General features: G+C 52.7%; 48 protein-coding genes (2 of these 48 cut by a window edge). 27 read left to right on the forward strand and 21 right to left on the reverse strand.

Going from position 1 to position 57671, the window contains the following annotated elements:
• The 5 genes from KK062_RS13005 to KK062_RS13025 all read left to right on the forward strand — a co-directional run.
• On the forward strand, nucleotides 1-935 hold the 3' portion of the coding sequence (locus tag KK062_RS13005; RefSeq protein ID WP_254084736.1) for a fatty acid desaturase family protein. It extends 112 nt beyond the left edge of the window; only the last 935 of its 1047 coding nucleotides appear in the window; its start codon lies beyond the left edge, outside the window; its stop codon occupies nucleotides 933-935.
• 168 nt (nucleotides 936-1103) lie between these two features.
• The gene (locus KK062_RS13010; protein ID WP_254084737.1) at nucleotides 1104-2153 is read left to right on the forward strand and encodes a DUF4407 domain-containing protein; all 1050 of its coding nucleotides are present in this window, start codon (nucleotides 1104-1106) and stop codon (nucleotides 2151-2153) included.
• Between the two features lie 715 nt (nucleotides 2154-2868).
• Nucleotides 2869-4986 (forward strand): ferredoxin-like domain-containing protein, encoded by a 2118-nt coding sequence (locus KK062_RS13015; RefSeq protein WP_254084738.1) that lies wholly within the window; start codon nucleotides 2869-2871, stop codon nucleotides 4984-4986.
• A gap of 18 nt (nucleotides 4987-5004) precedes the next feature.
• A complete protein-coding gene (cobA, locus tag KK062_RS13020; RefSeq protein WP_254084739.1) occupies nucleotides 5005-5781 on the forward strand; it encodes a uroporphyrinogen-III C-methyltransferase in 777 nt (258 codons plus the stop codon).
• Nucleotides 5782-5809: 28 nt separating this feature from the next.
• Nucleotides 5810-6409: a precorrin-2 dehydrogenase/sirohydrochlorin ferrochelatase family protein gene (locus KK062_RS13025; RefSeq protein WP_254084740.1), complete on the forward strand. Its 600-nt coding sequence runs from the start codon at nucleotides 5810-5812 to the stop codon at nucleotides 6407-6409.
• 6 nt (nucleotides 6410-6415) lie between these two features.
• On the opposite strand, the gene purU is transcribed toward KK062_RS13025, so the two are convergent.
• Both purU and KK062_RS13035 read right to left on the reverse strand, forming a co-directional pair.
• Nucleotides 6416-7252: a formyltetrahydrofolate deformylase gene (gene purU / locus KK062_RS13030; protein ID WP_254084741.1), complete on the reverse strand. Its 837-nt coding sequence runs from the start codon at nucleotides 7250-7252 to the stop codon at nucleotides 6416-6418.
• 4 nt (nucleotides 7253-7256) lie between these two features.
• Nucleotides 7257-8027: a class I SAM-dependent methyltransferase gene (locus KK062_RS13035; protein WP_254084742.1), complete on the reverse strand. Its 771-nt coding sequence runs from the start codon at nucleotides 8025-8027 to the stop codon at nucleotides 7257-7259.
• 58 nt (nucleotides 8028-8085) lie between these two features.
• Here KK062_RS13035 and KK062_RS13040 point away from each other — a divergent pair, with 58 nt between their 5' ends.
• From KK062_RS13040 to KK062_RS13065, 6 genes are all read left to right on the forward strand, one after another.
• Complete coding sequence (locus tag KK062_RS13040; protein ID WP_254084743.1) at nucleotides 8086-8808, forward strand: RNA polymerase sigma factor; 723 nt, start codon at nucleotides 8086-8088, stop codon at nucleotides 8806-8808.
• Entirely contained in the window at nucleotides 8798-9679 is an 882-nt protein-coding gene (locus KK062_RS13045; protein ID WP_254084744.1) for an anti-sigma factor family protein, read from the forward strand. Before KK062_RS13040 ends, KK062_RS13045 begins: the two co-directional genes overlap by 11 nt.
• 34 nt (nucleotides 9680-9713) lie before the next feature.
• Nucleotides 9714-10967 carry a hypothetical protein gene (locus KK062_RS13050; RefSeq protein ID WP_254084745.1) on the forward strand — a complete coding sequence of 418 codons (1254 nt, stop codon included), beginning with the start codon at nucleotides 9714-9716 and terminating at the stop codon, nucleotides 10965-10967.
• Nucleotides 10968-11158: 191 nt separating this feature from the next.
• The gene (locus tag KK062_RS13055) at nucleotides 11159-12496 is read left to right on the forward strand and encodes an efflux RND transporter periplasmic adaptor subunit (RefSeq protein ID WP_254084746.1); all 1338 of its coding nucleotides are present in this window, start codon (nucleotides 11159-11161) and stop codon (nucleotides 12494-12496) included.
• 23 nt (nucleotides 12497-12519) lie between these two features.
• Nucleotides 12520-13887, forward strand: a complete 1368-nt coding sequence (locus KK062_RS13060) for an ABC transporter permease (protein WP_254084747.1) — start codon at nucleotides 12520-12522, stop codon at nucleotides 13885-13887.
• On the forward strand, nucleotides 13880-15352 hold the full coding sequence (locus tag KK062_RS13065) for a TolC family protein (RefSeq protein ID WP_254084748.1): 1473 nt from the start codon (nucleotides 13880-13882) through the stop codon (nucleotides 15350-15352). Before KK062_RS13060 ends, KK062_RS13065 begins: the two co-directional genes overlap by 8 nt.
• A 69-nt stretch (nucleotides 15353-15421) precedes the next feature.
• Here KK062_RS13065 and purB read toward each other — a convergent pair whose 3' ends face one another.
• Nucleotides 15422-16759, reverse strand: a complete 1338-nt coding sequence (gene purB, locus KK062_RS13070; protein ID WP_254084749.1) for an adenylosuccinate lyase — start codon at nucleotides 16757-16759, stop codon at nucleotides 15422-15424.
• A gap of 138 nt (nucleotides 16760-16897) precedes the next feature.
• Between purB and KK062_RS13075 the strand changes: the two genes are divergently transcribed.
• Complete coding sequence (locus KK062_RS13075; protein ID WP_254084750.1) at nucleotides 16898-18040, forward strand: ferredoxin--NADP reductase; 1143 nt, start codon at nucleotides 16898-16900, stop codon at nucleotides 18038-18040.
• A gap of 21 nt (nucleotides 18041-18061) precedes the next feature.
• Here the strand turns inward: KK062_RS13075 and KK062_RS13080 are convergent, their stop codons facing one another.
• From KK062_RS13080 to KK062_RS13100, 5 genes are all read right to left on the reverse strand, one after another.
• A complete protein-coding gene (locus tag KK062_RS13080; protein ID WP_254084751.1) occupies nucleotides 18062-18691 on the reverse strand; it encodes an NUDIX hydrolase in 630 nt (209 codons plus the stop codon).
• 37 nt (nucleotides 18692-18728) lie between these two features.
• Entirely contained in the window at nucleotides 18729-20765 is a 2037-nt protein-coding gene (locus tag KK062_RS13085; RefSeq protein WP_254084752.1) for a ComEA family DNA-binding protein, read from the reverse strand.
• Nucleotides 20762-21583: a PorV/PorQ family protein gene (locus KK062_RS13090; protein WP_254084753.1), complete on the reverse strand. Its 822-nt coding sequence runs from the start codon at nucleotides 21581-21583 to the stop codon at nucleotides 20762-20764. The genes KK062_RS13085 and KK062_RS13090 overlap by 4 nt, the downstream gene beginning before the upstream one ends.
• Before the next feature lie 152 nt (nucleotides 21584-21735).
• Nucleotides 21736-22110, reverse strand: coding sequence for a hypothetical protein (locus KK062_RS13095; RefSeq protein ID WP_254084754.1), 375 nt, complete (start codon nucleotides 22108-22110; stop codon nucleotides 21736-21738).
• Nucleotides 22111-22212: 102 nt separating this feature from the next.
• Nucleotides 22213-22740 (reverse strand): hypothetical protein, encoded by a 528-nt coding sequence (locus KK062_RS13100; protein ID WP_254084755.1) that lies wholly within the window; start codon nucleotides 22738-22740, stop codon nucleotides 22213-22215.
• Nucleotides 22741-22951: 211 nt separating this feature from the next.
• On the opposite strand from KK062_RS13100, the gene KK062_RS13105 reads away from it, so the two are divergent.
• Together KK062_RS13105 and KK062_RS13110 are read left to right on the forward strand one after the other, a co-directional pair.
• Nucleotides 22952-23227, forward strand: a complete 276-nt coding sequence (locus KK062_RS13105) for a SemiSWEET family sugar transporter (protein WP_254084756.1) — start codon at nucleotides 22952-22954, stop codon at nucleotides 23225-23227.
• 52 nt (nucleotides 23228-23279) lie between these two features.
• On the forward strand, nucleotides 23280-24152 hold the full coding sequence (locus tag KK062_RS13110; protein WP_254084757.1) for a mechanosensitive ion channel family protein: 873 nt from the start codon (nucleotides 23280-23282) through the stop codon (nucleotides 24150-24152).
• Here the strand turns inward: KK062_RS13110 and KK062_RS13115 are convergent.
• A complete protein-coding gene (locus tag KK062_RS13115) occupies nucleotides 24149-25903 on the reverse strand; it encodes an ABC transporter ATP-binding protein (protein WP_254084758.1) in 1755 nt (584 codons plus the stop codon). The genes KK062_RS13110 and KK062_RS13115 overlap by 4 nt on opposite strands.
• A gap of 159 nt (nucleotides 25904-26062) precedes the next feature.
• Here KK062_RS13115 and KK062_RS13120 point away from each other — a divergent pair, with 159 nt between their 5' ends.
• From KK062_RS13120 to KK062_RS13140, 5 genes are all read left to right on the forward strand, one after another.
• On the forward strand, nucleotides 26063-28372 hold the full coding sequence (locus KK062_RS13120) for a hypothetical protein (RefSeq protein ID WP_254084759.1): 2310 nt from the start codon (nucleotides 26063-26065) through the stop codon (nucleotides 28370-28372).
• 294 nt (nucleotides 28373-28666) lie between these two features.
• Nucleotides 28667-29713 carry a FecR family protein gene (locus KK062_RS13125; protein WP_254084760.1) on the forward strand — a complete coding sequence of 349 codons (1047 nt, stop codon included), beginning with the start codon at nucleotides 28667-28669 and terminating at the stop codon, nucleotides 29711-29713.
• A 249-nt stretch (nucleotides 29714-29962) separates the two neighbouring features.
• The gene (locus KK062_RS13130) at nucleotides 29963-30508 is read left to right on the forward strand and encodes a GNAT family N-acetyltransferase (protein WP_254084761.1); all 546 of its coding nucleotides are present in this window, start codon (nucleotides 29963-29965) and stop codon (nucleotides 30506-30508) included.
• 158 nt (nucleotides 30509-30666) lie between these two features.
• Nucleotides 30667-31827, forward strand: a complete 1161-nt coding sequence (locus tag KK062_RS13135) for a FecR family protein (protein WP_254084762.1) — start codon at nucleotides 30667-30669, stop codon at nucleotides 31825-31827.
• A gap of 171 nt (nucleotides 31828-31998) precedes the next feature.
• Nucleotides 31999-32403 carry a response regulator gene (locus KK062_RS13140; RefSeq protein ID WP_254084763.1) on the forward strand — a complete coding sequence of 135 codons (405 nt, stop codon included), beginning with the start codon at nucleotides 31999-32001 and terminating at the stop codon, nucleotides 32401-32403.
• Here KK062_RS13140 and KK062_RS13145 read toward each other — a convergent pair whose 3' ends face one another.
• From KK062_RS13145 to KK062_RS13165, 5 genes are all read right to left on the reverse strand, one after another.
• Nucleotides 32404-33627: a sensor histidine kinase gene (locus tag KK062_RS13145; protein WP_254084764.1), complete on the reverse strand. Its 1224-nt coding sequence runs from the start codon at nucleotides 33625-33627 to the stop codon at nucleotides 32404-32406.
• Nucleotides 33624-34460, reverse strand: coding sequence for a CheR family methyltransferase (locus KK062_RS13150; RefSeq protein WP_254084765.1), 837 nt, complete (start codon nucleotides 34458-34460; stop codon nucleotides 33624-33626). The genes KK062_RS13145 and KK062_RS13150 overlap by 4 nt, the downstream gene beginning before the upstream one ends.
• Complete coding sequence (locus KK062_RS13155) at nucleotides 34460-37861, reverse strand: response regulator (RefSeq protein WP_254084766.1); 3402 nt, start codon at nucleotides 37859-37861, stop codon at nucleotides 34460-34462. The genes KK062_RS13150 and KK062_RS13155 overlap by 1 nt, the downstream gene beginning before the upstream one ends.
• A 218-nt stretch (nucleotides 37862-38079) precedes the next feature.
• Entirely contained in the window at nucleotides 38080-39585 is a 1506-nt protein-coding gene (locus KK062_RS13160; protein WP_254084767.1) for a sensor histidine kinase, read from the reverse strand.
• Between the two features lie 192 nt (nucleotides 39586-39777).
• On the reverse strand, nucleotides 39778-40236 hold the full coding sequence (locus KK062_RS13165; protein WP_254084768.1) for an NUDIX hydrolase: 459 nt from the start codon (nucleotides 40234-40236) through the stop codon (nucleotides 39778-39780).
• 105 nt (nucleotides 40237-40341) lie between these two features.
• Here KK062_RS13165 and KK062_RS13170 point away from each other — a divergent pair, with 105 nt between their 5' ends.
• The 4 genes from KK062_RS13170 to KK062_RS13185 all read left to right on the forward strand — a co-directional run bounded on the left by KK062_RS13170 (nucleotide 40342) and on the right by KK062_RS13185 (nucleotide 44307).
• Nucleotides 40342-40530 carry a hypothetical protein gene (locus tag KK062_RS13170; RefSeq protein WP_254084769.1) on the forward strand — a complete coding sequence of 63 codons (189 nt, stop codon included), beginning with the start codon at nucleotides 40342-40344 and terminating at the stop codon, nucleotides 40528-40530.
• Nucleotides 40531-40662: 132 nt separating this feature from the next.
• On the forward strand, nucleotides 40663-42204 hold the full coding sequence (locus KK062_RS13175) for an ArnT family glycosyltransferase (protein WP_254084770.1): 1542 nt from the start codon (nucleotides 40663-40665) through the stop codon (nucleotides 42202-42204).
• 80 nt (nucleotides 42205-42284) lie between these two features.
• Complete coding sequence (locus tag KK062_RS13180; protein ID WP_254084771.1) at nucleotides 42285-42821, forward strand: ExbD/TolR family protein; 537 nt, start codon at nucleotides 42285-42287, stop codon at nucleotides 42819-42821.
• 121 nt (nucleotides 42822-42942) lie between these two features.
• Nucleotides 42943-44307: a paraquat-inducible protein A gene (locus tag KK062_RS13185; protein WP_254084772.1), complete on the forward strand. Its 1365-nt coding sequence runs from the start codon at nucleotides 42943-42945 to the stop codon at nucleotides 44305-44307.
• Here the strand turns inward: KK062_RS13185 and KK062_RS13190 are convergent.
• Nucleotides 44304-44528, reverse strand: coding sequence for a hypothetical protein (locus KK062_RS13190; protein ID WP_254084773.1), 225 nt, complete (start codon nucleotides 44526-44528; stop codon nucleotides 44304-44306). The two genes, KK062_RS13185 and KK062_RS13190, sit on opposite strands and share 4 nt — an antisense overlap.
• A gap of 106 nt (nucleotides 44529-44634) precedes the next feature.
• Between KK062_RS13190 and arfB the strand changes: the two genes are divergently transcribed.
• Nucleotides 44635-45054, forward strand: coding sequence for an alternative ribosome rescue aminoacyl-tRNA hydrolase ArfB (gene arfB, locus KK062_RS13195; protein WP_254084774.1), 420 nt, complete (start codon nucleotides 44635-44637; stop codon nucleotides 45052-45054).
• Nucleotides 45055-45231: 177 nt separating this feature from the next.
• Here the strand turns inward: arfB and KK062_RS13200 are convergent, their stop codons facing one another.
• Nucleotides 45232-45867, reverse strand: a complete 636-nt coding sequence (locus KK062_RS13200; RefSeq protein ID WP_254084775.1) for a porin family protein — start codon at nucleotides 45865-45867, stop codon at nucleotides 45232-45234.
• 200 nt (nucleotides 45868-46067) lie between these two features.
• Here KK062_RS13200 and KK062_RS13205 point away from each other — a divergent pair, with 200 nt between their 5' ends.
• On the forward strand, nucleotides 46068-46898 hold the full coding sequence (locus KK062_RS13205; protein WP_254084776.1) for a hypothetical protein: 831 nt from the start codon (nucleotides 46068-46070) through the stop codon (nucleotides 46896-46898).
• A gap of 65 nt (nucleotides 46899-46963) precedes the next feature.
• Nucleotides 46964-47200, forward strand: a complete 237-nt coding sequence (locus KK062_RS13210) for a hypothetical protein (protein ID WP_254084777.1) — start codon at nucleotides 46964-46966, stop codon at nucleotides 47198-47200.
• Nucleotides 47201-47276: 76 nt separating this feature from the next.
• On the opposite strand, the gene KK062_RS13215 is transcribed toward KK062_RS13210, so the two are convergent.
• The 5 genes from KK062_RS13215 to xseA all read right to left on the reverse strand — a co-directional run bounded on the left by KK062_RS13215 (nucleotide 47277) and on the right by xseA (nucleotide 51374).
• Nucleotides 47277-47783: a pyridoxamine 5'-phosphate oxidase family protein gene (locus KK062_RS13215; RefSeq protein WP_254084778.1), complete on the reverse strand. Its 507-nt coding sequence runs from the start codon at nucleotides 47781-47783 to the stop codon at nucleotides 47277-47279.
• A 568-nt stretch (nucleotides 47784-48351) separates the two neighbouring features.
• On the reverse strand, nucleotides 48352-48591 hold the full coding sequence (locus KK062_RS13220; protein WP_254084779.1) for a hypothetical protein: 240 nt from the start codon (nucleotides 48589-48591) through the stop codon (nucleotides 48352-48354).
• 584 nt (nucleotides 48592-49175) lie between these two features.
• Entirely contained in the window at nucleotides 49176-49592 is a 417-nt protein-coding gene (locus KK062_RS13225; protein ID WP_254084780.1) for a DUF2541 family protein, read from the reverse strand.
• A 155-nt stretch (nucleotides 49593-49747) separates the two neighbouring features.
• Nucleotides 49748-49957, reverse strand: coding sequence for an exodeoxyribonuclease VII small subunit (gene xseB, locus KK062_RS13230; protein WP_254084781.1), 210 nt, complete (start codon nucleotides 49955-49957; stop codon nucleotides 49748-49750).
• Nucleotides 49935-51374 (reverse strand): exodeoxyribonuclease VII large subunit, encoded by a 1440-nt coding sequence (xseA, locus tag KK062_RS13235; protein WP_254084782.1) that lies wholly within the window; start codon nucleotides 51372-51374, stop codon nucleotides 49935-49937. Before xseA ends, xseB begins: the two co-directional genes overlap by 23 nt.
• Nucleotides 51375-51763: 389 nt before the next feature.
• Here xseA and KK062_RS13240 point away from each other — a divergent pair, with 389 nt between their 5' ends.
• Nucleotides 51764-57671 carry the 5' portion of a T9SS type A sorting domain-containing protein gene (locus tag KK062_RS13240; RefSeq protein ID WP_254084783.1) on the forward strand. The gene runs 1772 nt beyond the window's last position, so the window shows 5908 of its 7680 coding nt (coding positions 1-5908); the start codon lies at nucleotides 51764-51766; the stop codon falls past the right edge of the window.

Below are 57671 nucleotides of genomic sequence, written 5' to 3' on the forward strand. Positions count from 1 at the left end.
CCTTTATCTACCTAACGATAAAGATTTCCCTAACGATGGTGCCTGCGGGCATTCTGTTGTTCTTGCCGTTTATCACGGGCTGGGTATGGTGGGCCGTAGCAGCGGTATATTTCATGTTTAATAACTTTATGTTTAAAGGGCCGTTCGGCCTGATGCTACATTGCAGCAGTCATCGTCCGTTATTCAATACGCAAAATGCGTTTCTGAATAAATACCTTCCGTGGGTGCTCAGCCCATTCTTTGGACAAACGCCGGAGACCTATGCGGCCCACCACCTGGCGATGCACCACCGTGAGAATAACATGGAGAATGATCTGAGCTCGACGATGCAATATCAGCGCGACAGCCTTCGGTCCTTTTTGGTTTATTTTTCTAAATTCTTCTTTACTGTGATCCCCTCCCTGGCGTGGTACTTCAACGAGCGAAGCCAGGTCGCGCTGCGCAACAGAGTCATTCGCGGTGAGCTTGTATTTTTTGGAGCTTGTATCGGCCTTTGTTTTATCAGCTGGCAAGCAACGGTATGGGTATTTCTACTGCCGCTGCTAATCTCGCGCATCGTCATGATGGTGGGCAACTGGGCGCAGCATTCGTTTATCGACGCCGAGGACCCGGGTAATTTTTATAAGAACAGTATCACCTGCGTGAACACGCCGTACAACAAAAAATGCTGGAACGACGGCTACCACATTAGCCATCACATCAAGCCCGCCTTGCATTGGACACTGCATCCCGAGCACCTGCAAACGAACTTACGTGACTATGCCGAGAACAAGGCATTGGTATTCGAGGGTATCCACTTTCTGCATGTGTGGTGGTATCTCATGAACAAAGACTACGAAAAGCTGGCGAAACGGGTGGTCAATGTGCACGGTATGTTCGCCTCCGAACAGGAGGTGATCGATCTGATGAAACGGCGGGCACGCGTTATTGCATAGCCCATAATTTTTTTTGAGAAGATCGCCGAGGTGAACACCGGACTGTTCATATTTGTGCAGCGTAACGGTTCAGGAACGCCGCCAGCGTTCTATAGACGCTGATTCCGGATGTGGCCTGAGGATTGTGACACCATACAATATCGCTGAATCACCCTGCGTTTATCCTGCATGCAAAAAATAACAGACTTCTTCCTGTGGTGCTCGGGTGCCGACCGACGCATCCTTGAAAAATGCCAATCGGAAACCAGCAAATACGTCGGCATTGGCGCGACGATCTTTTTTACGGGGCTGTTTGCTGCAGCTTCGGGTGGGTATGCATTATATACCATTTTTGATAGTGTGTGGATTGCGGCCTTTTTCGCGGTTTTGTGGGGCCTGATGATCTTTAACCTCGACAGGTTTATCGTTTGCAGCATGCGGAAGGAAGGCAATGGCCGGCGCGAGCTGCTGATGGCGTCGCCGCGGATCATCCTGGCCGTGTTGATCTCCATCGTTATTGCCAAGCCCCTGGAGCTAAAGATCTTTCAAAAGGAGATTGAGCCCGAGCTGATCGTCATGGAGCAGCAAAAGTATCGCGAGCAGGAAGTCCAGGTCACGGCACGTTTTCAACCTTTTCGTGATAGTCTCAGCGCACAGGTGCAAATATTGAAAGCAGAGATCGTCGCCAAGGAAGTCATTCGCAATGACCGCGTGCGCCTGGCGCGTGAGGAGGCCGACGGCACCGGCGGCAGCCGCAAGAAGAACTTAGGGCCGATCTATAAAGTAAAAAAAGCCGACGCCGACCGGGCCGAGTCGGAATTGGCAGCCGTTACGGAAGCCAACCAGGCGCGTATCTACCAATTAGAGAAAGGCATTGCCGAACAGGACTCGTCGTTAAGCCGCGCCCTGGTGGCACTGGAGCGGAGCAGCATGAATGGCCCTGCGGCGCGCATGGAAGCGATGGATCGTCTTACGGGGTCCAGCAGCGCCATGGCCTGGGCGCACTGGTTTATCATGCTGTTGTTTATTGCTATTGAAACGGCGCCGGTGTTTGTGAAGCTGATTTCCGGCAAGGGGCCTTATGATAACCTGTTGAAAGTAGAAGAACACCAGTTTACCGTGCACGAGATAGAGGAGCTGGCGCGGATGAATACTACGGCCAAGGAACGTACCGCCAATTATCCCCAGCACGAACGCACTTTTATTGCCGGGAGACTGGATGCCGAAATAGAGCCTTGATGCCATTAATAATGTCTTGAAAAGGCGCCAATAGGGGGGATGAGCTAGTCTTGAGCTAGAGTCTACCTAGAGTTAAGCTAGTCATAAGCTAGTGCTAAAAGGACCAGGATAACTGGCGGATATCAAGCGCTTAGCTTCCGCCGAAACCCTTTGTGCGATGCCGGTCTGGAGACTGGAATGGGATCAACAGCGGGGATTTCTCCGAGTATAGCCCGAGTATAGTCCGTATTGAGCCCGACATATCCCCGTGCTAGAAGGACGGGGATATGTGGGGGCATCGCCGCTTAACCTCCAGCCGTTCTCCCAGGTTGATGAGATGAACGACCCGATCCGAAATCGTTGGAAATTATCGCAACTATCTTACTTACAATTAATTAGATGGATTTATGCAGATGGCTGGTTTGGGCGTATCGATGACCGGTCATCACATTGTATCGAAGAATTTCGATTTTTTCTGGGCGAAGTTATTGTTTATAATCCCATAAACTCTACCTTAGCTATAGATATGACCAGTAAAGCCCCATTTTACGCTGCCCAAAACGTGACACCTTCTATGAAGATGTGTTGGTGTAAGCGTTTCTTGCGGGTTGCAGGAGCTTGGAAACGTGATGGTCTATAATACAAGAAAAGAGACAACACATTTATAACGAGCCTTTCCTGCAAGCTGGAAAGGCTCTTTTATTTTAACAGAAAACCGAACAAACAGCCCTTAGCCATGCAAAGCTTTCGCACCGAATTAGAAGATTTGAACAACCCGGTTGTGGCACAAGATATTCTTGACCTGGAGAAGAAGATCCGTCTTTTCCGTGACGGGAAGATTGACAGCGACAAATTCCGCAGCCTCCGGCTGGCACGCGGCATTTACGGGCAGCGGCAGCCGGGGGTGCAGATGATCCGTATCAAGTTGCCGTTGGGGCGTATCTCCACGAAGCAGCTGCGGCGCATTGCCGACATTTCCGATGAGTATGCGAGCAAGAACCTGCATGCCACCACGCGGCAGGACATTCAAATACACTTTGTGAGCCTTGACCGTACCCCCGAGCTGTGGGCGCTGCTGGAAAAAGACCAGATCACGACGCGTGAGGCGTGCGGTAATACCGTGCGGAACGTGACGGCATCGGACCTGGCGGGCATCGATCCGAAGGAGCCATTTGACGTATCGCCTTACGCCTACGAAACATTCCAATACTTCCTGCGCAACCCGATCTGCCAGGAGATGGGACGCAAGTTCAAGATCTCCTTCTCGTCCAGCGACGATGATACGGCCTTCTCGTTCATTCACGATCTGGGCTTTCTGCCCCGGATCAACGAGCACGGCGAGCGCGGCTTTAAAGTCATGATCGGCGGTGGTTTGGGGGCAAACCCCTACCTGGCGCAGGTAGCTTACGAGTTCCTGCACGAAGACAAGATCATTCCTTTTACCGAAGCCATCCTGCGTGTATTCGACCGTTACGGCGAGCGCAGTCGCCGGATGAAAGCGCGCTTTAAATTCTTGCTCGACGACCTCGGCTTAGAGAAAGTCATGGCGTTGGCGGAAGAAGAAACCAACGCGCTTAAATCAAAGACTTATGTTATCAACCGGAACATTTTGCCGGAAGAAACTCCTGCAACGATCCAACTGGGCGAAGCGCCGGAGCCGGCAGACGCTGGTAAATATGCGCGTTGGTCTAAAACCAACGTAATAAATCAGAAGCAGGAAGGCTTCCACGGTGTGTACGTCAAGTTGCCGTTGGGCAATATGTCGTCTACCCTGGCGCGCTATTTTGCCGATATCGTAGACCAGTTCGCCGGCGCCGAAATGCGCGTGACGGTGAACCAGGGGTACCTGATCCGGTATGTGCGTCCCGAAGCGTTGAAGCACTTGTATGCGGCCCTTGACAAAGTGGGGCTGGCCGAGCCTGGCTTTGACAGTGTTGCGGATATCACGGCGTGCCCCGGTACGGAGTCGTGTAACCTGGCCATTTCTGACAGCACCAACATTTCGCTGGCGTTGGAGAAAGTGATTCGCGAGGAATATCCCGAGATGGTTCATAACACCGACATCAAAATCAAGATCAGCGGTTGCCCCAACTCCTGCGGGCAACACGGTCTGGCGGGTATTGGCCTGCACGGCAGTACCATCAAAGACAAGCAAGGTAAAGTATTGCCGGCGCTGGTGGTACTACTCGGTGGCGGCAAGCTGAAGAACGGCGATGGGATCATTTCCGATAAGATCATTAAAATCCCCAGCAAGCGCGGACCGGATGCGTTGCGCCTGTTGCTCGACGACTACGAGGCGAACAGCCAGGATGGTGAATACTACCACGACTACTTCCTGCGCGTGGGCCGCAACCACTTCTACACGTTGTTGAAGCCGCTGGGCGACCTGACAAGTGTCGTGCCTACCGACTACATCGACTGGGGAGAAGATCATAACTTTATTCTGCATACCGCTGTGGGCGAGTGCGCGGCGATTATGATCGACCTGGTGGCCACCCTTTTCTTCGAATCCGACGAGAAGCTGGAATGGGCCGAGAAGGCATTCCGCCAACAACATTACGCCGATGCTATTTACCATGGTTACAGTGCGTATATTAATACCGCAAAGGCAATGCTGCTGACGCGTGATATCAAGCCCAGCACGCAGATTCAGGTGATCAATGATTTCCAGAAGCACTTTGTCGATACGCAGGCGTTTTCGCTCCCGGAGAGCTTTAAAGACGTGGTATTGCGCATCAACAAAAACGAGCCGACGGCAGCCTTCGCCACCGAATACCTGGAAGCCTCTGCGAAGTTCCTGGGGGAAGCAAGGGTGTACCGCGAAGCGACAGATAAAGAAGTAGTAGAGAAATAACGTGTCCGATCGATGGTCATGAAAAATAGAAGCGCGCAGAAAGACCCCCGGTTGACGCTGGTAGGGGCAGGTCCGGGTGATCCGGAGCTGATCACCCTCAAGGCCATCAAGGCCTTGCAGGCGGCAGACGTGGTGTTATACGACGCGCTGGTGTCACAGCAGATCCTGGAGCTCATTCCGGCCGGTGTGCCTGCCTTCTCGGTGGGCAAACGTGCGGGCGAGCATTCGTACAAACAAGAGGAGATCAACGAGCTGATCGTGGAGTTTGCCTTTCAGTACGGCCACGTAGTACGCCTGAAAGGCGGCGACCCGTTTGTCTTCGGTCGTGGCTCGGAAGAGATCGACTTTGCCGAATCGCAAGGCCTGCCGACGGCGGTGGTACCGGGCATCAGCAGTGCCCTGGCAGTACCCGCCAGTTTGCATATACCGGTTACAGCCCGGGGCTATAGCGAAAGCGTGTGGGTCGTTACCGCCACCACCCGTACAGGGGCATTGTCGGGCGACATCGCCCTGGCGGCGCAGTCGACGGCGACGGTGGTTATTCTGATGGGGCTGGGCCGGTTGACGGAGATCATGACGCAGTTTGAAGCGCAAGGCAAAGGAAACTTGCCGGTGGCGGTGATCCAGAACGGTACCCTGCCGCAGCAACAAAGTGTGATCGGCACAGTAGCATCCATTGCCACGCAGGCGGCGGACGCCGGCATCGGTGCACCGGCTATCATTATTGTCGGCGAGGTTGTACGGTATGCGCGCGCGCTGGAGCACGTAGTTATAGCCACTAAATCCATGGCCTGACGGCCTTCACGTTAAACCGTTTTTCCCGATGGAACGCAACAATCTTTTCCCGGTATTCCTGAAGCTAGAAATGCTCGACATGCTGATCGTCGGTGGTGGCCACGTGGGCCTCGAGAAGCTGACGGCGGTATTGAAGAACAGCCCCGCGGCCAGGGTCACCCTCGTAGCACGGCATGTGCAGCAGGCGGTGCTTGACCTGGCAAAGGATCATCCGGGCGTAAAGATTGAAGAGCGCAACTTTAAGCTATGGGATCTGTGGGATAAAGACCTCGTGATCCTGGCGACCGACAACCGGCAGTTGCACGAGACCATTCGTAAGTTTGCCCGCACGCGCAAACTGTTGATCAACGTAGCCGACACACCGGATCTGTGCGATTTTTACTTAGGCTCTGTTGTGACGAAAGGAAATCTTAAGATCGGCGTGTCTACCAATGGAAAGTCGCCGACGATCTCTAAACGCATTCGCGAGTACCTCGAAGAGGCCCTGCCCGACGATACCAACGATCTGCTCGACAACATGCAAAAGATCCGCGAGCAGCTGACGGGCGATTTTAATCACAAAGTGAAAGTGTTGAACGAGATTACCACGACCTGGCTGGATAACAAGCAGGCGACGCCGGCGTCCTAGCCTGCGTTATTCGAGGATGATGGTCTTATTCCGATAAACAAACACACTGTCGTTAAACACGAGTTTTAACGAGCGCGCCAGCACGATCTTCTCTACATCGCGGCCGGCTTGCGTCATTTCCCACGCGCTGTGGCTATGGGCTACCGGTATAACGCTCTGGGCAATGATAGGCCCTTCGTCGAGGTTGTCGTTTACGAAGTGGGCGGTGGCGCCGATGATTTTTACCCCCCGGTCGTATGCCTGCTGGTACGGGTTTGCGCCGACAAAGGCGGGGAGGAACGAGTGGTGAATATTGATGATGCGGTGGGTAAAGCGCCCGATGAAAGCCGGGGAGAGGATGCGCATATACTTGGCCAGTACCAGGAACTCGGGATTATACTGTTGTATGACTTCCAGCACCTCGGCTTCGTGTGCTGCGCGGTCTTTGCCTTCGGCCGGTATATAATGAAATGGCACGTCAAACTTGCGGGTCAGGTCTTCCAGGTTTTGGTGGTTGCTGATCACGCAGAGGATATTGGCGTTGAGCTCTTGAAAGGTATGGCGGATGAGCAGGTCGCTGAGGCAGTGGTGCTCTTTGGTGGCCAGAATGACGATGTCCCGTTTGCGCTGTGCCGTCAGTTTGATAAATGCATCTGCGGGAAGGATCTCCCGCAGTTGTTCCAGGAAGACGGTCTCTTCTACGATGCCCGAGAATTCGGTGCGCATAAAGAAGTGATTGTAAGTGCGCTCGACAAACTCGCCGTTGCCCAGGATGTTAAGCTGGTGGCGGTAGATCACCTGGGTGATGGCGTAAATCAATCCGGGGCGATCGGGGCAATGGATGAGTAGTATTCCGGCGTCCATAACGTTACGGCTTGAAACCTGTATAGATGATCTCTCCCGGCACCAGGCCATAGGCCTTTTGTTTCTCGCGGGAAAGGGTGTTCACAAAGTTGTCTTCGACGGCACGCAGGCCGGCACGCTCGATGCGGCGGGAATAGTCACGGCCGTATTTGCGAACGTGGTCATCCTGGCCAAACAGCCGCTCGCGCTCGCGCGGATCGGTGATCGTCGTATCTTCGATGGTCACGTCGCCCATGGGCGCAAACAACGGTACCTGCATGATGGAAAAGCCGCCGGGTTTCAGCACGCGGCAGATTTCGCGCATGGCCTGGATGTCGTCCTGCACGTGCTCCAGCACGTGGTTGCAGAGCACGGCATCAAAGGTATTTTCGGGAAAGGGAATGGCATGGATGTCCATTTTCACTTTGGCCAGCGGCGACTCGATGTCGCCGGTGATGTAGCGGTCGCCGTGCAGTTTTTCGAACCGGGGGATAAAACAAGCCTCCGGGGCGATGTGCAGCACCCGGAGAGGGGCGGTGAAAAAGGTGGTTTTGTCTTGCAGGTACAGCCAGATAAGGCGGTGGCGCTCCAGCGACAGGCATTGCGGGCACAGGGCATTCGGGCGTGGCTTGATGCGGCCGTAGGGTAAAAACGTGCGGTAGGAGGTGTTGCAAACCGGGCAGGTGACAGCGGAACCGCGGTAGAACAGGCCGACCACCTTCAGGCCAAAACCGCCGACCCGTTGCAAATACTTGCGGGGAACGAAGCGGATTAGCCAGGAAATAACTTTTTTCATGCGGCCGCAAGATAGGATAAGTCGGGAGCTGAATTTTTACGGGAACTAAAACTTTTTGGTGGGAAGCCCCATCTTTACAGCAGGATCGGGGCAAGCCCTTGCTGCAGGAACGCGGCAGGAGATCCCGCCACCTGAACCGGAACAAGACGACATGGCCGAAACTTTACCAGCGATTGCCACCATGCATACTGACGACCTGATAGTCCGGGCGCGACAAGGAGATCAGCATGCCCAAGGCAAGCTGGTGCAACTGTGGTATAAACGCATCTATAACTTTTGCTACAAATTCTTCCTGGACCACGACCTGGCCATGGAGGTTTCGCAGAAGACGTTTATCTCCATGTGTAAGAACCTGGCCGGATTGCAAGACATTGCCCGCTTTAAATCCTGGCTGTACAAGATTGCCGTGAACTACTGTCGCGAGGAGGCACGGCGCAACAAGGGCAACCGGTCGCTCTCGTTTGATGTGGTCTGGAATCGCGAGGCCGAAGATTCGCCCGTATGGGAGTCGACGATGCAGCGGTTTGCGAACCCGGAGAGCCAATACCGCCACGCCGAGCTGTCGGACATTTTGCAGCAAGCGTTGTGCGAGCTGAGCGAGGAGCAGCGCGAGGTGGTGATCATGAAGGAATATGAAGGATTAAAATTCCGGGAGATCGCCGAGGTGCTCAATATTTCAGAGAACACGGTGAAATCGCGGATGTACTATGGATTGGATGGATTGAAGAAGATCCTGGAGCGGAAAAAAATTACAAAAGACACGATTGGCTATGAGCTATAAACCCGATCAGCATGCCTGGATGGCATACCTCTACGACGAGCTGGAGGCTGCAGAGAAAGCTCGCATGGACGAATATATCCGGACGAACCCCGAGGCCCGCCAGGAACTGGATAACTACCGGCACCTGCGTCAACTGATGGGTACCGTGGAAGATAAGGAAGTAATTGCACCGCCCATTGTGTTGGGCGACAGTGCGCCACGCATCGTGTGGAATACACCGGCGTTGCGCGTGGTGGCCGGCATTGCGGCCTCGGTGCTTATTCTCATGCTGGCGGGACGGCTGACGGGCCTGCAAGCCGGCTTTTCGGGCAACGAGTTCCGCATCAGCTTTGGGACACCGGCGTCGGCCCCGGCCGTTGTACCTGCGCCTGCGGCAGCCGCACCGGCTCTTTCCGCCGGCGAAGTGCAGCAGATGATCGATGCGTCGCTGACCCGGAATACGCAGACCCTGCAGGCCAGCTGGCAGGAGAACCAGCACGCATTGGATGCCTCCATTCGCCGCAGCCTGGCGAGCAACTCGGGTCGGATTAACGACCTGGTGAAAGAAGCGTCCACGGCTTCGCAGCAGCAAGTCCAGGATTTTATTGCCCAGGTGCAAACCGAGAACCAGCGCGTCGTCAAAGATTATTTCCAGCTTTCGGCCACGCAGCAAAAAGACTATATCGAAAACCTGTTGGTAGACTTTTCAAAATACCTGCAACAGCAGCGCTCCAGCGACCTGCAAGTGGTGCAAAGCCGCCTCTATGCGTTGGAGCAGAATACGGGTGTCTTCCAGCAAGAAACCGAGCAGATACTGTCCAGCATCATCACCTCGGTGGGCGGTCCGAATGGTCAGGGCAACCCGGCGGTAGCGGTGCAAACAAAATATTAAACGAACGACTACTACGAATATCCGAAGCATGATCATGAAGTCACAACCTCTCAACCGTACACGTTCTTCCTGGTTTTTCCACGGCCGCATGGCCTGTACAGTCCTGGCGCTCGTATTGGGTATTGCCAGCGTTTCGGCACAAAAGGAAAAGATATCTCACGCAGGCGATGTGAAGCCTATGGATGAGAGCCAGCTGCGTCGCGAAGTGGAATTGGCCCAGAATATCCTGGCCACGCTCATCAAACAGCAGTTTGATGAACGGACCTATGTGCCGCTGGAGATGTCGGTAAGCTATCAATCGGGATACGGCCTTACGTTTTCCATGCCGTCGAGCTACCTGTTGCCCATCGTGCTGATGGGGGGTGGGGGCAATGGGATTTATTCCGAGCCGGCAATGACCGTGCGGTCACGCAACTATGCCACCACCAGCGTGCCGGCGCTGACAGAGACGACAACCCGCGATCCGAGAGAGGTGGTGAAGCTGGAGGATGCGAAGACGCGCCAGCGCCGTTCCGACCTGGACAGTGCCCGGGAGGCCTATACGCAACGCATTATCGATGCAGCCAGGATCTTTATGGCGGATTTTAGCGACATTTTTACGCAGCTGCCTGCTTCAGAAAAGATCATTGTAACCAACCAGGGCAACCAGCCACGCACGTTGGCGGGGCAATACTTTGGGGCTCAGCCGGTGGCTTATGTATCGGTGGAAGCCACGAAGAGTGATATGGTATCACACAAACAGGGTAAAGGCACGCGCCAGCAAGCGTTGGATAAAATTAAGGTGATCAATGCTGAAGTGGTGCGCACCGTTGAGCCCGACCTGGAGCTGCTTTCAAGCATTTTTACCCGGTTGTACCGTGTGGACCTGGCCAAGACTTATTTTGTTGAACAGCAGGTATATTTCGACCGGCTGCGGGACTTTGGCGTGGTGTACTACATGCAAACGCTGAGTACCACCCAACGCAGCTATACCAGCTTTGACGTGCCCACCCTGGGGCTGGAAGATGTGGACCTACCGACCCGCAACAAAAAAGTAGCGGAGCTATACCCACGTTTTGAGGAGGAGCTGAAAGAAAATATTTTAGAATATGGACGAACCGTGAAAGCATTGGGCAATGACGAGTCGTTAATTTTTAAGGTAAACATCACTCCATGTCCTGATTGCGGTATACCCGCATCCCTGGAAGTGTCGATTAAGGGTAGTGTTTTAAAAGAATATCAGGCGGGCAAGATTACAAAAGATGCAGCTTTGGGGAAATTCATACTGAAAAAAGGAAGCATTCAGTAACATAACCAACCGTTTTTAACGTTTTCTCTCCATCGGGCTTCGGTTCACGGACTATCCAACGTAACCGCCGTCTCGCGCTGGGACTCTGCACGGAATTGACTAACTTTCGTCCGTCGCAGTAAAGGTATCCAGTTGCAGCAAAAGACCGTTATTGTTTGTTACGTAGTTGTAATAACCGTCGCTAGAGATCCATGAACAAAAAACTATTGATCGTCGGAGGTATAGTTACCGCCGTCGTATTGGCCGCAGGTTTCTTTTTTTTCCGCAAGTCGAGCCAACGCGGTGCCGATGTCATCGTGAATGTCAAACAAGGCACCTTCCGCATCGAGATCGAAACGACCGGCGAGCTCGAAGCCAAGAACTCTGTCAAGATTTTAGGCCCCACCCGTCTGCGGGATTTTAACATCTGGAACATTACCGTACAGGATATTATTGAAGAAGGCACCGTGCTGAAGAAAGGCGACTGGGTAGCCACGCTGGACCGCTCGGAGTTTCAAAAGCGTTATGGGGAAAAGCAGATCGAGCTGGAGAAGGCCAACTCACAATATGTGCAACAGCAACTGGATACAGCGCTTTCCCTGCAACAGGCCCGCGACGAGCTCGTCAACTTGCGGTACGACCGCGAAGAGCGGCAGATCGTGCTGAATCAATCCAAGTACGAGCCGCCGGCTACTATCAAGCAGAACGAGATCGGCCTGGACAAGGCCGAGCGGGCGTATATACAGGCCCAGGAGAACTATAAAATCAAACGGCAGCAGAGCGTGGAAAAGATGCGGCAGATGGGCGCCGAGATGCGCAAGCTGCAAAATGAATTCAGCGACATGATGACCATGATGCAGGCTTTCGAAGTTATTGCTCCGGAAGATGGTATGGTGATCTATGAGAAGGGATGGGATGGCAAGCCGATTCGTGCCGGCTCGCAGATCAATATGTGGGAGCCGTCGGTGGCGAAACTGCCCGACCTCACGACGATGATGTCGAAGACGTATGTTAACGAAGTAGACGTACGGAAGGTGAAGGCGGGTCAGTCGGTAGAGATTGGGTTGGATGCGTATCCGGATAAAAGACTGAAGGGTACCGTAATGCGTGTTGCCAACGTGGGCGAGCAGCGTCCGAATTCCGATGCACGGGTCTTTGAAGTAAGCGTGGAGATCAGCGGCACGGACCCGGCGTTGCGGCCGGCGATGACCACGAGCAATCGCATCGTCGCCCACGTACTGGACAGTGTATTGTATATACCGCTGGAATGCCTGCATAGCCAGGCCGATACGATCACGTTTGTTTTTACCCGCGACGGTATGCGTACTATCAAGCAGGAGGTCATGATCGGTGCGACAAACTCCAACGACGCCGTGGTGCTCGCCGGACTTCCGCGCAATGCCCCCGTGTTTCTGTCGGTGCCTACCGGTATGGAAGACGAGTCGATCTTGCTGTTGAAGGAAATGGAAGGCAAGCGCCGTCGGAATCCAGGCACCCTGGATCGTCGACAAGCGGGTGTACCGTCTGAAGCGCCGAGCGGTCGTCAGTAATATAACCCTTAACCCCCTTGTGTATGTTTCAGATTCCGCCCAGGGTTCTTGCTAATCTATATGTCGCGATTGGTGCCGTGCTGACCAACAAGGTCCGCTCGCTGCTGACGGCATTGGGGATTATCTTTGGTGTGGCGGCCGTGATCGCCATGCTTGCGATTGGCAATGGTGCGCAACAGGAGATTCTGGCGCAGATCAAGCTTGTGGGTGTCAACAACATCGTGATACGCCCCATCATCGAGCAGAAGGAAGAAAAAGTAGAGACGCAGGGCAAGCAAGACAAACGAAAGTTCTCACCCGGCCTCACCGTCCGCGACGTCCGCAACATTGAGCAGAATGTGCCGGGGATTACCATATTAAGTCCGGAGATCATTCTCGATACCCATGTGATTCGCGATGGTGTACGCCGCTCGGCCAAGCTGGTGGGGGTGGAGCCGGCGTATTTCAACGTCTACAATCTGGAGTTGGGAGAAGGAAAAATGTTTAATGCCGACGACCGCATCAACGGTGCCGCGGTGTGCGTTGTCGGGTATTCTATCAAGGCGCGGTTCTTCCCCACCGAAAATGCCCTCGGTAAACGCATTAAAGTGGGCGACCAGTGGCTGACGATAGTGGGCGTGCTGCGCGAGCGCGCCGTGTCGGAGACCAGCCTGCGCAAGTTGGGGATTCGTGACTTCAACATGGATATTTATGCACCACTGCAGTCCGTATTGATACGTTTTAAGAACCGCGACCGGGTGACGCCGAGCATGCAGCAGCGCGACATGTTTCGCAGTGCCGGTATGGTGGTTGCGCCGGCGGCCGACGAAGATGAAGCCACGCGTTTGGAACGGAAGAACTATCACCAGCTCGACCGCCTGGTGGTGCAGGTGGAAGATACGCATCTGTTAGGTCCCACGGCGGATATACTGGCGCGGATGCTGAAGCGCCGCCATTACGATGTTGTCGACTACGAGGTGGAGATTCCGGAATTGCTGCTGAAACAACAACAGCGTACGAATGATATTTTTAATTACGTGTTGGGGGCCATTGCTGGTATATCGTTGTTGGTAGGGGGAATTGGTATAATGAACATCATGCTGGCGTCGGTGTTGGAACGCATCAAGGAGATTGGCCTGCGGCTGTCCATCGGCGCCAAGAAGAGTGATGTTATCCAGCAGTTTTTGTTTGAGGCCGTTATGATCAGTGTCGCGGGGGGAGTGCTGGGGGTGATCCTGGGCGTTTCACTGGCGTATCTGGTTTCCGAGTTTGCGGACATCCCAACCGTTATCAGTTTTGCATCTATTGTACTGTCTTTTGGCGTGGCGGCTACTGTCGGGTTGATCTTTGGTATCGCCCCGGCACGCAAGGCCGCCAACCAGGACCCCATTGCTTCTTTGCGCTATGAATAAACAAACGTTTTGCCTATTCGCCCTTCTGATAGGATTTGCACTTCCCGGCAGCTACGCCCAAAATGCCTATACCCTGGACGACATCATCGCCCGGTCGAAGGCACAATCACCGGTAGCCAAGCAGGCCGACACGCGTCTCGAGACCAGCTACTGGCAATACCGCGTGTACCGTACAAGCTTCAATCCGCAACTGTCGCTGGACGGCAGTTTGCCGAACTACTATAAGAAGGTATCGCAGATCATTCAGGAAGACGGTACCTATCGGTATATCCCTGTGGAGCAGACGAACAACAGCCTCAGCATGGGATTGTTCCAACCCTTGCCCTGGACGGGGGGCACGCTCTCGGCGAATACCAGCCTGGGATACTTTAAAGACTACCATCTCAATACCTTGTCGGAGCAATGGACGGGCAACGTCTTTAACATCAGCCTCGATCAACCGATATTCAGCTTCAACCAGATGCGGTGGGACCGCAAGACCGAGCCGCTGCGCTACGAAGAGTCACGACGCGAATATGTGGAGCAGATGGAGCTGGTGGCGAGCCAGGCCGTGGAGATGTTCTTTAACGTGCTACAGTCACAGATTGGGGTGCAGATCGCCCGGTTCAACCTGGCGAATAATGACACGATCTATAAGATCGAGCAAGGCCGGTATAACATCGGTACCACCTCCCAGGATAAACTGTTGCAGGTAGAATTACAGCTGTTGCGTTCGCGGCAGGATGTGGCGCAGGCAAGCCTGGACCTGGAGACGGCTCGGCTGGAGCTGCGCTCGTACATGGGCTTGCGGGAGAGCGAGTCGTACGACCTGCTATTGCCCGAGATGATCCCTCAGTTTGAGGTTTCGGTCGAAGACGCGCTGAATTATGCCCGCAAGAACCGATCGGCGTTTATAGCGTTTGAGCGACGGCGCCTGGAGGCCGAGCGCGATGTGGCGCAGGCGCGGGGGCAACGCTTTCAAACCAAGCTTAGCGCTACCTACGGGTTAAATAACAATGGTGTTGTGCTGAATGATATCTATACGCGACCTGAGCAAATGCAGCAGTTCAACCTGACGCTCAATGTACCCATTCTGGATTGGGGACGTAATAAAGCCCGCATGCGCACGGCGATGGCCAATAAGAAGCTTAGCGACTATGTCATTTCGCAAGATGAAGTAGATTTTGAGCAGACGGTCATTACACAGGTGCGGAAGTTCGAGATGCTGCGGTTGCAAATTGAAATTACCCACAAGTCAGATGACGTCGCGGCCCAGCGGTATAACGTGGCGCAGAACCGTTACCTCATTGGCAAGATTGATATCACCAACCTGAACATTGCGCTGACCGAAAAAGACGATGCCAAGCGCAGCTACCTGCAAGCGTTAAAATCATTTTGGGTAGCGTATTACGACTTACGGCGTTTAACGTTGTATGATTTTTACAGGAAAGAATTATTGTTTAAAGAAGAGGGACAGGCACAGTAGAAGTGTGAGCATGCGTGTGAGAGCGAAGAAAAACCAGTGTATATATTCGCTCTCACACGCACGCTCGTTTTAGATGCCGATATAGTTGAACGGCGTGATTTGCTTGAGCATGGTCTTAACGGCAGGCTTGATGTCAAGACTGTCGATGAATTGGGCGATGCTTTCCTGTGTTACCTTCTCGTTTTTGCGGGTCAATGCTTTCAGTGCTTCGTAAGGCTTCGGATATCCTTCGCGGCGCAGCACGGTTTGGATCGCTTCGGCTATCACGGCCCAGTTTTCGTTCAGATCGTGGTCGATGGCTGCCTGGTTGAGCTGCACCTTGCCCAGTCCTTTGAGAATGGATTGGAGGGCGATGTAAGTATGCGCCAGCGGCACGCCGACGTTACGAAGGACCGTGGAGTCCGTCAGGTCGCGTTGCAGACGTGAAATAGGCAGTTTTCCGGAGAGATATTCAAAGATCGCACTGGCGTAGCCCAGGTTTCCTTCGGCGTTTTCGAAGTCGATGGGGTTTACTTTGTGCGGCATGGCTGATGAGCCCACTTCGCCGTCTTTGATCTTTTGCTTGAAATATCCCATGGAGATATACTGCCAGGTGTCGCGGCAGAAGTCAATGAGGATGGTGTTGATGCGTTTGAGGTTGTCAAACAGCGCGGCCATGTTGTCGTAGTGCTCGATCTGCGTGGTAGGGTAGCTGCGTACCAGGCCCAGGTGGTGGCAGAACTCTTCTGCAAACTTGTTCCAGTCTACGGTGGGATACGCTACGGCATGCGCATTAAAATTACCCGTAGCACCGCCAAACTTGGCAGCGTGGGGCACGGTTTTGAGCTGGGCGATCTGTTTCTCCAGTCGCACGGCAAATACCAGTATCTCTTTGCCCAGGCGGGTGGGGGAGGCGGGCTGACCGTGGGTAAAGGCCAGCATCGGAATGTCTTGCCATTCTTTGGCCAGGGCGTACAGCCGGTTTTGTACCATGGTCAGTACGGGCAGGTATTCGCGTTCGAGGAAGTCCTTCAGCAGCAGGGGGACGGCGGTGTTGTTGACATCTTGCGAGGTCAGACCGAAGTGTATAAATTCCTGGAAGTCCTGGAGCTTTAAGTTCTCAAATTGCTTCTTGATAAAATATTCCACGGCTTTTACGTCGTGGTTGGTCGTCTTTTCGATCCCTTTGATATCGGTGGCGTGGAACTCCGTAAAATTCTTGTAGATCTTGCGGATGTCCGACAGCATGTGCACCGGGAAGTCTTCCAGCTCGCCAATCGTTGCGGAGAGTGAAATGAGGTATTCGATCTCTACCTGTACGCGGTAGCGCATGAGGCCGAACTCGGAGAAGTAGGGAGTGAGGGGTTTTACGGTTTCGAAATAGCGGCCATCGACAGGAGAGATGGCAGTGAGCGGATTTAATTGCACGGTTCAATAATTAAAGACCAAAATTAAGCTTTTCCTCCTTATTTTTGCGCTGGCGCCGTGAATATGCCGTTTAATACAGGCGGGCACGGTTTTGACCCGGGTATGGCCCGATACCTATTTACCAGAAAGCGACAGACCATGGCATTTAGTTTTTTTAAGAAGGATAAGAAAGAGGAGCCGAAGACCGTAAAAAAAGAAGAGCACCATGCCGGGCCACGTTATTACGACCTTCGCATTAAAAATATTGTTCAGGAAACTCGCGACGCGATTACGATTGTATTCGAGCAAGCTGCGGGCGAGCCTATAGCGTACAAATCAGGGCAGTTTTTAACACTTATTGCGCCGGTAAATGGCAAGGAAGTACGACGCGCGTATTCGTTGTGCTCGTCGCCGTTTGTTGACGCGGACCTGGCTGTTACGGTAAAACGCGTAGACCAGGGCCTGATGTCGAACTGGCTGCCCGATACCCTGCGTGTGGGGCAAACGCTGCGCATCATGGAGCCCATGGGCCAGTTTACGACGGAGTTTGATGCCCAACGCAAACGCCACCTGGTACTGTTTTCCGGCGGTTCGGGCATTACACCCATGATGTCGATTGTAAAAAGCACATTGAACCAGGAGCCTGAGAGCATTGTGTCGCTGATTTACTGCAACCGCGATCATGACAGCATCATTTTCCGGGCTGAGCTGGAGCGGTTGGAAGAGCGCTACGAAGGCCGTTTACAGGTCGTTCACGTGCTGGATACCGCCCCGATGAACTGGACGGGCTATTCCGGCCTGCTGAACCGCGAAATGCTCGTGAAGCTGTTTGAACGCATTCCTTCGTGGGGTGCCGACAAGACGCTGTACCTGATGTGCGGTCCGGAGGGCATGATGAAAAATGTCGAAGCGCTGCTGCATGACCATTCTATTGCCAAGGATAAGATCTTCAAGGAAAGCTTTGTACAAGGCGTACTGGATAAACAAAGTGAAGTTGCACCCGCCGCCCCGGGTAGCGAAGGCAGCAAAACCCGCGAGGTGACGATTCGCTACGATAACCAGGAGTTTAAAGTAACCGTTGCTCCACAGGATACTATTCTGCAGTCTGCTCTCGATCAGGGCATCGACTTGCCGTACTCATGCCAGAGTGGTCTTTGCACGGCATGCCGTGGTAAGGCGCTGTCAGGCAAGGTTAAGCTCGACGAAGAAGAAGGACTGTCGCAGTCGGAGCGTGCAGATGGCTATGTGCTTACGTGCGTAGGCCACCCGCTGACGGACGACGTCGTGATCGAGATCGGCTAGCATTTCGCCGGCCCTGCCTGCTTAATCACAATACGGCAGCGCCCCTTCATCTTTTGCTATTTTTATCAGCAGATCGATCTGTTGCCGAAGAATTCTTTCCTCTGAAAATTCAGCCGGCAGGTTTGTTGGTGCAAAGAATTTGACGTCCTGTACGTCGAATGCCTCGTGTCTTGCGCCGCCGGTGATCTGACAGAGAAATACCATTTTATAGACGTAGTGCGCTTGTGGTGGATGTGGGTGCATCTTCTTGTCGAACACGGCCAGCAGCCTGACCGGTATCACTTCGAAGCCGGTCTCTTCCCGAAATTCCTTTACCACCGTTTCCTTTGGCGTGTAGCCGATGTCAGCCCAGCCACCTGGCAATGACCAGCGGCCGTCGGCGCTTTCTTTTACGAGCAATACTTCACCTTCGGGAGAAAGGGCCAGCCCACGGATATCCACTTTGGCGGTGGGATAGTCGCGGACTGGTGGGAAGGCTTCGAGCAGCGCCGGTATAGGTGTATTGGTGAGTTCGTGCATCAGCTCCAGGGCGATGGCCTGGAGCTCTTGGTATCGTTCTTTGTCGTAGGGATTGTGACCGCTGTACAACAGGCCCACGTCGGCAATGCTCCGGACGCGTTTGGCGAGGTTTAAAAGATTGTCGTGTACCATTGCCCCCCGGTATACGCGGCCGGGAGCCAAAGGTTCATCAGAACGTTAGGGCCAGCTGGACTTTGATCTCGTTGCGGCGGGGGCCTTTGATGGCGTCCAGCCCCGCCCCGATCTCGTCGCGATCGGCATAGCGCGTATGCGCATAACGCAGCCAGGCGCGCAGGTGTCGGGTGAAGGTGTATTCGATCAGCAATACCTGGCGGACGCCTTGTCCGTCGTATACCGGTACCGAGGAGGCGAGCCACACGTCGTTTTCGTAGAGGTACTGCCGGTTGTCATAGTCGTCGGTGTTGAAGAGCGCGTAGCGGGCGGTGATGGTGAGCGGTCCGCGGTCGAGGCGCACGTCCTGGGCCAGGGCAATGCCGTGCGTGATACTGCCGGCGAATGAATAACCACTGCCCTGCAGGCGGGTTTTGAAGCGTAGCGTCCGGGTGACGGCATAGTCGCAAGCAAGTATATAATTTCGTTTGATACCGGCGGATGTGCTATACAGGTTGGTATCCAACGCGGAGAGATTGCGGGTATTTACCTCTTCGCGAAGCTGTGCAAAGAGTGTGGTGGTCTTGACGGGCTGATAGGTGATGCGTATAAACCACTCGTGTCCATTGGCGGGAGTATAGCTGCGGTAGCGGAGGGAGGGGAACCGAAAGAGATCCATATATCCGGTAGCCGATACGCGTCGGTTGAAGCGGTATTTCCACCCGGTATAGAGGCCGCTTTCGTTGCGGGGCTGACTACTTTGACCAAAGGCATGGCCCTGGAGTGTATAATAATCAGCGGCATAGCGGCGGTGGAGTATTGCTATGTCCAAGGCAGGGGTGAGGCTGACGAGCATGCCTGCTATGTGGGCCAGACCACCCGGGAAGGAACGTGCGACCTCGGCAAAAACGGCCAGGTGGGTATAGGTGTAGCGCAGGTGGAGGCTAACGTTTTGGTAGTGAGAACCGGTGAAATAAGATTGATTATAGAGTGTGGCGACACGGGTAACGGGCAGGCTGAAATGCGTATAGGTATACAACGCGCCTGCGTCGAGTCGGCCGCGTTGATACCGTACGGATGCGCCGCCAGTGGTTTGCTGCAAGGCGTATCGTGTGGTAAGCTCGCGCGTGTTGCGGTGCAGGCCGGTGGTGGGGAGGGAGGCGGTTGCCGTGTCGGTCAGGTTGCCGTCGCGTGAGGCCCGGCTACAGAAGGTGGTGGCCGTGGTGTGCCGGTTTAATGCCAGGGTAGTTGCTATACCGCGCAGAAAGCCCGTTTCCTGCGCGGCGGTGTAGGGCCGCAAGCCAACGGCGTTGCGTTGCACGGCAGTGACAGTCTCGGTGCCACGGCCGAGGTTGAAGCCACCGCCGGCCACCAGGCCCTGTCCAAAGTGGAATTGGTAGTCACCCAGCACAAGTTGTTGCAACCGGCCCCGACGTTGTAGCTGGAGGTAGCCGGACAGGTGATCCGGCCCGTATTGCCTGTTTCCGGGGTGCCAGTGAAGCGATTCACCGGGGTCATTCTCGGCCAACAGACCGGCGCGGACGTTGCCTTTACGGACCGTACGAACGCGTAGGGAACGGCGCCCGGCGCTGCCCCGAAATTGTTGGTCGGGCGGCGTGTCGTCACGAAAGCCGTTTCGGGTTTCCAGCACCTGCTCATAGCGCATCAGGACATAGCTTTCCCGCTGGCGCAGCGCCTCGCGCGGTGTGAGGGCTGGCGTGACGGCAGGATGGGCAACGTGCAGATAGTGCGCCAGGTGATACAGGGTTGGAAGATCGAAGCCGGGAACGGCTTGCAGCTCATAGATCGAGAGAAAGTCACCATGTTGGGTACGGTATGTAAGCAAGTCTTGGATTTGCTGCGGCGAAAGAATGCCATAGGCCATCAGGTCGTCGCCCGTGGCGGTATTGAGGTCTGTGGGAAGTGATAATAACTGCACGATGTTTTCTTCGATAGCTTCCGCGGCTTCATCTGTAGAAGGTATACCGGCGAGCTCCTCGGCCAGTTGCTCCGCCGTGATTTCCGGACGTGGGTATTCCTGCGCGACGGTTGTCGTAACGGCCGTGATATATATAATGAGAAGGATGGGTCTCACGGAGTTGTCGGTTGAGAAAGATAATACCCCACAGCCGCCTGGTGGCGCATGCCCAGGCCCGGGAGGTGTTGAAAGGCATAGTCCAGCAGAAAGCGTTGCCGTCGGAAGCCCATGCCGGCAAAGTAGGCGTCGGGAGAGAGGTTAACGCCTGCACGAAAGATGAATGTTTGCTGTACGGTATATTCCAGTCCGGTCTTCCAGGTGGTGGCGTGTCCCAGGTCTTGGGTAGCTTCGGCGGTCCAAAGCACATTTTCGGAAAGGGTTATACCAGTGCCCAGAGTGAGGCGTGTGGGAAGCTGTTCGTTGTTTTCCCGGTCTACGGTGGGTTGAAGCACGTTGTTGATGTACGCGCCTACGAGGAGTTTGGGGGTTAGTTGGGTGATGCCGCCGACGCTCAGGCTGATCAATCCGCGTGTGCCCAGGCCGTCGGCGTGGTATTGTATATAGTGTATGCGGCCGCCGAGGGACGCGATGCCAAGGGTGTTGGCGAAGGCCGCCGTGAGGAGATGCTCATTATAGAGATTGTCGCCGAAGCGGTAAACGCCGGCGCCGATCGTGCCCGCGCTTGTTGGCACGGCGACGACGGCTGCGAGCCGGTTGAACGGGCTGAAGCCGGCGAAGGCGTCGTAGGTGCATGCCGCGATGGGCTTTTGTTGTTTGGCCAGGCCTGCGGGGTTATTGAGGGTAGACCAGGCGTCGGACAGGCAACTGGCGGTATATCCCAGGCCCTGGGCGCGAGCGCCGATGTCGGTGATGGAGCTTTGAGCGCAGGCATGGTACGACCACGCTACGAGGAGGAGTAGCAACGGTTTTTTCACAACGGGAGTTGGTTAAAACGAGTGAGATGAAGATAGCAGTTTTAGGTATTCCGTTGTTTTACCTGGGTATGAGTTTGGTGAAAAAGTTGATTTTTTTTTCGGCGATAGTGTGAAGGCGGATGAATTCAGGTCGGTGGAGGCAGAGGAAAAGCTTATTCGATGCTGATTTCTTTGGCGAGGCCCATGGCGTTGAAACGGATGACCAGGGCGAGGGGGTCGGCCGTGGCGTGCGGGCAGTCCGTTGAGGGCTGGAGGTCGTAGTAGTAGAATTTCTGGTTGCGTTTATAGAGCTCGTTGCGATCGGGGGCACCGAAGACGGATACGATCTGCATTTCGCTCAGGCCGAGGAAGCTTTTTTTCTGCTCATGGAGGGCGGCAACGCCGGCTGCTCGTATGCCCTGGCAGGCATGGCGGTCGGCCTTCCAGGCGGCGGCATCCAGGCCTTCGAGGGAAGGTGTCGGGCGGCTACAGGCGACGGCAGCAACGAGAACAATGACGGGCAGGCAGCGAAAAAGGATACGGTTCATGGGGCAAAGGTAATGCGGGTAGCCCTACCCTTGGTTGGTATAAAAATAAAAAAAGCGATAGTCCATAACCATCGCTTCTCTGTACTGTCGGAGGAACAGCAATTAACTGTTGAAGAGACTTTTCTGCTCGTCGCTTTTGTTCTCTGCAGCTTCCTTGGCGTCGGCAACTTTTTCCTGGATTGCCTCTACGGTGTTGGTTGCCGTTTCGACAATCGCGTCTTTTACTTCGACAGCCTTGGCTGCTGCCGCGCTGCCAATGGCTGCAGCGGTCTCCGTCACATTCTTCGTGATGTCCTTAGCCTTTGTTGCTACCTTGCTCAGGAAGGTCGGCTTCTTTTTGGCGGCCTTCTTCGGGGCTGCCTTTTTCGGAGCGGCTTTCTTGGCGGAAGTGGTTACTTTCTTCGCTGCCTTTTTTGCCGTTGCCGTTGTTTTCTTTGCCGTCTTCTTTACTGGCTTCCCTCCCTTTTTAGCGGCTTTCTTCGCCGGAGCGGCAGCTTTCTTAGCGGTTTTTTTAGCTGACTTAACGGCCTTCTTGGCAGCTTTCTTCGCTACCTTCGCCGCTTTCTTGACAGCTTTCTTCGCTGTTTTCTTTGCAGCTTTCTTAGGAGTTTTCTTTGCTTTTTTTGCCATAGCGGTGAATGTAATTTTTTAGGTACCGAAAAGGTACTTAATTATCTCGGCACTTGAGGAAAAAATCGGGGGATTTCTTTAAACATTTTTACTATGTATGCTTCTCATCGATGTATTACTCCCGATGAAAGTATAGGTGTACTCACTCCCGGGTATGTCATTCAACGGACGAACCATACCTTCAGGCACTCTTTTTATAACATTGGTCAGTATGGTTTCTGAAACATGGATACAGATTATCGGGCTTGCCGCGGGCGTATGTACGGCGGTATCCCTTTTGCCCCAGTTGATCAAGATCATACGGGAGAAGCGGGCTGAACAGCTGTCGCTCTTTTACCTGTTCACCTTGTTGCTGGGCCTTGGATTGTGGACCGCTTATGGTGTTTTGCGTAGTGATCTTCCCATTATCCTGACCAACATTGCCTCGGCGGCGCTCAACATATCCGTCATTATTTTAAGCGTAAAGTATCGTAAACCGCAATCCTGAATGCGGGGCGGCATCATATTTTTCAGGGTCTCTGTCAAAATACAACCCTCTCATGAAAGAAAAAGAGATCAACCTTGAACACGGCTTCTCGCTGATTCAGGAAAAGCTTACCCGCTGGTGGGTATATTTCGTGCAAATGCTTCCCAACTTTGTGTTGGCTATCCTGGCGTTGGTGGCATTTGTTTTCATCGCCCGTTTCATACGAAAATTTGCTCACCGCCTCGTGCTGCGGATGTCCAAGAGCGAGTCGGTGGCAAGCCTGGTGGCCGGTATCGTGTACTCGTTGGTCATCATTTTCGGCATTATGACGGCGCTCGACGTGATGCAGCTGGAGAAAACGGTGTCCTCGCTGCTGGCGGGTGTCGGCATCATCGGCCTTGCCCTGGGGTTTGCCTTTCAGGATCTCACTGCGAATTTTATTTCCGGAGCGTTCATCGCTTTCAAAAAACCTTTTGAGATTGGCCATACCGTGGAGACCAACGGCTTCATCGGCACGGTTCAGGAGATACGGCTACGATCGACAACGCTACGTACGTTTGCCGGTTTGCATGTGATCATTCCGAATAAAGAGATCTTTCAAAAACCGATCATCAACTACTCGCTTACACAGGAGCGCCGCGTGGAGCTGGAGTTTTCCGTTGTCAATACATTCGACATCGCCGTGATCGAGCAGCAGCTCCGTGAGACGCTGGCGCATCCGGGCGAAGGAGAATCAATTCGTAACGTGGAGGTATATTTTTCAGCGATCGACGACCCGAAGATCAAGCTATACGTGGCTTTCTGGACGGACAATAAAGAGCCCCAGGAATATATGAAGGCGCGTCACCAGGCGATCCTGGCAATCTATCGCCTGTTTGCCAAATACAAAATATACGACGTGAAGACCCCCGGCCAGCCCAGCCCGACGCCACCCAAGGCAGGTTAGATCCGCGCCTGGTAGGTGTACAGTTCGAAGTAACGTCCGCTCTTTTCGATCAGCGCGTCGTGACGTCCGCGCTCCACGATCTGTCCGTGCTCGACGACCAGGATCTGGTCGGCCTGGCGAATGGTGCTGAGGCGGTGAGCAATGACAAATGTCGTGCGCCCTTTCATGAGGCTTTTCAGACTTTCCTGTATGAGTGACTCGCTTTCCGTGTCGAGGTTAGACGTGGCCTCGTCGAGGATGAGAATGCGCGGGTTGGCTAAGATGGCCCGGGCAATGGCTACACGCTGACGCTGTCCACCGGAGAGCTTTACGCCACGCTCGCCAATAACGGTGTCGAGTCCGGCTTCAAACCGGTCTGTAAATTCGAGCACGTGTGCTGCTTTGGCGGCGGGCAAGAGCGCTTCGTCCGTCGCCTGGGGACGGGGAAAGCGGATGTTCTCGCGAATGGTGCCTTCGAAAAGAAAATCATCTTGTAACACCACGCCCAGGTTGCCGCGGTAGCTGTTGAGGGAGACGGTAGCCAGGTCGATGCCGTCGATGGTCACCTCGCCCTGTGCGGGGTTCAGGAACGATGCCGCCAGGCCGGCAATGGTGGTCTTGCCGGAGCCGGAGGTGCCGACAAGCGCTGTCACGGAACCCGCCGGAGCATTAAAACTGATGTCTTTCAATACCGTTTTACCTTCTTCGTAGGCAAAGGATACGTTGTGAAAAGAGATGTCGCCTGTGATGTTTTCGATTTGAACAGTACGGATCGTGCCGTCGTCTTCGGGGTCCATATTCATGATCTCCTCGGTGCGGTCCAGTCCGGCAAAGGCCTCTGTCAACTGACTGCCGATGTTGCTCATCTGTACGATGGGGGCGATCATGAAGCCCAGGTATAATGTGAAAGAAAGAAAGTCGCCGGGAGTCATGGAGCCTTCAATGATGCGGTATCCGCTGAGGCCCATGATGCCAATGCTGGCCAGCCCCAGGAGAAACGTTGCCGAGCTGGTGACGAGGCTGGTAGAGGTAAGGGTCTTGCGTACGTTTTCGAAAAGTGATTCTACGCCTTTTTCGAAGGTCTTGATTTCCTGTGCCTCGGCATTAAAGCCTTTGATCACCCGCACGCCGTTCAATGTTTCGGTCAGGCGGCCTGTTACGTCTGCATTCAGCTTGCCGCGCTCGCGGAATATGGGGCGTATTAAGGAAAAGGCTTTGAGTGAAATAAAGCCGAAGATCGCGACCGGAACCAGCACGTAAAACGTCATTTCTGCGCTGATCTTTATCAAGAGCACCAGGGAGATCACGGCGGTCAGAATGCCCCCGACCATTTGTACCAGGCCGGTGCCCACCAGGTTGCGGACGCCCTCGACGTCGGTCATGATTCGCGATACCAGTACACCCGATTTCGTGTTGTCAAAGAAACTGATGGGCAGTCGCAGGATTTGTTTTTGCACGTTGGCGCGCAGCACCGAAATGAGTCGTTGTGCCTCGACGCTGAGCAGGTTGGTCAGCACAAAGGACGTTACCGACTGCACAGTGATAGAGGCTGTTACAATGATGAGCAACCACTTCAACATCTCCAGGTCATGCTTGGCGATGACGTCGTCCATGAGGTATTTCGTCGCGCCGGGCAGGACAAGTCCCGCCATGCGGCTGATGATGATCAACACCAGACCAACAGCCAGTGCCTTGCGGCGTGGCCAGACGATAGTTTTGAAAACATGGGCAATGGATACTTTGTTTTTGGCTTTCGGCTTTGTGGTGGACATGCAGTGCAGGGTTTACTTCAGATGACGCAATGCTAACATAGACGCTAGCCCGGATAGTTTAGTCTGGTCATCGATTTTTTTTGGTGTTTTTTGTCTGCATCTCGTTTGTGCTACAACCTGCAGGCTCAGGCAAACGTTGAGTATTGCTATCTTTACCATATGATGCTCGATTTTCCCGCGGACGGTACCCCCTTTAAGTTGCAATTGTCTTTTCATAGCGTTATTGAAGGGCTCGAGAAGACCGCGCAGGACACTCAACATCCGGAGGCAGCTGCGGCGGCTGGAGACCTGCTGCGCCGGGTGAACGCGGAGGCGCCGGAGCTGCGTGAGGGGATCACGCAAGAGGAGCAGTTGAAGCGGCACGAGGGCCTGATCCGCGAATTGTTGCACGACCTCTTTCCCGAGGCGCTCACTCAAAACGAGATCAAAGCGGTCGGACTGCCTTATTCCAACGTGTTCTTCAATCTTACCGAACGCTTTGGCAAGATCCTGCATGCTGCGGGTCCATCCTTTTCGACTTACATTCGCGACTTCGACGAGCACCAGTTCTATGTCATGAGCTGCTGCATCATACTAAATCAATATTATGGCACACAGCTGGACTTTGGTCCGCCACTGTTCTACGACATTCCTGCGGCGGACGGCGTCATGCGTCATTACCGCATCCTGGCGAATGCCGACTTCCTGGACATCGTGCCTACGGAAAACTCGTTGCCGATTACCCCCGAGGATATTGACTTGCTGCTGAACAACTACCACGACCTGGCGTTGTGGAAAGCAAAGTTTCCGCCGCAAACCTGGTTGTTACGGGGCTTTTCGCTTCTCAACCTGTTCGATGCCACTGTCGAGAGCGCGGTGTCGACCTTCAAGGAAAATCTGTTGGGGCTTTATCACGCAGGCTTCCAGGACAGCACGGCGACGATCTTCCGGTCCATCTACCGTATACCCGACCTGCAAATTGGTTTTACACTCTATACACCTGAAGATGGGTTGTTGTCGCCGTGTGCTTTTGGCAAGCAGATGAAAAGCTTTCTGTTGCCGGAAGGCCAGGACGAGGATGCGCGCGCGGTGTTGGGGGAAGCAGTGTACCAGGCATTGGCCAACGAGAATGTATACGTGGCAGCGTCGGACACGACGGTGTTTCAGGGCACCCAAACGGAGGGGCTCATTGCCGACCGACTGTTATACCGAAATATGAACAGCTTTATTCTGGCACCCGTTGCCAAGAACGGTCAGTTGCTGGGTATACTGGAATTGGTATGTCCCAAGCCTCGCCGGCTGAACAGCATCAATGCCAACAAGCTCGATATTATTTTGCCGTACTTAACGGATACGGTCGAACGGTTGGTGGCCCAATTTCAGAATCAGGTACAAGCCGTGATCCAGGAGAAGTATACGGCGATTCATGGCAGTGTGCATTGGAAATTCCAGGAGGAGGCTGAGCGGTATATCGATGCGCAAATGATTGGGAAAGAATATAAACTGCAAGAAATCATCTTTCCCGAGGTACACCCGCTGTATGGGCAGCTGGACATTCGCGGCTCTTCGGAGGCGCGTAACAGTAGTATTCAACGTGACTTGCAGCAGCAGTTGCAGACGTTGGTGTTGCTGCTGGACGCTATCGGCAATCGTCCCGGCAAAGCGCCGGAGCTTACTTCCGAGGGTCAGACCGTGCGGACGCTGCTGGGCGATCTGGAGGGGACCTTGCTGGCCGATACGGAGCAATACATTCAGCATTACCTGGAAGAAAATATTCACCCGCGCCTGCGCGAGCTGTCCGCGCCCGAAGTCCTGCCGTTTATACAGCAATATTTTCGTGATACGGACAAAGCACAAGGTAGCTTCCACGCCTGGCGCCGCCGGTATGAGAACACGGTAGCCATGATCAATGACACCGTGGCGGGCATATTGGATAGCCGGCAAAAGGAAGCGCAGGCCATTTTCCCACATTACTACGAACGCTTTAAGACCGATGGGGTTGAGCACAATCTGTATATCGGTCCCTGCATTGCGCCGAAACAGGTGTTTGATGTACGCAAGCTGCAAGCGCTTCGGTTGTGGCAACTGCAAGTGCTGTGCGAAATGGAGGCCGCGTATCACCAGGTAAAACCCCTGCTCCGTACGCCGCTGGAAGTGACAACACTGGTGCTGGCGCACCACAGCACGTTGTCGATACGTTTCCGCCTGGACGAAAAGCGCTTTGACGTAGACGGCAGCTATAACGCTCGCTTTGAGATCGTCAAGAAACGTATTGACAAGGCTCATCGCAAGGGTACAAATGAACGGATTACACAGCCTGGGTTTATGACCATTGTATGTTCCAACGACGAAGAGGAACAGGAGTACCGCCACTTCATTGGGCAGTTACAAGCCCGGCGATTGCTGGATGTAAGCGTTGAGCACTTTGACGTGGAAGACCTACAGGGAATTTCAGGCCTTCGGGCGTTGCGGGTGGGCATCGTACACTAAATCCTTTTGCCATTTATCGACGCGATCGGTTGAGAAACTAAAGTTTCCCCAAAAATCACGAATATTCGCCACTGGACCGTATTTTTAAGGTGTAAGTGTATTCTGGACTGAATTGAGGGATGCAATCGGGGGCGCAAACGGAGGGGTAAATATTTCCGACGAAAATCTCATACCTGGCGGTCTGAAACTACTCTTTAAAGATAGGATTATGGAGGTTATAGACGGTGCAAAATGGCCTGTTTATCAATCTTTTAAGTATCAAATGGGGCAATCGCCCAGTGAAAAGTTCAGAAAATGGAAGATAAGACGGAAGAGAGAGACCTGGTAAGGCGGTACCTGGACAATCAAGTGACCCGTGAAGAGCGGGAACGGGTACTGAAGATGCTAGCCTCGGGGGAGATCGATGAAGCGATGGGGGAGGAGCTTTTTAACCAACAAATGCAATACCTTGACTCGCCTGATTTTCAAGAGGTAATTCTGAGCGAGAAAGAAAAACGTCGCGCACAAAAGGTCAAACGTGACATGCTGGAGACGATTCTGGATCCTACGTATAAACGTAGCTCCTCGTTGACGTCGTGGTGGATGGTGGCGTGTGCCGCCGCCGTGATCTTTGCGGCGATATGGTTTGTGGAGTGGCCTCGCACGCAAGGTGACGCACCAGTGGCAGCGGAAGAGACCGCTGCGCCGGAGCAAGTATACCGCGGCCGTAAGTTTGTGCGCCTGGAAGATAATAGCACCATTATTTTGAACGAAGGCAGTGAGCTGCGCCACAGTGGTCGCTTTAGCGAAGGTGGCACCCGCGAGGTGTCGTTGGTGGGGGAAGCGTACTTTGATATTGCACACGATCCGAAAAAACCGTTTATCATTCACTCGAATGGCGTAGCCATTAAGGTGCTGGGTACAGCGTTCAATGTCAAAGCGTACCCTGACCAGAAAGAAGTAAAAGTTACCGTAACCCGCGGATTGGTAGAAGTGAGCGACGGCGACAAAAAAGTATACGGACAAGTGCGGCCGGATGAAGAGCTGGCAATCGATGTGGCATCCGGACAGTCTGAAGCCAAGGCCGTAAAAGCTGAAGAAGTAAAAGCATGGACCGATAAGTTTCTGATCTTTGACGATGCTACTATGGCGGAGGCTGCCGAGATCTTACACAAGCGCTTCCAGGTAGAGGTGGTGTTTGGCGACGAGGTACTGAAGAAGTGCCGTATACAAGCAACATTTCTGAACGATCAGATCACGTTAACGGAAGTACTGGATGCCTTGACGTTGTCGCTCAGTGGTATCCACTACACACAACAGGAAGACGGTACCATTTTGTTGACGGGTACAGCCTGCTACTAGAACCAATGTGAGCGTGAGAGCGAAGAGGGTGAGGGCAAAGAGTCCGTCTTTTGCTGAACAGTTACAACCTCAACTATCCAATAAAGATTGGTATATCTTCAGTTAAGTGCGGACTCTTGTCTCTTTGCCGCTCATATTGTCTCCTGTAAAAATAGCGCTTAGAGTTTCCCGGATGTGCACAAAAATTTATGTTAGCGGGAGCATTTTGAAGTAATACGGTTTACCTTGGTACGGTATAACGTATACGCCATGCCTTCCTTTACGATTACTCCGCTGGCGCACCAGCCGCTGGTCGTGCCAGCGTTAGCAGAATTACTGGTTGAAACCGTTGCCCATGGAGGGTCGGTGAGTTTTATGCATCCCCTTTCCCGGGAGGAAGCCGAGCTATTTTGGAATAAGTCGCTGGCTGCGGCCGACCGGGGCGAACGGATTGTACTGGGCGCCTGGGACGGCGAGGCACTGGTGGGCACCGTTACGCTTCACCTGGATTGCCCACCGAATCAACCCCACCGGGGTGAAATTGCCAAGATGATGACGCGGGTGCGTTACCGTGGGCAAGGCATAGCGAAGATGCTGATGCAGGAGGTGGAACGTTTGGCGGTGCAGCACGGAAGGACGTTGCTGACGCTGGATACGGCTGAGGACGAAGGGGCAGCAGGCTTGTATGAAAAGCTGGGATACCGTCGCACGGGTGTTATACCCGACTTTGCGTTGAAGCCTCATGGCGGTCTTACCGGGACGATTATTTTCTGGAAACGGATAGGGCGGTTGCGAAGGCTTGACTCGGAAGAATAGATGGAGAAGTGGGGAGAACTTCCCCAAAATTTATTGTTGGAACTTTCTTATACCCGGTTTCATGTCCATGCTCTTTAAATTATACACGCGGGGACTCGTGTAGCGAGAACGCATGCACCTCCCGCTGGCCCGTGCTCAAGCCTCTAAAACCGATACGTATGAAAACCCGTGCACTACGTGAGTTACTGGAACGTTTTTTTGATCGCACCGCCACGGGCGAAGAACGCAAGCGCGTAACGGGCCTGCAAGCGGCGGGTGAGATTGAGCAGATGATGGCCGATGTACTCGATGAAGACTTCAAAGAGTTTGAAGATTCCGCGTCACTCGAAGCCATTCTGGAAGAAGAACGTATGGTTACACAGGTGGCCAACCAGATCCGGATCGACGGTACGATTGATCCGGGACAAGACGAGGAGACCGTGTGCAAAGCGTTGGATGGAATCGATAATCCTGACTTGCTGGCACAATCTGATGAAGAGCTGGCGCGCGCGAAAGAACGCTGTTTCCGATATATCGTCGGAAACCGGTTACCCGATCATGAATATCAGGACCGACGTTCGTGGCATTGGCTGGCAGCCGCTGCCGTAGTACTGATGTTGGTGGCGGGTGGCGGGCTTTATGGCTGGCAGCAGCGGGAAGCCTGGTTCCCGGCAGAACATATTATATCCTCGGCCGAAACACGCCGGGTGCAATTGTCCGATGGCTCTACCGTTGTGCTGAACACCAACACGCGACTTGTATACGACGATAATTTTGGTAAGAACGGAAAGCGTGAAGTTACGTTGGTGGGTGAGGCATTCTTTGACGTGCACCACGACCCGGCCAAGCCGTTCATCATCCATAGCCTGGGTACTATAACCCAGGTATTGGGTACGGCCTTTAGCATCAATGCGTATCCTCAAAACCGGAATGTGCGTGTTACCGTGACGCGAGGCCTGGTGCAGGTGGGCGATGAGCAGGGTAAGATTTACGGTCGTATATATCCTGACCAGCAAATCGTGGTCGCGCGACCCTTGGTGCACTATGATATTCACAATACGGATGCAGACCTGGCCACGCTTTGGAAAGAGGAGCAGTTTGAGTTCAATGACGTGAGCTTGGAAGATGCTGTGGCCCGCATCAGCGCACGGTTTGACGTACGGATCGTCATCGAGACAGCGTCGTTAAAACGCTGTCGTGTACAGGCTGCTTTTTTGAATGACGGCCTGACCTGGCAACGCGTGCTGGACCATGTAGGCAAGAGCCTGGACCCCACCGGTCACCACTTCTATCAGGTTCAGCCGGATGGGACGGTGATGTTGGTGGGAAAAGGATGTTGAATGCTGTCGTAGTTGTTTTCTATATTCTGAAGCCCGTTCGAAAGAATGGGCTTTTTTTGCGTCACGTTTTCCACAATAATACGGGTAACGACAATTCCTGGGGCAACAGCAGAATGTAGGCGACGGGCATAGGTTTTGGACATGATTGGTTGGAACACACGGAAGAAAGTTATGGAAACGCACAGCAATCAACATACAACACCCACACCTAATCGAAAGAAACGCATTCTGATTGCCGACGACGATCAGGACCTGCTGGTACTCTTGTGCCGGCTGTTGCAACGCCGGGGCTATGAAGTACTGGGGCTGCCGGATGCTACGACGATTGTCGACGACATGTACGAAGTACCCGACCTGTTTATACTCGATAAGCAGATGGGCATGTTTGACGGACTTGTCATTTGCGACTATCTGCGACATCAGGAGAAAGCGCGCCACACGCCAATCGTGATGATCTCGGGCAGCGACAGCAAAGCGCAGGCAAAGGCGGCGGGTGTCGACTATTACCTGGAAAAGCCCCTGGACATGGATAAATTCCTGAACGTCGTGGATCAGTATGTCAACCGCGCGGCCTGACTAGCGGGCATCGATAATTTGCGAAGCTCGTTTTGTTACATCGGCGTAGCTTTCGTGCGGCGTCGCTACAGGCAGTGTAAAATAAAATATAGCCCCTTCGTTGACTTTTGCTTCGGCCCAGATACGGCCCCCATGACGTACAACGATGCGTTGCACGATGGCCAGGCCGACGCCGGTGCCTTCAAAGTCGGATGCTCTGTGTAGTCGCTGAAATACCTGGAAGAGCTTATCAGCATACTTCATGTCGAACCCAGCGCCATTATCCTTCACATAGTACTGTACTTCGTTATCGCCCGCTTGCGCGCCGATCTCCACCTGTGGGTGCGCCGCTTTTGACGAATACTTCATCGCATTCGAGATCAGGTTCGTCCATACGTGTGCCAGCAGCGCTGTGTCGGCGTGCGCCGGCAGCAGATCGTGCACCGCGATCTCGGGTTGATAGGGTAGACGCTGGCGTAAATCGATGAGCACCGTTCGCACCAACGCATCCATGTCGACGTATAGGCGCTGCAGGGCCTGCCGACCAAGCTTGGAGAAGGAGAGCAGGTCATCGATCATACGATTCATTTTTTGTGCGTTGTCTCGTATGATCTTTAATGCACGGCCAGCCGCGTCGTTTAATTTACCGGCTTGTTCTTCTTCGACAATGCGGGCATATCCCAGCATGGCCCGTATGGGCGAGCGGAGATCGTGTGATACGGAGTAGGAAAACGATTCGAGCTCCTTGTTGGCAGCCTCTAGTTGGCGAAGGTTTTTCTGAAGATCTACATTGAGGAGATTGATGTGCTCGTCGGCCTGTTGCAGGGCCAGGTTCTTTTCCTGTAGCTGGCGGTTCTGTAGCTGGATTTTTAAAAGCACTGATACTTTCGCTTTTGTGAGCTCGGGGTCGAGTGGCTTGGATAAGTAGTCGACAGCTCCTTCTTCGAAACCTTGAATGATCGATTGTCGCTCCTTCTTTTCGGCGGAAGCAAAAATGATGGGTATATCCTTTGTGCGTTTGTTGGACTGCAGGATTTGAGCGACTTCAAAGCCGTCCATTTCGGGCATTTGCACGTCGAGAATGATCAGGTCCACCTCGTGATCGAGCGCGAGCTTTAGCCCTTCGCGCCCGGTAGTAGCCTGAAGAAAAACGCGGTCTTGTTTTTCGAGAAGCTGTTCCAGGGCAAAGAGGTTGGTAGCCTTGTCGTCGATTAGCAGCAGGGTCATCGTACGGTTCATAGTCATTTGATCTTGCGGTAAATCTTTTCCTTGCGGTCCATGTCATCGAAGTGTATGCGCTTGTCGCTAAAGAAAAGCGACTCTTTGTCGCCCAGGCCCAGGTAGCCAAAGGGACAGAGGCTGTCGTATAGCAGGCGCAATACTTTTTCTTGCAAGCGTTGATTAAAATATATGATCACATTGCGGCACAGTATAAGCTGAAACTCGTTGAAGGATCGGTCTGTCGCCAGGTTGTGCGGGGAGAAGACAATGTTGTCGCGCAGGGAGCGGTCCAGCAATACGGCAGAATGATGTGCAGCGTAATAGTGGGAGAACTCACCTTGCCCGCCGGCGGCGAGGTAATTTTGAGTGTACGTTTTCATGCCGTCCAAAGGGTAAATGCCTTTTTTTGCTGTCTGCAGTGAGCGCTGATTGATATCAGTGGCGTAGATGATCGAGCGTTCCAGCAGGCCGGCTTCTTTTAACAAGATCGCCAGCGAGTAGGCTTCCTGGCCCGTCGCACAGCCGGCGACCCACACTTTGATTACCGGGTAGGTGGCCAGTTGTGGCATGACTACCTCGCGGAGCTTTTTGTAGAAGGAAGGATCGCGGAACATCTCTGTTACCGTGATGGACAAATGCTGGACAAATTCTTCAAATAACGGCTCGTCTTTTAGCAACATCTTGCCCAGGGCGGTGGGTGTGCCGATGCGATGAGTGTTCATAAAATGGGTAATCCGCCGCTTTACGGTAGACTCGGCATATTCCGTAAAGTCGTAACCGTATACAAAACGAACGGCTTCCAGCAGCTCTTTGTAATCCTTGTCATCGAGGGTGGTGGCATCCATCGGCGCTTCCATTATTTATACAACCATACGCGCATAAGCGACAACAATTGTGGAACATCTACAGGTTTCGAAATATAGTCTGACATGCCCACCGTCAGGCATTTCTCTTTGTCACCCTTCATGGCCTTGGCCGTGAGCGCAATGATGGGGAGCTTTTGGAACGCGGGGTCCTTTCGGATTGCGATCGTGGTCTCGTAACCATCCATTTCGGGCATCATGATATCCATGAGGACCAGGTCGATCGACGGATTTGCCTGTAACACCTCGAGTGCGATGCGTCCATTCTCTGCCGTGAGACAATGCACGCTCTCATCCTCCAGGGCATTCGTCAGGGAGTATATATTCCGGATGTCGTCGTCTACGAGCAGGATGGTTTTGTCTTTCAGCACTTCGTCCGTGCGGTGCAGACGCCGGATGATGTCTTGCTTGTCGGGTGGCAGCTTGGCTTCCACGCGGTGCAGGAACAGGATCGTTTCGTCGAGCAATCGTTCTTGCGAGTTCGCGGTCTTCAGCACCACGGTGTCGGCCAGCTTGCCCAGGCGTTGAGTGTCTTCTTTTTTCAGGTCTCGTCCTGTATATACTACAATGGGAATCTTGTTGAGCCGGTCGTTTGCCCGTATTTTTTCCATCAGGTCGAAGCCGGTCATGTCCGGCAGGCCGAGGTCCACAATGATGCAGTCGAACGCTTCATGCTCCAGCATGTCATACGCATCGGTGCCGCGGTAAGCCGAATAGGACTTAACATCGCCATTGCCGATTAGCTCCCGAATGGCGTTGTTTTGCTGTACGTTGTCCTCGACAATGAGCAGTTTCTTTAGTTTCTTGCTCGTGAAGTTTTCAATGCGTTCGAAGGCCTTGTGTAAGTCATCGACGGAGACGGGCTTGTGCATATAGTCAAATGCCCCGAGCAGCATGCCTTCGCGTTTTTTGTCGTACGCCGAAATGATCTGTACCGGAATGTGTCGCAGCGCGGGGTCATTCTTGATCTGGCGCAGGACCTCGTACCCGTTCATGACGGGCAGGCCGATATCAAGCAGAATGGCTATTGGCTGGTAGGTGCGGGCAAAGCTCACGCCGGTGTTTCCTTGTGTGGCAATAATGCCTTTGTATCCGCGCTCGCGGATAAAGCCGAGTAACACTTGCGAGAACTTGTCGTCATCTTCGATGATCAACACCACACGGTCGCTATCCGTCAGTTGGGCGCGATCGTCGTTGGGAGCGGTGTCTGACAATTCGGGCGTTGATGAGGTTTCCAATACCGTGCGTTCCCTGGCTTTGACACTGATTTCTTTGCCCGTGGGTACACTCAATGTTTCGTTAAACGTCAATGGCAGGGAGACGATAAACGTGCTTCCTTTTCCTTCTATGCTTTCCAGGCGAATACTGCCCCCCAGTACGTGCGCCAGTTCACGGCTGATGGATAAGCCCAGCCCTGTGCCGCCGTATTGGCGCTTGGTGGATCCATCCACTTGTTGGAATGCCTGAAATATAATTTCTTGTTTATCCTTTGGTATACCGATGCCGGTGTCGGCTACCTGAAACACGACATTGTTGTTTTCTGCCTGGAGGGAGAGGGCGACGGTTCCGTTTTTTGGGGTGAACTTAAACGCGTTGGACAACAGGTTTCGTAAAATCTGCTCGACACGCTGGCGGTCCGTGGCAATCGTTGCTTTTTGCAGGACTGGGGCAATCGTTGTGCGGAAGGTGACATCTTTATTGCGGGCTATTTCGGTGAAGAGTGTCGTGATTGTTTCGGTAATGGCGGTAACGGGTACGGGCTCGATATCGAGCTCCATCTTTCCGGCTTCGATCTTGGAGAGGTCGAGAATTTCGTTGATCAGGTTGAGCAGGCTGGCGCCCGAGGTGTGGATGTTGTGTGCAAACTCGACATCCTTTTCGGCCAGGCGCTTGTGTTTGTTTTCGGCCAACAGCTGTGACAAGATCAGGATGCTGTTGAGCGGTGTGCGCAGCTCGTGCGACATGTTCGCCAGGAATTCTGATTTATAGCGGCTGCTGACTTCTACTTCGAGTACCTTGCGTTCGATTTCGCCTTTTGCCTGTTCTAATTTTTCCTTCTGTTCGCCGAGTTGATTGACCTTTTCCTCTACCTCCACATTGATCTGTTGAAGTTCCTGCTGCTGCGCGCGCAGCTCAATTTCAGAACGTTCCAGTAGTTCTGTCTTGGCGTGAAGGGCTTCGTTTGACTGCCTCAGTTCCTCTTGCTGGGCCTCCAGTTCTTCTGACTGCCGTTGCGTCTCCTCCAATAGCTCGTTGGTCCTTGTGCGGGCCATAGACGACTCGACAGCGATGCCGACGCTGTTGGTGGACAGACGCAGATACTCTCGCTGGGCGGTTGTAAAATTGTCAAGCGTACCCAATACAATAACACCCGCAACACGTTGCTCGAATAGCACAGGTACCCCCATGATGGTTTTAGGTGCCGCAGTGCCAAAAGCTGTATTCAATGTAAAGTGTTCAGCAGGAGCGTCGGATAATATTATTTCCTTTCGTGAAGCGGCCACCTGGCCGACGATGCCCTCACCAAAGGCCACCGTGGCTGGCGCCACTCTTCCAACAGCATAGACAGCCTGTTGATGTAAATTTGCCTGGGCGTCGTCGGCAATGTACACGGCACCCATAGATGCTTTCAGGAATGTGGCCAGGTGCTGTATGATAGCATTTGCCAACGGTGTCACTGTCAGGTTGCCCTGCATAGCTTCTGTCAAGGTACCGGTGCCGGTGAGGACCCAATTCTTTTCAGCCATTTCCGTTTCGGCGCGGCGCAGCGCCCGGAGGTTGCGCATGATGATACCATAAACAATTATGAGTACTGTAACGATCGTGCCCAGCAAGATCATTAACAGATAGTTGAAGCGACGGGCGTCATGATCGCTGGCTTGCTGACGTTGTTCCAATAAATTCTGTTCGATGTTGCGTGCAGCGCGAACGATCATCCGGATTTCATTAAGTATCTGCCGGGTTTCGCCTTTCGCTACTGGATTTTCGGCGCCATCCAGCCCCGTGCGTTTACTCGCAATACACTTTTCGAGCATGCTGATATGTTCTTGCGAGAGCTTCTCCAGCCGGGCGATGTTTTGGTTTTGCAGTGGATTATCTTGTGTGAGCCGAATCATTTGTAATATGTGTGTGGGCAATTGCAGCCGCGATTCCGTAAAGGGTATCAGGTAGTCTTCTTCCCCGGTGATAATAAAGCCGCGTGTCCCGGTCTCTGCCTCTGTTGACGCGAGCATGATCTGTTCGAGCTCATACAACACTTCGTGCGTGTGGCTCACCCACTGGTTGGTGGTGACCAGTTGCTCGCCGTTTCGAAAGGAAACAAAGCCCACGATCAGCAAAATACTACAGCAGAAAATAAATCCGGTCAGGATCTTTTTGTCAAGTGTGATTTTCATGAGAACAACAATCAGGTTTTTTTTTACTGAAAACACTTTCGGAGCGTATACGTACCGTTAGAAACGCAACGGCGTTATCGGATAACTGGATGCCCGTATGTACGTAAAGAAAGATACCGATTTTTTACGTGAAGACGCTATGCGTTGGCGGGGAAAAATGCGCGCATGAAAAATGTCAAAGCAACAACTATGTTGTAACGATTGGCTGCGCTGGCAATTTATGCTGGAAGTAATACGTGTACAGTTGTGCCGTTGGCGTGGCTGTTGAGGGTAATGGATCCCTTCAGGCGTCGCACCACTTCTTTGGCAATGTAGAGGCCAAGGCCGGCGCCTTTGGAAAGATGGGAACCGCGGTAGAACATGTCGAAGATCTTGTCTTTCACAAAATCATCAATACCGGTACCGTTGTCGCAAAAGTCAATCGCCAGGTATTTGTCTTGAAGCGTTAGGGTAATTTTCAACGAGCTGACTTCGCCCGTAGTACGCCGGAAGGTAATGGCGTTGGACGTCAGGCACCGGAATAGTGTTCGTAGCTTAGGCTGATCGGAGAGGATGCTGTGCCCCTCCGGCAATGTGGATTGAATCTGGATCTTCATAGAACGGTATCCTTCCAGGTGCGACAGCCCTTCGATGGCATCGCGTAAGAGCAGGGGTACTTCGATCTCCGTGGACTGGACGTCCGAGACCATGACCTCGGCAAATGCATTGAGCGAGCCCAGTACGCCGTCGATGGCCAGGATTTGCTGGTCAATGCGGTGCAGGAAGTCGGGTACGACGCGCTGCTCATTGTCGATGCGCATTAAGTGGATCAGGCCGGCGATGCTGGTAACAGGACCGCGCAAGTTGTGGGAGAGCCGGTAGATGATCTGATCGAGCTCGAAGTTGCGTTGCTTTAGCTCGAAGACGACCGCGTCGAGGTATTGATTGCGTTTATTCAACTCATCGACGATGGCGTCGAGCTCTTCCTTTTGTGATTCGAGCTCTTCCTTTTGTACAGCCAGCTCTTGCAGTTGTTCGTTGACCTCATGCGTGCGATCACGAATGGTGTGATCGAGGGTTAGGTTCAGCTCGCTTAGCACCTGGTTTTGATTGGTAACGGTTTGGTGTATCTCGTTGATCTTGTCGAAGTAGTCTTGTATGACCTTCTGCAGTTGGAGCATGGCCAGCAGAACCAACCCGCCGGCGGCGACCAGCAGCAGCATCGTAACGCTGGCGGATTGCACGTGCAGGGCATCCGTTTTCAGTACCGTGCGGTTGGCGGCAATAAAATAAACAATGTAAAAAGCATTTGCCCCGAGAATAAAGAGCACCGGTACAGCCCGCCGGCTCGGGGCAAACAATACCGATACACAGGCGGCACCGGCGACGATCAGTCCCCAACCCACGTGCAGGTGGTAAAAATATATAGTGGCCAGCACCACACAGTAGACGGCCGCCACCAGATAGCGCGACACGTGGTAGAGCCAGCGGTGATTAAGCCAAAGCGCGATAGAAAGTATGCACAGAATTGGAATAGAGGTAAGGGTGGAAAACATGTCCAGCAGGACAAACAAAAAGCAATAGGTTCCCCAGAGGGCGATGTTGCTAATGCATAAGATTCTGTGGAATGCGTGACCGGCTTTTTCTTCGAAGTCGTTTGGCATGGGTGCGTCGACTTCCATCCGCTCCACGACGATGTTGACTTGATTCCGGACCAGGTTCCGAAGGGATACGATTCGTTGCATGATCATTCGCCTCATCCATCAGCTACGCCGTACCAAGAATCAGTCTGCAGGCCAGCGAGGTATAATTTTATCGTTAAAATACAGTATTTCACGATAGATTGGATACATGAACATTCAAAAAATCGGCAATTTCCTGTGCATTCTCGCCGCGGGACAATAATTCCGGAATTGGCAAAATTCTGACAGGTGCTGTTACGTGTGAAGGCGCATCCAGCGCTCGATAAAAACGCCCTGATGCGGATGGATCAGTTTCATGGCTTCGTCGAACTTCATCCAGGCGGCACGGTCGACTTCGGGGATGTGAACGATCTTGCCGGTGCGGGGTGGCCACTCGATCGGGATTTCATTGGAGACCAAACCTTGCGCCGGGTCCCACTTGCCGGCAAACGCCCAGGCGTGAATGACTTTGCCGCTTTTGTATGTCACGGAGCCTAATGGCATATAGGGCGGGGTGGGCGTGATGCCTGTTTCTTCTTCAAACTCCCGTTGGGCTGTAATCAAGAGGTCTTCGTCCGGCTCGGGTAACCCCTTCGGTAAACTCCAGACACCTTCGTTTTTGTTTTTATAAAACGGCCCACCAGGATGCACCAGGAAAAACTCCGGCACCTTTTTTTGAAGTCGATACATCAGCAAGCCGGCGGATAATTTCATTTCATTCAAGATAATGTGGAAAATCTTCGTCACGGGCGCTCAGGGCCTTATTTCGGAGGCCGGTATAGTTTTTGGCTTTTCTCTACGTAATAAAACGGTATGCCCATGAAAACGAAAGACGCAAAAACGAAGAAATCAAACAAACAAAAACCAGCTGCCACCACGAAAGACAAACAGGCGCATCAAAAGCCACAGGCGAACGACGGTGCACCGGACCATACCCCAGAGCCACCGCAGATGATGCACCCGCTGTCGTCCGAGGAACGCGAGCGAAAGAAGGACAAAAGCCAATAGTCCGTTGATCGGCAACGTCGCGTTTTATAGGAGCGAACGCCCTTCTTATAGTAAAAACCGCGTAAATTCATTTGGGAGTAACACTTTTGTGCGCCCGGCGTACATAGTCCGGTCTAACCGAATGTTTTTACGATGATCCCTTCTGCCTCGTCTCTACACGCTGAAAAGCGCTTGACCGTCATCCTGGCGGCCGCCTGTTTTTTGTTGCACCTGGCCGTAAACCTGGCCGGTGGATATGGTCTTTTTCGCGACGAGCTGTATTACCTGGCCTGCAGCGATAATCTCGCGTGGGGTTACGTAGACCAGCCACCCTTCTCTTTATTTATATTAAAGTTAGTCCGGCTGGTCGCGGGCGATAGCCTGGTGGCCGTGCGCATGGTACCGGCGCTGGCACATGCCGGCACCGTGGCCCTGGTAGGCCTGATCGTGTGCGAGCTGGGGGGCAGGCGGTTTGCTGTGTTCATGGCCTGTCTGGCTGTAACGGTCTCGATCATCCACCTGGCTATGGGCGGGTATTATTCCATGAACGGCCTGGACATCGTGCTGTGGTCGGCGGCCCTGTATGTTTTGTTGATCTTGTATCGCACGGGTAACCATTACTATTGGTTACTGCTTGGAACGCTGCTGGGCATTGGTCTCTTGAATAAGATCAGCGTATTGTTCTTCGGGGCGGGAATCTTTGTCAGCCTGGTGATTGCGCAGCGGCGATGGCTTGCGACACCGTGGCCTTATATCGCCGGAGCGATCGCACTGCTGGTGTTTACGCCCTATATATTCTGGAACTGGCAGCACGATCTGGCGCACCTCGAATTTATACACGAGGCAAATGCCGGCAAGTATAGCACCCGCACCCGCTGGGATTTTATCCACGAGCAGTTGATTTTACTGAATCCTTTCAATATACCCTTGTGGGCCGCCGGCCTGGTGGTGCTGTTTACATATAAGCCATTGCGGCCCTATCGATGGCTCGGCTGGATGTTTATGACGGTTTTTCTGATCTTATTCATCAATGGTACCTCCAAGGGCGAATACATGACACCGGCCTATGGCTGCTTGTTTGCCGCAGGGGCCGTGTGGTGTGAACAGCGTTTGATAGGAAGGGGCCTCTATTGGATACGATATGCATATGCTACGGTGGTAATAATAGGTACGCTGTTAGTGCTCCCTTCGGTATTGCCGATCCTGCCGGTGACGGATTATGTGGCGTATGCAGAAGCTGTTGGTCTCAAGCCTACATCAAATGAAAATAAGGAGCTGTCGGAACTGCCGCAGTTTTACGCAGACATGTTTGGCTGGCAGGAGAAAGCCGACGCCGTGGCGAAAGCCTACCAGTCGTTGAGTCCTGAAGACCAGGCCCGCTGTGCTATTATTTCTGATAATTACGGGCGGTGCGGTGCCATTGACTATTACGGTCGTGCGTATGGTCTGCCCAAGGCCATTGGCACGCACAATAACTATTGGATCTGGGGGCCGCGAAACCATACGGGTGAGGTTATGATCATTCTGGGGGGAAGACTGAAAGACCATGCCGAATATTTCGAATCGTGTGAGAAGGTAGGTGTGGCGACGTGCCAATATTGTATGCCATATGAAAACAACGTCGGTGTCTATGTAGGCCGTAAACTCAAAAAACCGCTGGCGGAAATATGGGATGGCCTTAAGCACTATGATTAACGGGTGTTAAATTATAATGCGGGTGGTTTGTGACTGTCGGGGAGGCGGAGCATTACGTATATAATTAAACCAATATACGTATGGCTGAAATAAACTCTTCCGCTTCTGGTAGCAAAGGCTCTGGTAAGACACGACGTCTGCGCGCGTCCACACGCATTGATATGACACCGATGGTTGATCTGGCATTTCTGCTACTCACATTCTTTATGCTGACGACAGAATTTAACAAGCAATATGTCATGCCTTTAACCGTGCCCGCGCAACCTGATAATCCTGGGCAGGCACCCCTGATCAATGGCAAACGGGTATTGTCGGTTGTTTTAGGGCCGCACGACAAGGTGCATTGGTATATGGGCAAAGAAGGTACACCTTCTGTCACCAGCATGCGAAACATACGCAAAGTGCTGCTGGAAAAGCGATCACAGGTCGATAGCCTCTATGTTATGATCAAGCCTTCTGACAAATCGCGGTATCGAAACATGGTGGACATTCTCGATGAGATGGCTATTACGGATATAAAGTGGTTCTCGCTGGTAGCCATTACAGACTACGACAAAACGGTATTGGCAGAGGCATCATCCGTGGGACAGGCGTCCCCAACTGGCCGGCAACCCTAGTGGTTGGTGTGTAAGAAAATCCCCTGAGGCTTGGGGAAACCAGCACGGTTAGCGGCATTTGGAGGTTCGCGTTCACGGCACACGGATTGTATTCCACACATCAAGAATATAACCTACTGCTATGATAATGTTTCAGCGCACCCTCGTCATCCTCATCGGAGGTATCCTGCTGGTCGTAGCAGGGTGGTGTGGTCTCCAGGTCTACCAGCTCTCGAATACCCGGGCGGCCATTAAGAAAGACTACAGCGTCCTCAATAACATTACGTACGGGCTACTTTCCGTAAACGCCTGGCGCGATCACATGGTGCGCGTTGTGACGCACCGCATCGACGATTTCGAATTTACACCCGAGCAGGAAGCTGCCCTCAAACACGAAGTTTCACAAGTGTTGCACGCGGTGATCAACAAGGCTGACAGCATGATCGATCGCAAGCAGCGAACGGTAGGGGGTAAGATCAAAAAGTTTGCAGTAAGGGCATTGGTAAATGAGAATAAGTTGCATGACCGTGTGCCCGAGTTTGCCCAGACCATTGTCAACGAAGTAAAGAAACCCAAGAATCGGGAGAAGCTGAAATACCTCGCGCAAAGTAAGCTGGAGGAGTTTGGCACCATTACCTACGACAGTATGAACGACATTCATCGCGTCGAGGTTATTCTGCAAAAGTACGGCGCCGTGGATGTGGTGTCGTTTAATAAAACGGCTGAGACACGTCTGGCTGGCTTGCAAGACCGCGCGTATTTCTTTACATATGCGATCGTGGGTATTTTAGTGCTCTTCCTGGTGGTTTGGCTGATACTCCGAAATCGTCAGCCGGTACACACGCCATTCTTTATAGTATCTGTGTCGATGGCGCTGTTGGTACTATGCGTCGGGCTGACGACGCCGATGATCGAAATCGATGCGCGGATCAAAGAGATGAGCTTTCAGTTGATTGGTGAGCCTATATCCTTTCACGACCAGGTCATTTTCTTCCAGAGCAAAAGCATTGTAGATGTAGTGCGTATATTATTAGAGACGGGTAAGTTTGACTCGGCATTCGTTGGTATCCTGATTTTGATCTTTAGTATAGTTTTTCCGATCGGAAAGTTGCTGGCGACAAAGGTTTATCTTCTCGGAAACCAACGTTGGCGAGACAACAGGTTTATACAATTTTTTGCTTTTAAAGCCGGCAAATGGAGTATGGCCGATGTAAACGTGGTGGCGATCTTTATGGCTTACATCGGGTTTAAGGGAATATTGGACAGCCAACTGGCGCACCTGAATATGAAAACAGATTCCCTGGCAAGCATTTCTACTAACGAGACATCGCTACAGCCTGGTTTTATACTGTTCGTATCGTTTGTATTGTTTGGATTAATCTTATCGGTGATTCTGCACCGCATCACATTGCCGGAGGTAGAGCGTGCGGCGTTAGCGAAACAGCGTAGCGAGCGATCATCGTGGCGTCGATTGGTTTCGCCGGCCTCGCGGTATTTTCATTCTTAATACCGCGCTTCGATACCGAATACGCCATGAAAGTGATCCTCCAATGAATTGGTCTGACGTTTTGGGAAACCGGGTTCTTCCTGGGTGATCCAGAAGACATCTGTGCCGGTGGCCTTTGTAATGATCAACGTATTTTCTTCCGTATAAGCCCGCACAGACCGTGCCCCTTCGTTTAAGTGGCTGATGGTTTCCTCGATTAAATCAAGTGATTGTTGTTCCATGGGCCAAAGATAGGGAAAACGGCTTATCTTTTGGTTGCCGGCGCGCCGGCCAATCGCCAAGGCGCAGGTTTTGCGGGATTTTTGCGATATTACCGGCCTTATTGTTATGACAACGCAGCGAAAGTTAACAGCAGCCCTGCTCGCACACGAGCTCGATTTTAGTACCGCGCGGAGCGGTGGTCCCGGCGGACAGAATGTGAACAAGGTGAACACCAAAGTGATCCTTAAATTTGATGTGGCGCAGTCGCAGGTGCTCACAGACGAAGAGCGCGACATCATCACACGGAAACTACGTGCTTCGATGACGAACGAGGGGGTGCTGATGGTGGTGGCACAGGAAAGTCGTTCACAGCTGACCAACAAAGAAACAGCTGTTGAGAAGCTCGAAAAAATGTTGGCCAAGGCGTTTGTAAAGAAAAAAGCGCGGAAGGCGACGAAGCCTACGAAAGGGGCCGTTCAAGAGCGGATCAAGGGGAAAAAACAGCGCTCGGAGAAGAAGAAATGGCGTCAAAGCCCAACGGACTAATGAAAACGAAAGAATGCCCTTCATGTGCGATGGACATTGACGCCCGTGCTAAAGTTTGTCCTATCTGCCAGTATGAATTTGCTGAGCCCAGTAGCGGTATGCGTGCAGCGGTAATACTGCTGGCAATTATTTTGCTATTGCTTTCGCTCTTCTCCTGGTGGAGACTCTAGCGGGATCTTAGATTCCAAACGATATACCGGCGGTTATACCGATGGCCTGGTTAATAATAGAGGTGTTACTGGCTTTTGATATGTCGGTTAGACCGTGGGTATACCGCGCATCGATGAGAATGCGTGTACCCGGTGAACATTCGTAGTTAAAGCCCAGCCCGGCCGTTACACCGAAGTCAAACGTATTGTAGAAATCGCCATAGTCGTCCAGCTTTTCGTAATCGCCATCCCCTATTTTGTTTCGCACTCCGGTTAGGAAACCAAACGACGGACCCGCAAATAGGTTGGGACGGAAGGCGCCGTCACGGTTAAAAAACAAACGGACAATGACGGGAACCTCGATGTAATTTAAGGTTTGTTTTTCATCGCCATCGTCATCCTGCGCACCCTTCTGTGAGAAGAGCACCTTGCCTGTAAAGGCGTGTGTATTGCGGATGCTATAGGTAAGAAAACCACCGCCGAGGATGCCGGTCTTAAATTTGGAATCACTGCCGTCGTCGCCATATTTTGCCAGGTTGATGCCTACTTCCGGACCGATACTCCAAACTTTGTCATCTTCCTGCGCTGAGGCTTGTTGTGGTAATATGACCGCGCCAACAAAAGCAATCGCAGACATAAAAATTGTGATGATATTCTTTTTCATAGTTTCTCGTTGTTTGAAGGAACAAGGAAATAATTGGTCCGTTGCGAAAATCGATTGCAACTGCGTGTTTTGGAGGAATCTGCTCTACAAGAAGGTGCTGATAAATACGATAACGTGTCGTATTGACACTGTTTCGGGCGTTGATCCCGGGTGGTAGTATCATTGCCAGCGCTTATATTTGCGGCAAAAATGATTTGCCCATGAGGCTCGGACAATTAGCCAGAAAGCTTTCAGTAAGCCCTGCAGAAGTTACTGCGTTACTCACCCGTAAGAATATTCAGATCGAAGAAGGTATTAATACCCGGTTGACGGATGAGCAGTTAACATCGATCTTGCACCACTATGGCAACGTGCTGTCAGCGGTAACGTTAGCGGAAGAGTCTGCCATAGAAGAGGGTACCACGACAATGCCGGATGAGCAGACCGATACCATCGCGCAAGAGCCCATGCAGGAGGCCTTATCATCTATGCCGGAACAAGCTGGCGATCAGGTAGTCCTATCTGATTCGGCGGAGCAGCAGGCAGGGGCGGATATACCACAGCATGCAGGTGTGTCGACAGACGAGCGTCCCACGCTGATCAAAGCACCCAAAGTAGAGTTGAGTGGATTACGAATATTAGGCAAGATTGAATTGCCCCAGCCAAAAAAGAAAGAAGCTTCAGAAAAGCAGGAAGGGGAAGCGGATACAGAAAAACCTGAGTCGCCGGTACAAAAAGATCGACGCCAGTCGATACGAGATGATCGGGGCAGTGGCCGAAGGCAACCACGGAATCGTGAAGGAGAGCGCCCTCGAAAAAATCCGGTATCTGCACAACGGGAGCGTGAGGCACGCGAGGCAGAAGACAACCGACGGGAGCTTGCACGCCAGGAGAAAGAACGTCGTACACAATATTACCAACAACGTGTCAAGGCGTCTGTACCGACAAAACCGGCCCGTCTTTTTAATGAAGAGGTGACGGATATGAAAAACGACCGGAAACCTGCTCCGAAAGGCTGGTTCGGTAAACTTCTGCAGTGGTTTAAGTCATAAACCGTCAGGGTGGTATAATTTTTTACCGGGGCTCTGTTAGCGACTATCTAAATGCTCCCCCGCGTATGACTTACGAGATCAAAAGCAATATGATGCTGTTCGAGATGGACCGCACGGCAATTGCAGACATTGCCGTTGGTGACACTCTCCGTGCCCAGGACCTGCCCGATGCAGAATATACCTGGACTTTGCACGATAGCCAGTTTTTGGAAAGCAATCCTGACGCACGTCTATTTCTAAAGGTTCAGAAGCTTCCCAATAAACAGTATAAAGGAATGGGTGTCATGATCATTCCCGAATAGACTTGCGGGTCGGTTGTTCACCGGATGTATAAAATGGTTCGTTTATAGCCATTTTTCAATACAGGCACCTGTATTATTATAGCGTTATACGGCCTTCGACACCGTCGTCGAGCGGCCGGCCAATAATGCTTCCCGCCAGAATCTTTACCAACTGAACCATTTTGTTGTGTTTGGTATCCCAATAGTAGGCTTCCAGTGGCGTGACCTTTAGTACGGTTAGCTCAGGATCTTCTTTACCTTCTGAAAACCAGGCCTTAGCGAGGGGTGACCACAGCTCTTCGATCTTGGCCTGGTTGTGTGAGATGGTCGCCTGGCCATATACCGTTAGGTATTCGGAGTTGGCCGTATTAGTATAAAAGAGTTGTATATCAGGGTTTTCCCGGAGTTCAGAGTTCTTTTCACTTGTCTTTTGGCTAAAGAACCAAAAATTACCTTCGTCATCCACGCGCAATGTGCTCATGGGGCGTGTTGACAGCGGACGCTTCTGTAATGAGGTAGTCATAAGACAAATAGTAGCGGACTTAATAAGGGTCTGCAGCTTTTGTATGCCCGCAGTATCGATGAGGTTTTGTGTTGCGCCCATAGGATTATCATTATATACAATCGCGTGGGACCAATACCGTGCCCGGGAGATCGCTGAATATACCTGCTTTTTCAGGTATTGTGTGCAAAGAATATCGCGTATTGTGGGGTGTGGGCCTCACTGTTTCCGGCGCAGGCGGCGTGATGATTTTTTACATTATGTAATAAACGAGTAGTACGTTATACTGCTTTTAAACAAAATAAGATGCTGTATGTTTAGATAAACAGCAAATCGAATCATGGAAATTATCAATGATCTATTGTCAAAGTTTCGCCTGGCAGAACTAAGGCGTAAGCGTAAACATGTCATCTTGTTTCTGGTAACGTGTGCTATATCCACGCTCATTACCTTATGCCTGGTCGTGTTGCTGCTCTGTAATGTTCTATGAGGTGAGACCTGTTGCGCTAAGTTTGAGGCGAACGCCAGATATTATTTCAGCGGTAGGAGGGGTAAAAATAAGGTAATAAATCTCCAAACAACGGTAAAAAGTAAAAATATAGGGTAAAAAAAATCCCCGGTGACTGGTATAGACCATGCTCACCGGGGAAATTACTATTGCGTATAACTATTACTTTGCTTTTTTGGCTGTTTTCTTAACAGCTTTCTTCGCCGTTTTCTTGGCTGCTTTCTTCACACGCAGGGAAATGGTGTTGTCAAAAGCGATTTTCCGCAGCGAACCAAGCGTACGGCCCACTTTCTTGGCGATCGAGACAGAAGGAGTACCTTCCTTCACCAGCCTTTTGATATCGGCCAATTCTTTTTTGGTAATCAGCTTACCATGGTTTTCCGGAGTTTTTTTCTTTGCCATCTTTATAATTGTTTTTTTACTACTGTTTATAGGCACTTGCCTATAAATTTGTTACAAGTATACACAATATAATTTAAAATGGAACACCGTTCATCAGATACAGTGCAATTTTATACGGTGAGTTGCCTTTATCACCATGATTAAGGTATGCGTGGCGATGTAGGTATGGGTACATATCACGATCGATCCGGGGTTCCCCAGGTATAGTATGCCGGCCATTTATAGTAATGCAGACTCCATTGATAAGTGTGATAACACACGCATAATGCAGGTATGGAAATCCATCAGATGTACTCTTAACATACAGTGCTTCTGTTATCTACACGCGACGCGGAGCATGGGCGATTAGCGGCCGGAAGGCCATCCTGACTAACTATACACGTATCTCCCCCAATATGTAGCCGCCATCTTACGGCATGGCCAGACGGCGGCGCCCTGCCCACGCCGTTGGACCTAACAAGGATTTGGTAATCGGGAAATTCACGCTCTCTATACAGCGCGCGCAGTGCCGATGCGGTACCGTTTATATAAAAAAAGCAGGTGGCATGCGTGCCACCTGCTTTTTATGAGAACGTTTGCTGAAATTATTTCAGACCGTACAATTCGATGTGAGCTTTTTCGTCCTTACGGTTGGGCAGGGTCTTATACGTAAACTCTACCTTTTTAATATCTTCGGCTGCGTGGTCGAGGTCGATCACGCGGGTCTCTGCGCCGCTCTTCAGTTCGCTACGTACAGAAATTTCTTCTGACGCACCGTTTTCATAGAACACCCGTACGTTCTCGATATTGATGGGGGCGTCGGTTACTTTCAGCTTCAAGGACTTGAACTTGTCGTTGCCGATGACAACGATCGATTCATTCTCCATTTTAAAGCTGGCCTTTACCTCACCGATCTTGTGCCATCCGGGCTTGGCGCTGGTTACTACACCGGGTGATTGAGCAAAGGTAAAATTCACGAGTGCCATAAATAGCACGACGAGTATTACTGCTGACTTTTTCATTGTGGTTTTGTTTTATTTAACAGTTGTTTGCTTTGTGATTACTATAAAAAAAGTATGCCACCCGAACAACGGATGGCATCGTCAGTAATGCTGTGGAACCGTGAAAAATGGGGATATTCGAGGGCAGGGTGTGGCTATAGTATAGGCGTAGACGTCTAGCTCTCGGGATTTTTCTCCATGCGGGCGATGATCTTGTTGACCTCGCTTTCGGTGCCTTTGAGCCGCTTCTGGCACAGGGCAATAAGGTCGGATGCACGCTTTACTTTTTCAGCCAGTACATCTACCGATACTGTTTCATGTTCGATCTCCTGCGCGATTTGTTCCAGCTCGCGGTAGGCTTCTTCATAGGTTATCGTTAGCTCCATCGTGGGGTGTTTTGTCGGTTACGGTTGTTTTCAGAATTTCATCTTTTAAAAGTATTTCCAGGCGATCACCGGGTTGTATAGCGCTGGCGTTGCCAGTCAGGCGGCCCTGATGCCGGACCAGCGCAAAGCCGCGTTGCAACGTGCTGGCCGGTGACATTAATTTCATAAACGTCGTGAGGTGTTGCAGATACCGTTGCTGGTTACGTATGTAGGTCGTGGTGGCGACGCGGACTGTACTGGCCAGGTGTTCCAGCGACTGACTTTGCCGCGCTACTGCACCCTGTGAACGAGCCGAAATTTGCACACCCAATCCCGCTACCGCTACACGCTGGGCATACAATATCCGTTGGGCATGGTGAACTGTTTGGCTGCGGAGTGCCTGCACCGCTTCTTTGTGTGTGTTGATGGCTTGCTGACTGCTATACGAGATTTCTCGTTGCAAGCTGGTTAATGCCTGCTGCTGTCCCGCGAGTAGCTGTTGCGCCCGGATAACGATGGTCTGCCTTAGCGACAAGAGCGACTCTTCAAATGCCCGGTTGTGTGCGACGATGAACTCGGCCGCCTTGGTGGGGGTGCGAGTAGGGGAGTGCGCCATCAAATCGGCAATGGAGGTATTTCGATGGTGACCAATACCGGTAATGATGGGTATGGGAAACTTGGCGACGGCCTGGCCGACCAGGTAGTGATCAAACATCAACAAGTCGGTCTGTGAGCCGCCGCCGCGTGTAATGATGACAGCATCGTAGGCAATACCGGATAAAAAAATGGCCGCCAGCGTGTCGCGTATGGAAATTGCGCTGGCTTCACCTTGTACGCCGGTTAGATACTCGTCTATGCGGAAGGTATATCCGAAGGCGTTGTCTTCCAGTGAATGGCGGAAGTCTTGCAGGCCTGCGGAATTCCGGGCCGAAATCACGGCGAGGGTTTGGAGTACAGGCTTTAAACCGAGACGGTTATTACGAGTAATGTATGCGTCACCGGCTTGTTGAATAAAGCTTGGGTTCTCGGCGGCCAGGCGCCGGAGTGTGGTTAGCCGCTGCTGTTCAATTTGCCCCAGGGTAAAGCCGGGGTCGATTGCATTTACTTGTAGCTGTAGGCCATACGTAGCGTGGTATTCTACCGTAACGTTTACCAGCACGTGGATATTGTTTGTAAAGCGCTGCCCGGTGGCTTGTTCAAACTGTTCGATCTGGCGAGCGCCCGGGCCCCAGGCCTTTGCCGAAAACTTCGCGAGTAAGTGATTGGAATCGCGGTCCTTTTCTACCAGCTCAAAGTAATGATAGTTCGAAGAGGCCTTAAAGGAATGGCTTGTCACGTCGGCAACAACCCAGAACGACAGGTTCTGAAATGCAGCACGCAAGGTATCGCTGACGCGCGCTGATAGTGCTGAAAGCCGTAGCGGTGAAGGAGACTCCATAAAACAAAGGTATGACTTGCGCGGAATGGTGCGTAGCGCCGCCAAGCGCGCGACGGGACATTTTTTATTCCCAAAATAAGTTTAATATTCCTTAGATGGGAAATTGAATTTAATTCAGGATGGATTCGACGAAAAGTAAAGTGTGAAAAAATCCTCTGATATATGGAAATAGCGCCTGAAAGACCCTATAAATACAATAAAGTGTCAAAAAAAACCATTTAAAATGGGTAGAACTACGTATTGTGTCTTCGCGAAATAAGATTAGCTTTTTTCGCAGGATACCGGCACAACCGGAAAGATTATTGCGTAATATTGAGGAAACCCTCTTTACGACCTTTTCCATTCTTTCCCCTGAAATGCGCGTCTAAGAGGCTCACGATCAAATCACCATGAGCAAGTATCCTCTCTTGATTCTTTGTGCCGTTCTAGCATTTTCTTCGGCCGCATCTTCCGCGTATGCTACCAACTATTACACGTATGTCAACGGTGGTAATAGTGGTAATTGGAATGATCCCAACACCTGGACAACGGACCCTAGCGGTGTAACGCTGGTGGGAAGTGCCGTACCCGCCAGCAGCGATCTGGTCACGATCCTGAACGGCTATACGGTGACACTGACCGGTGACGTTGTAGAAACCGGACTACGCATCAATATTCAAAACGGGGGCACGCTTGATCTTGCCACGTTCACCCTGGGCGCACCGGTGGCAACGCTTTCCGGCGCAGGTACATTAAAAATCAAATCGGGATATTTCCCCACGGTGACAACCAACAACTTTCAAAACAGCTATGCGGCAGGTGCTACGGTAGAGTACTACGATTTTACCGGCGTGCTACCGGTATCGATCAACTATCCCAACCTGGTCTTCACAAACACAACCGGTGCCGGCAACACCATGACGGTGTCCAACGCGGCTGCCTATGTGCTGCGCATCTACGGAAACCTGACGACACGGGCGACCGGTGCGGGCACGCTAACGGTTACGCTGGGCAATCAGATAACGAACCTTATTCGGGTGTTCCTGAGCGGAAACGCTACGTTTGGTGCCAACACCGTCCTTACTACCGGTCTCTTTAACATCGTTCACCAGCTGAACTTCTCCGGCAGCATGACCAACAACGGTACGGTTAACCTCAGCAACGGTACGCAGTATACGGCCTCCACAAACGGTGCTGCTACGATGACGTTTACCGGTGCGACCGACAATACGCTGGCCTGTAACGGCGTAACGAATTTTTATACACTGACTGTTAACAAAGGTCTTAACTCGACCAACACCCTGTCGGTTACGTCGACTAATACGGCCAACCTGAATTTTTATTCCAACGGGCAACTGATCACCCTTACCACGGGCACGTTGCGCCTGGGTGCAAACATCAATATTCCACGGGTGTGGGGCTCGGGCTCTGCCAACTATGATGTGGGGGCGACATCCGTTAGCCCCATGTTATGGGTGGACGGCGCGACGGTAAATACGAACGGTGCCGCGTTGGTTGTTTACGGCAAGTTCCGGATTACGGCGGGTAGCTTCACTTCGCTCGGTGGGCAAGGCGCGGTAATTCGCGAAGAAGGGCAGTATATTATTGAAGGGGGTACGTTCACGACGGAGAAATTCAGACCTTCGACTACCGCTACAACCCACCGCGGTACATTTATTATGTCGGGCGGTATCTTCAATGCCAGTGGTACGGTCGGTTCCGATGGACGTTATGCACGCTTTTCGTTACCTTTTCCCGAGCAGGTATTTATCATGTCGGGTGGTGTGATCAACGTCAGCAATCCCGAATCGGGCGGAACAGCCGGTGATGCTACCAATGGTGGTATTCACATTGGGTGTAATGCTGCCAACTATAATGTCACTGGGGGTACCTTCAATGCTATTCTGTCGGGTTCTGCGGCATTTTTTGATATCGCGTCCGTGGCACCCTTTTGGAACCTGCACATCTCCCGCACGGGCGGCACGCCTACAACCGTGCGGCTAAACGGCATTGGGAGCGTCGGGAATACTGTCACCACGGCGCAACCATTGGCGGTGCTCAATGACTTTACTGTCAACGGCACGAACGCTTCTGTATTTCTGGCCAATAACCTGAACGTTACGCTGGGCGGTGGCTTTACCATCGGCAGTAACGCGACCTATACCCCCGGTACAAACACAACGATCTTTAACGGCTCGGGGGCGCAGGCCTTCTCGAACAGTGGTACCATTACGTCGGGGCTGTACAACATGACGGTCGCCAAGCCGGCTGGTACGTTGACCCTGAGTGGCAGTGTCACCAGCTTTGCCGTGAGTCAGACACTGTCGCTGACGGGGGGTGTATTAAACGATGGTGGTAAAACGATTCTGGCCTATGGTTCGGTGAACAACTCGGCGACCCATACGGGTACGGGTAGTATCACGTTGAGCGGTTCATCGACCCAGACGATCACCGGTAACGGTAGCGGTGTGTTTGGGAACGTCGTACTCAACAACGCTTCTTCACCGGGTGCATCGGCGACAGCCGATTTAACCATTGCCGGTATCCTAACACTCGCGGGTACGGGCAATAGTATCTTTGATATAGCGCACTATCTGTTGTCACTGACGTCGACCTCGGCTACAGCGATTACAACAACGGGTAATGGTTTTAGCAATGTCAAGATGATTCGCACGTTGGGGCTGCAGTCTGACCGTGGTGTAAAAAAGACCTACTCTAACGTATCAGCCTTTACCTTTGCTTTCGGGTCCGGGCCGGACTATACACCGGCCACGATTCAGCTGACGTCGGTACCGACGACTTATGGTACCATTACGGCCCGGCCGGTAACGTCGCGACATCAGTTTGTCGTGGCGTCAAACGCCAACAACCTGACCTATTACTGGAAGGTTGTTGGTGAAGGATTTACCGGTGCGGTGTCGGCGTCGCATACCTACCGCTATGTCGGTTCAGACGTTGCACCTGTCGGTGACGACGTGAACTATGTTCCTGCGCGCTACAACAATACGGCCTGGACGGTGATTAACAACCTCACGCAGGTTGACGAGACGAACAAGATTATCTATTTCACGAATGTCGGGTATATCACGGGCGACTACACGGCCGGTGTACCGGCTTCTTTTGGAACTGTAAAGATCTTTTATAGTAAGCGCAACGGTAACTATAACAATACCGGTGCCGGCACGACACCCTGGTCGAACGTAAGCCACACAGGCCCTGACGCTACGACGGCGCCCGGTGCCGGTGACCAGGTGTTTATCGGCGACGGTGCTACGAACAACCACGTCGTTACCATCACGAATAATAACCAGGCTGCCGGGGGATTGGAGATCAACGCGGGTAGTACGTTGGACGTCGGTACATCTACCGGCCACAATTTTGGCCGGTTGGAGAATGCCGAGATATCGGGCAGCGGTTTGCTTCGGATTTCTTCGGCCACCGCGACAGCGGAATTTCCCGCAGGGGATTTCGGTAACTTCATACGTTCGGCAGGCGGTACCGTGGAGTATTATACCACTGGCGCGACGAGCTTTACCATTCCGAAGGCGTCGTTGGCGCCCACCAACCTGCCACTGATATCGTATCGAAATCTGATTCTGACGCCCGGTACGGGAAGGGTTATTACTATGCCTGATCAGGACATGCGCATGTATAACAACATGACTGTTCAAGGTGTGAGCGCTACTGGCGTGGTGCGGCTGAATTCCGCTGCCGCCCGCCAGCTTACGGTAAACGGTAATATTTTTGTGACCACGGGCAATCTGCAGTTTATAAACGGCACGGCGCAGACGGTTTCTACGGATAACAACGTCATCATCGGCACCGGTGCAATTTTCGATGTGGCTGCTTCGGGCACGGCCGTGACCAACACGCTGGCCATTACGCGTAACCTGCAGAACAACGGTGTGTTCGATATGGCCAAGGGCAGCTATCACTGTAATACGACCTTTACCGGCCCCGCCAACGCTACAATTACGGGTACGGGCACTACGACCGATTTCAACGTCCTGACAGTCTCTAAGGGCTCGTCGCAGGCCACGTTGCTGGAGGTAAACGTTTCGGCTTTTTCATTATCCGGTACGCCGGTACCGTTGGCATTGGAATACGGCACGTTCCGGCTTACCAGCGCTCAGACGGTGACCATTGCGAATGGCGCTGACTTTTCTATACCCGCGGCCACGCGCCTTTCGGCGAACGGAGGCACGATGCAGCTTACGGGTAACGATGGACACGACATGCTTGTGGCGGGTACGTTGGAGGTGCTGGCGGGTGCGGTGAATGTTGGTACAACCAACAACGACAACTCCATTGAATATGCTGCGACCGGACAGCCAACTATTACCGTGGCGGGCGGTGCCCTCAATGTAAAATCACAAATACGGCGCTCATTTGCCAGCTCGCAAGGTACCTTGCAATACGGCCAGAGTGGTGGGGCGGTGGCCATCGGCGTCAATAGTGCGGCTACGACAACGCGTGGTATCTTCGAGATCCTGAATCAGGGCAGTAACTTCACCATGACGGGTGGTTCGATGGCCATCGAGCGTGCCCTGACCAGCACGACAATTGCCGAGCTCTACTTACAACCTTCGTCCTATACTGTTTCGGGCGGTACCATCGAGATCGGCAAAGATGCCTCCACCCAAACGATTGACATCAATTCGATCATTCCGGTATACAACGTAACGGTCACGGGTACCGACAACATTGCCCGGTTGGACTTTAACGGTCTGACCCTGCGGGGCTCTTTGTCGATTGAAGCAACCAACGTCTTTAATGCAAACTCCCTTGACGTGAGTATCGCTGGTGACTTCACCAACGCGAATACGACCAGCGTGAATGGCGTGACCGCGGGCGGTTACCAGTCGGGTGTCGCGACACAGACGACCACGCTGAATGGCTCGACCGCCAATCAGCTGATGGCGGGTGTCAGCGGTAACCTGACCAACTTCGGCAACCTCATTATACGCAATACTTTTACCGGTGGCGTTGTTGACATGCAGCCCAATACCAACCTGCGCGTGTACGGCACGTTGTCCTTGATACAAGGCACGCTGGCCGGCAACGCCAACACGATCGCGACCGTTTCGCATATTTATAACGGATCGGTGCATACCAGCACAGGGGCCGGCCGTGTTCTGCTTACTGGTCCCACGCAGCAGGTGATCTCCGGCAATGGTAGTGGTAAGTTTGGCAATTTAGCCTTGAGCAACACCGCGGGAGCCGTCTTTGCCGCTGACCAGGAGGTGACCGGTACTATGACGTTGACGAGCGGTATCCTGAACATTGCATCCTACAGACTGTATATCTCCAACACGAGCCTGACGGCCATCGCGGGAGCAACGTCCGCCAAATATATTGCTACATCGGGCCGCCTGTCGGATGCCGGTTTGACCAAGGCCTTTGATGGATCGCTCGACGCCGCCGCCTTTACGTTCCCGGTCGGCTCGGGTACTGCCAAGTATACGCCGGTTACCTATACCCTTACGACCGGTACTACGGGGGGGAACATGACGGTGAAGCCCGTGAACAGCAAACACCCCAGTGCCACCGGGTCAGGCTTGTCGTATCTGTCCTACTACTGGAACATGAGCCATACGATCACCGACCTGACAGCGCTGACGCACCGCTATACCTACCGGGCGGAAGATGAGAACGGCACGCTGGCGGACTATCGCGATGCGCGTTTTATAGAAGGGGCATGGACTATCGGGGTAACCGCGGGTAATCCTAATATCACGACGCGTGTCATCACTTTCACGAATATCGATGCAGCCGGCGACTATACCGCAGGAGAGCCGACGGCCTTTGTCAACCCAACCACCTATACCAGCGTTATGACGGGCAACTGGGAAACGGACGCCGTGTGGGATATTGACCCACCGGGCACGAACCTGGGGCCGCCGCCAGGCTCTTTTGTGATCATCAACAATCTGCACACCGTGACCGTGAATGGTAGTGGTCTGCGACCGGCGACATTGGAAGTACGCGGACGTCTCCACCTGGGCAATACTACAGGCCACGATCTCGGTACTGTCAGTACCAGCGGCAGTGGTGCCCGTACTATTCAGCTGCAGTCGTCGACGTTCCCGACAGGCAATTTTTCGACTTTTGTAGCAGCCGGTGGCGGTACTGTGGACTACAACGGGGCGATGAACCTGCCGGCTACACAGACCACTTATAACAACCTGGCCTTTACGGGCACTGGCACGAAGGTGCTGCCCAGCGTAGACCTGACGTTAAACGGCAACATGACGATATCGGCCGGCACGGTGAGCAACGCGGCCAACCGTGCCATTACGCTGGTCAGCACGACCGGCG

The sequence above is a fragment of the Dawidia cretensis genome, assembly GCF_018598175.1.
Taxonomy (GTDB): domain Bacteria; phylum Bacteroidota; class Bacteroidia; order Cytophagales; family Cyclobacteriaceae; genus Ohtaekwangia; species Ohtaekwangia cretensis.

Excerpts from the sequence above, each read along its gene's own strand:
- KK062_RS13010 (WP_254084737.1), top strand. The coding sequence starts at position 1,104 with ATGCAAAAAATAACAGACTTCTTCCTGTGGTGCTCGGGTGCCGACCGA.
- KK062_RS13015 (WP_254084738.1), top strand. The coding sequence starts at position 2,869 with ATGCAAAGCTTTCGCACCGAATTAGAAGATTTGAACAACCCGGTTGTG.
- cobA (WP_254084739.1), top strand. The coding sequence starts at position 5,005 with ATGAAAAATAGAAGCGCGCAGAAAGACCCCCGGTTGACGCTGGTAGGG.
- KK062_RS13025 (WP_254084740.1), top strand. The coding sequence starts at position 5,810 with ATGGAACGCAACAATCTTTTCCCGGTATTCCTGAAGCTAGAAATGCTC.
- purU (WP_254084741.1), bottom strand. The coding sequence starts at position 7,252 with ATGGACGCCGGAATACTACTCATCCATTGCCCCGATCGCCCCGGATTG.
- KK062_RS13035 (WP_254084742.1), bottom strand. The coding sequence starts at position 8,027 with ATGAAAAAAGTTATTTCCTGGCTAATCCGCTTCGTTCCCCGCAAGTAT.
- KK062_RS13045 (WP_254084744.1), top strand. The coding sequence starts at position 8,798 with ATGAGCTATAAACCCGATCAGCATGCCTGGATGGCATACCTCTACGAC.
- KK062_RS13050 (WP_254084745.1), top strand. The coding sequence starts at position 9,714 with ATGAAGTCACAACCTCTCAACCGTACACGTTCTTCCTGGTTTTTCCAC.
- KK062_RS13055 (WP_254084746.1), top strand. The coding sequence starts at position 11,159 with ATGAACAAAAAACTATTGATCGTCGGAGGTATAGTTACCGCCGTCGTA.
- KK062_RS13060 (WP_254084747.1), top strand. The coding sequence starts at position 12,520 with ATGTTTCAGATTCCGCCCAGGGTTCTTGCTAATCTATATGTCGCGATT.
- KK062_RS13065 (WP_254084748.1), top strand. The coding sequence starts at position 13,880 with ATGAATAAACAAACGTTTTGCCTATTCGCCCTTCTGATAGGATTTGCA.
- KK062_RS13075 (WP_254084750.1), top strand. The coding sequence starts at position 16,898 with ATGGCATTTAGTTTTTTTAAGAAGGATAAGAAAGAGGAGCCGAAGACC.
- KK062_RS13080 (WP_254084751.1), bottom strand. The coding sequence starts at position 18,691 with ATGGTACACGACAATCTTTTAAACCTCGCCAAACGCGTCCGGAGCATT.
- KK062_RS13095 (WP_254084754.1), bottom strand. The coding sequence starts at position 22,110 with ATGAACCGTATCCTTTTTCGCTGCCTGCCCGTCATTGTTCTCGTTGCT.
- KK062_RS13100 (WP_254084755.1), bottom strand. The coding sequence starts at position 22,740 with ATGGCAAAAAAAGCAAAGAAAACTCCTAAGAAAGCTGCAAAGAAAACA.
- KK062_RS13105 (WP_254084756.1), top strand. The coding sequence starts at position 22,952 with ATGGTTTCTGAAACATGGATACAGATTATCGGGCTTGCCGCGGGCGTA.
- KK062_RS13110 (WP_254084757.1), top strand. The coding sequence starts at position 23,280 with ATGAAAGAAAAAGAGATCAACCTTGAACACGGCTTCTCGCTGATTCAG.
- KK062_RS13115 (WP_254084758.1), bottom strand. The coding sequence starts at position 25,903 with ATGTCCACCACAAAGCCGAAAGCCAAAAACAAAGTATCCATTGCCCAT.
- KK062_RS13120 (WP_254084759.1), top strand. The coding sequence starts at position 26,063 with ATGATGCTCGATTTTCCCGCGGACGGTACCCCCTTTAAGTTGCAATTG.
- KK062_RS13125 (WP_254084760.1), top strand. The coding sequence starts at position 28,667 with ATGGAAGATAAGACGGAAGAGAGAGACCTGGTAAGGCGGTACCTGGAC.
- KK062_RS13130 (WP_254084761.1), top strand. The coding sequence starts at position 29,963 with ATGCCTTCCTTTACGATTACTCCGCTGGCGCACCAGCCGCTGGTCGTG.
- KK062_RS13135 (WP_254084762.1), top strand. The coding sequence starts at position 30,667 with ATGAAAACCCGTGCACTACGTGAGTTACTGGAACGTTTTTTTGATCGC.
- KK062_RS13140 (WP_254084763.1), top strand. The coding sequence starts at position 31,999 with ATGGAAACGCACAGCAATCAACATACAACACCCACACCTAATCGAAAG.
- KK062_RS13145 (WP_254084764.1), bottom strand. The coding sequence starts at position 33,627 with ATGACTATGAACCGTACGATGACCCTGCTGCTAATCGACGACAAGGCT.
- KK062_RS13150 (WP_254084765.1), bottom strand. The coding sequence starts at position 34,460 with ATGGAAGCGCCGATGGATGCCACCACCCTCGATGACAAGGATTACAAA.
- KK062_RS13155 (WP_254084766.1), bottom strand. The coding sequence starts at position 37,861 with ATGAAAATCACACTTGACAAAAAGATCCTGACCGGATTTATTTTCTGC.
- KK062_RS13160 (WP_254084767.1), bottom strand. The coding sequence starts at position 39,585 with ATGCAACGAATCGTATCCCTTCGGAACCTGGTCCGGAATCAAGTCAAC.
- KK062_RS13165 (WP_254084768.1), bottom strand. The coding sequence starts at position 40,236 with ATGAAATTATCCGCCGGCTTGCTGATGTATCGACTTCAAAAAAAGGTG.
- KK062_RS13170 (WP_254084769.1), top strand. The coding sequence starts at position 40,342 with ATGAAAACGAAAGACGCAAAAACGAAGAAATCAAACAAACAAAAACCA.
- KK062_RS13175 (WP_254084770.1), top strand. The coding sequence starts at position 40,663 with ATGATCCCTTCTGCCTCGTCTCTACACGCTGAAAAGCGCTTGACCGTC.
- KK062_RS13180 (WP_254084771.1), top strand. The coding sequence starts at position 42,285 with ATGGCTGAAATAAACTCTTCCGCTTCTGGTAGCAAAGGCTCTGGTAAG.
- KK062_RS13185 (WP_254084772.1), top strand. The coding sequence starts at position 42,943 with ATGATAATGTTTCAGCGCACCCTCGTCATCCTCATCGGAGGTATCCTG.
- KK062_RS13190 (WP_254084773.1), bottom strand. The coding sequence starts at position 44,528 with ATGGAACAACAATCACTTGATTTAATCGAGGAAACCATCAGCCACTTA.
- arfB (WP_254084774.1), top strand. The coding sequence starts at position 44,635 with ATGACAACGCAGCGAAAGTTAACAGCAGCCCTGCTCGCACACGAGCTC.
- KK062_RS13200 (WP_254084775.1), bottom strand. The coding sequence starts at position 45,867 with ATGAAAAAGAATATCATCACAATTTTTATGTCTGCGATTGCTTTTGTT.
- KK062_RS13205 (WP_254084776.1), top strand. The coding sequence starts at position 46,068 with ATGAGGCTCGGACAATTAGCCAGAAAGCTTTCAGTAAGCCCTGCAGAA.
- KK062_RS13210 (WP_254084777.1), top strand. The coding sequence starts at position 46,964 with ATGACTTACGAGATCAAAAGCAATATGATGCTGTTCGAGATGGACCGC.
- KK062_RS13215 (WP_254084778.1), bottom strand. The coding sequence starts at position 47,783 with ATGGGCGCAACACAAAACCTCATCGATACTGCGGGCATACAAAAGCTG.
- KK062_RS13220 (WP_254084779.1), bottom strand. The coding sequence starts at position 48,591 with ATGGCAAAGAAAAAAACTCCGGAAAACCATGGTAAGCTGATTACCAAA.
- KK062_RS13225 (WP_254084780.1), bottom strand. The coding sequence starts at position 49,592 with ATGAAAAAGTCAGCAGTAATACTCGTCGTGCTATTTATGGCACTCGTG.
- xseB (WP_254084781.1), bottom strand. The coding sequence starts at position 49,957 with ATGGAGCTAACGATAACCTATGAAGAAGCCTACCGCGAGCTGGAACAA.
- xseA (WP_254084782.1), bottom strand. The coding sequence starts at position 51,374 with ATGGAGTCTCCTTCACCGCTACGGCTTTCAGCACTATCAGCGCGCGTC.